The 57,671-nt window shown below is 57.2% G+C and carries 52 protein-coding genes (2 of these 52 only partly in view); 22 read left to right on the top strand and 30 right to left on the bottom strand.

What is annotated here, in order from left to right; all coding sequences use genetic code 11:
* The 12 genes from ABH944_RS20340 to ABH944_RS20285 all read left to right on the top strand — a co-directional run.
* Window positions 1-847 carry the 3' portion of a mannose-1-phosphate guanylyltransferase/mannose-6-phosphate isomerase gene (locus tag ABH944_RS20340; RefSeq protein WP_404609559.1) on the top strand. The gene continues 605 nt to the left of window position 1, outside the view, so the window shows 847 of its 1,452 coding nt (coding positions 606-1,452); its start codon lies beyond the left edge, outside the window; its stop codon occupies window positions 845-847.
* Window positions 848-965: 118 nt separating this feature from the next.
* The gene (locus ABH944_RS20335) at window positions 966-2,093 is read left to right on the top strand and encodes a glycosyltransferase family 4 protein (protein WP_404609560.1); all 1,128 of its coding nucleotides are present in this window, start codon (window positions 966-968) and stop codon (window positions 2,091-2,093) included.
* Window positions 2,094-2,338: 245 nt separating this feature from the next.
* Window positions 2,339-3,109: a glucose-1-phosphate cytidylyltransferase gene (rfbF, locus tag ABH944_RS20330; RefSeq protein ID WP_404609561.1), complete on the top strand. Its 771-nt coding sequence runs from the start codon at window positions 2,339-2,341 to the stop codon at window positions 3,107-3,109.
* Complete coding sequence (gene rfbG / locus ABH944_RS20325) at window positions 3,109-4,179, top strand: CDP-glucose 4,6-dehydratase (protein WP_404609562.1); 1,071 nt, start codon at window positions 3,109-3,111, stop codon at window positions 4,177-4,179. The genes rfbF and rfbG overlap by 1 nt, the downstream gene beginning before the upstream one ends.
* An 11-nt stretch (window positions 4,180-4,190) precedes the next feature.
* On the top strand, window positions 4,191-5,507 hold the full coding sequence (gene rfbH, locus ABH944_RS20320; protein ID WP_404609563.1) for a lipopolysaccharide biosynthesis protein RfbH: 1,317 nt from the start codon (window positions 4,191-4,193) through the stop codon (window positions 5,505-5,507).
* Window positions 5,508-5,517: 10 nt separating this feature from the next.
* Window positions 5,518-6,567 carry an NAD-dependent epimerase/dehydratase family protein gene (locus ABH944_RS20315; RefSeq protein ID WP_404609564.1) on the top strand — a complete coding sequence of 350 codons (1,050 nt, stop codon included), beginning with the start codon at window positions 5,518-5,520 and terminating at the stop codon, window positions 6,565-6,567.
* Window positions 6,564-7,370 (top strand): transketolase, encoded by an 807-nt coding sequence (locus tag ABH944_RS20310; protein ID WP_404609565.1) that lies wholly within the window; start codon window positions 6,564-6,566, stop codon window positions 7,368-7,370. Before ABH944_RS20315 ends, ABH944_RS20310 begins: the two co-directional genes overlap by 4 nt.
* Window positions 7,367-8,296 (top strand): transketolase family protein, encoded by a 930-nt coding sequence (locus ABH944_RS20305; RefSeq protein ID WP_404609566.1) that lies wholly within the window; start codon window positions 7,367-7,369, stop codon window positions 8,294-8,296. Before ABH944_RS20310 ends, ABH944_RS20305 begins: the two co-directional genes overlap by 4 nt.
* A complete protein-coding gene (locus ABH944_RS20300) occupies window positions 8,271-8,732 on the top strand; it encodes a GtrA family protein (protein WP_404609567.1) in 462 nt (153 codons plus the stop codon). Before ABH944_RS20305 ends, ABH944_RS20300 begins: the two co-directional genes overlap by 26 nt.
* Entirely contained in the window at window positions 8,729-9,721 is a 993-nt protein-coding gene (locus ABH944_RS20295; protein ID WP_404609568.1) for a glycosyltransferase family 2 protein, read from the top strand. The genes ABH944_RS20300 and ABH944_RS20295 overlap by 4 nt, the downstream gene beginning before the upstream one ends.
* A 21-nt stretch (window positions 9,722-9,742) precedes the next feature.
* Complete coding sequence (locus ABH944_RS20290; protein WP_404609569.1) at window positions 9,743-12,028, top strand: DUF7024 domain-containing protein; 2,286 nt, start codon at window positions 9,743-9,745, stop codon at window positions 12,026-12,028.
* A 376-nt stretch (window positions 12,029-12,404) separates the two neighbouring features.
* Window positions 12,405-14,483: a hypothetical protein gene (locus ABH944_RS20285; protein WP_404609570.1), complete on the top strand. Its 2,079-nt coding sequence runs from the start codon at window positions 12,405-12,407 to the stop codon at window positions 14,481-14,483.
* Window positions 14,484-14,703: 220 nt separating this feature from the next.
* Here the strand turns inward: ABH944_RS20285 and ABH944_RS20280 are convergent, their stop codons facing one another.
* The 9 genes from ABH944_RS20280 to ABH944_RS20240 all read right to left on the bottom strand — a co-directional run bounded on the left by ABH944_RS20280 (window position 14,704) and on the right by ABH944_RS20240 (window position 25,798).
* A complete protein-coding gene (locus ABH944_RS20280; RefSeq protein ID WP_404609571.1) occupies window positions 14,704-17,001 on the bottom strand; it encodes a DUF7024 domain-containing protein in 2,298 nt (765 codons plus the stop codon).
* Between the two features lie 372 nt (window positions 17,002-17,373).
* Complete coding sequence (locus ABH944_RS20275) at window positions 17,374-18,678, bottom strand: glycosyltransferase family 4 protein (protein ID WP_404609572.1); 1,305 nt, start codon at window positions 18,676-18,678, stop codon at window positions 17,374-17,376.
* The gene (locus ABH944_RS20270) at window positions 18,675-19,724 is read right to left on the bottom strand and encodes a glycosyltransferase family 4 protein (RefSeq protein ID WP_404609573.1); all 1,050 of its coding nucleotides are present in this window, start codon (window positions 19,722-19,724) and stop codon (window positions 18,675-18,677) included. The genes ABH944_RS20275 and ABH944_RS20270 overlap by 4 nt, the downstream gene beginning before the upstream one ends.
* Complete coding sequence (locus tag ABH944_RS20265; RefSeq protein WP_404609574.1) at window positions 19,721-20,758, bottom strand: glycosyltransferase family 4 protein; 1,038 nt, start codon at window positions 20,756-20,758, stop codon at window positions 19,721-19,723. Before ABH944_RS20265 ends, ABH944_RS20270 begins: the two co-directional genes overlap by 4 nt.
* Window positions 20,755-21,861, bottom strand: a complete 1,107-nt coding sequence (locus tag ABH944_RS20260; RefSeq protein WP_404609575.1) for a DegT/DnrJ/EryC1/StrS family aminotransferase — start codon at window positions 21,859-21,861, stop codon at window positions 20,755-20,757. The genes ABH944_RS20265 and ABH944_RS20260 overlap by 4 nt, the downstream gene beginning before the upstream one ends.
* Before the next feature lie 72 nt (window positions 21,862-21,933).
* Window positions 21,934-22,557: an acetyltransferase gene (locus ABH944_RS20255; RefSeq protein ID WP_404609576.1), complete on the bottom strand. Its 624-nt coding sequence runs from the start codon at window positions 22,555-22,557 to the stop codon at window positions 21,934-21,936.
* A gap of 4 nt (window positions 22,558-22,561) precedes the next feature.
* Window positions 22,562-24,229, bottom strand: a complete 1,668-nt coding sequence (locus ABH944_RS20250; protein ID WP_404609577.1) for an FkbM family methyltransferase — start codon at window positions 24,227-24,229, stop codon at window positions 22,562-22,564.
* Window positions 24,222-24,983: an ABC transporter ATP-binding protein gene (locus ABH944_RS20245; protein WP_404609578.1), complete on the bottom strand. Its 762-nt coding sequence runs from the start codon at window positions 24,981-24,983 to the stop codon at window positions 24,222-24,224. Before ABH944_RS20245 ends, ABH944_RS20250 begins: the two co-directional genes overlap by 8 nt.
* Before the next feature lie 14 nt (window positions 24,984-24,997).
* A complete protein-coding gene (locus ABH944_RS20240) occupies window positions 24,998-25,798 on the bottom strand; it encodes an ABC transporter permease (protein ID WP_404609579.1) in 801 nt (266 codons plus the stop codon).
* Window positions 25,799-27,042: 1,244 nt separating this feature from the next.
* Between ABH944_RS20240 and cysC the strand changes: the two genes are divergently transcribed.
* Together cysC and ABH944_RS20230 are read left to right on the top strand one after the other, a co-directional pair.
* Window positions 27,043-27,693, top strand: a complete 651-nt coding sequence (cysC, locus tag ABH944_RS20235; protein WP_404609580.1) for an adenylyl-sulfate kinase — start codon at window positions 27,043-27,045, stop codon at window positions 27,691-27,693.
* A 48-nt stretch (window positions 27,694-27,741) separates the two neighbouring features.
* Window positions 27,742-29,220, top strand: a complete 1,479-nt coding sequence (locus ABH944_RS20230) for a hypothetical protein (RefSeq protein WP_404609581.1) — start codon at window positions 27,742-27,744, stop codon at window positions 29,218-29,220.
* A gap of 166 nt (window positions 29,221-29,386) precedes the next feature.
* Here the strand turns inward: ABH944_RS20230 and ABH944_RS20225 are convergent, their stop codons facing one another.
* From ABH944_RS20225 to gmd, 4 genes are all read right to left on the bottom strand, one after another.
* Complete coding sequence (locus ABH944_RS20225) at window positions 29,387-30,334, bottom strand: class I SAM-dependent methyltransferase (RefSeq protein ID WP_404609582.1); 948 nt, start codon at window positions 30,332-30,334, stop codon at window positions 29,387-29,389.
* Between the two features lie 235 nt (window positions 30,335-30,569).
* Window positions 30,570-33,152 (bottom strand): glycosyltransferase family 4 protein, encoded by a 2,583-nt coding sequence (locus ABH944_RS20220; RefSeq protein WP_404609583.1) that lies wholly within the window; start codon window positions 33,150-33,152, stop codon window positions 30,570-30,572.
* A 17-nt stretch (window positions 33,153-33,169) separates the two neighbouring features.
* Window positions 33,170-34,573 (bottom strand): class I SAM-dependent methyltransferase, encoded by a 1,404-nt coding sequence (locus ABH944_RS20215; protein WP_404609584.1) that lies wholly within the window; start codon window positions 34,571-34,573, stop codon window positions 33,170-33,172.
* 309 nt (window positions 34,574-34,882) lie between these two features.
* Entirely contained in the window at window positions 34,883-35,923 is a 1,041-nt protein-coding gene (gene gmd, locus ABH944_RS20210) for a GDP-mannose 4,6-dehydratase (protein WP_404609585.1), read from the bottom strand.
* A 764-nt stretch (window positions 35,924-36,687) separates the two neighbouring features.
* Here gmd and ABH944_RS20205 point away from each other — a divergent pair.
* The gene (locus tag ABH944_RS20205; protein ID WP_404609586.1) at window positions 36,688-37,542 is read left to right on the top strand and encodes a symmetrical bis(5'-nucleosyl)-tetraphosphatase; all 855 of its coding nucleotides are present in this window, start codon (window positions 36,688-36,690) and stop codon (window positions 37,540-37,542) included.
* 22 nt (window positions 37,543-37,564) lie between these two features.
* Here ABH944_RS20205 and rfbD read toward each other — a convergent pair whose 3' ends face one another.
* The 10 genes from rfbD to ABH944_RS20155 all read right to left on the bottom strand — a co-directional run bounded on the left by rfbD (window position 37,565) and on the right by ABH944_RS20155 (window position 45,816).
* The gene (gene rfbD / locus ABH944_RS20200; protein ID WP_404609587.1) at window positions 37,565-38,470 is read right to left on the bottom strand and encodes a dTDP-4-dehydrorhamnose reductase; all 906 of its coding nucleotides are present in this window, start codon (window positions 38,468-38,470) and stop codon (window positions 37,565-37,567) included.
* Between the two features lie 10 nt (window positions 38,471-38,480).
* On the bottom strand, window positions 38,481-39,032 hold the full coding sequence (rfbC, locus tag ABH944_RS20195; protein WP_404609588.1) for a dTDP-4-dehydrorhamnose 3,5-epimerase: 552 nt from the start codon (window positions 39,030-39,032) through the stop codon (window positions 38,481-38,483).
* On the bottom strand, window positions 39,017-39,910 hold the full coding sequence (rfbA, locus tag ABH944_RS20190) for a glucose-1-phosphate thymidylyltransferase RfbA (protein ID WP_404609589.1): 894 nt from the start codon (window positions 39,908-39,910) through the stop codon (window positions 39,017-39,019). Before rfbA ends, rfbC begins: the two co-directional genes overlap by 16 nt.
* Window positions 39,911-39,937: 27 nt before the next feature.
* A complete protein-coding gene (gene rfbB / locus ABH944_RS20185) occupies window positions 39,938-40,999 on the bottom strand; it encodes a dTDP-glucose 4,6-dehydratase (RefSeq protein ID WP_404609590.1) in 1,062 nt (353 codons plus the stop codon).
* A gap of 45 nt (window positions 41,000-41,044) precedes the next feature.
* The gene (locus ABH944_RS20180) at window positions 41,045-41,857 is read right to left on the bottom strand and encodes a lysophospholipid acyltransferase family protein (RefSeq protein WP_404609646.1); all 813 of its coding nucleotides are present in this window, start codon (window positions 41,855-41,857) and stop codon (window positions 41,045-41,047) included.
* A 9-nt stretch (window positions 41,858-41,866) separates the two neighbouring features.
* Window positions 41,867-43,144 carry a dihydroorotase gene (locus ABH944_RS20175; RefSeq protein ID WP_404609591.1) on the bottom strand — a complete coding sequence of 426 codons (1,278 nt, stop codon included), beginning with the start codon at window positions 43,142-43,144 and terminating at the stop codon, window positions 41,867-41,869.
* Window positions 43,145-43,147: 3 nt separating this feature from the next.
* Entirely contained in the window at window positions 43,148-44,179 is a 1,032-nt protein-coding gene (locus tag ABH944_RS20170) for an aspartate carbamoyltransferase catalytic subunit (RefSeq protein ID WP_062081816.1), read from the bottom strand.
* Between the two features lie 101 nt (window positions 44,180-44,280).
* The gene (gene pyrR / locus ABH944_RS20165; protein ID WP_404609592.1) at window positions 44,281-44,796 is read right to left on the bottom strand and encodes a bifunctional pyr operon transcriptional regulator/uracil phosphoribosyltransferase PyrR; all 516 of its coding nucleotides are present in this window, start codon (window positions 44,794-44,796) and stop codon (window positions 44,281-44,283) included.
* Window positions 44,783-45,241, bottom strand: coding sequence for a Holliday junction resolvase RuvX (ruvX, locus tag ABH944_RS20160; RefSeq protein ID WP_097264828.1), 459 nt, complete (start codon window positions 45,239-45,241; stop codon window positions 44,783-44,785). The genes pyrR and ruvX overlap by 14 nt, the downstream gene beginning before the upstream one ends.
* Window positions 45,238-45,816: a YqgE/AlgH family protein gene (locus tag ABH944_RS20155; protein WP_047845053.1), complete on the bottom strand. Its 579-nt coding sequence runs from the start codon at window positions 45,814-45,816 to the stop codon at window positions 45,238-45,240. Before ABH944_RS20155 ends, ruvX begins: the two co-directional genes overlap by 4 nt.
* A 29-nt stretch (window positions 45,817-45,845) precedes the next feature.
* Here ABH944_RS20155 and ABH944_RS20150 point away from each other — a divergent pair, with 29 nt between their 5' ends.
* Window positions 45,846-47,297 (top strand): cryptochrome/photolyase family protein, encoded by a 1,452-nt coding sequence (locus tag ABH944_RS20150; protein WP_404609593.1) that lies wholly within the window; start codon window positions 45,846-45,848, stop codon window positions 47,295-47,297.
* 61 nt (window positions 47,298-47,358) lie between these two features.
* On the opposite strand, the gene ABH944_RS20145 is transcribed toward ABH944_RS20150, so the two are convergent.
* Both ABH944_RS20145 and ABH944_RS20140 read right to left on the bottom strand, forming a co-directional pair.
* Window positions 47,359-48,717, bottom strand: coding sequence for a FimL-related protein (locus tag ABH944_RS20145; RefSeq protein WP_404609594.1), 1,359 nt, complete (start codon window positions 48,715-48,717; stop codon window positions 47,359-47,361).
* A gap of 344 nt (window positions 48,718-49,061) precedes the next feature.
* On the bottom strand, window positions 49,062-49,232 hold the full coding sequence (locus tag ABH944_RS20140; RefSeq protein WP_025527884.1) for a rubredoxin: 171 nt from the start codon (window positions 49,230-49,232) through the stop codon (window positions 49,062-49,064).
* 354 nt (window positions 49,233-49,586) lie between these two features.
* Here ABH944_RS20140 and thiD point away from each other — a divergent pair, with 354 nt between their 5' ends.
* The 3 genes from thiD to ABH944_RS20125 are packed head-to-tail and all read left to right on the top strand — an operon-like array spanning window position 49,587 to window position 51,754.
* Window positions 49,587-50,456 (top strand): bifunctional hydroxymethylpyrimidine kinase/phosphomethylpyrimidine kinase, encoded by an 870-nt coding sequence (thiD, locus tag ABH944_RS20135; protein WP_097264833.1) that lies wholly within the window; start codon window positions 49,587-49,589, stop codon window positions 50,454-50,456.
* A 25-nt stretch (window positions 50,457-50,481) separates the two neighbouring features.
* Window positions 50,482-51,297 carry a DUF72 domain-containing protein gene (locus ABH944_RS20130; RefSeq protein ID WP_404609595.1) on the top strand — a complete coding sequence of 272 codons (816 nt, stop codon included), beginning with the start codon at window positions 50,482-50,484 and terminating at the stop codon, window positions 51,295-51,297.
* Complete coding sequence (locus tag ABH944_RS20125; protein ID WP_404609596.1) at window positions 51,290-51,754, top strand: hypothetical protein; 465 nt, start codon at window positions 51,290-51,292, stop codon at window positions 51,752-51,754. Before ABH944_RS20130 ends, ABH944_RS20125 begins: the two co-directional genes overlap by 8 nt.
* Window positions 51,755-51,888: 134 nt before the next feature.
* On the opposite strand, the gene groL is transcribed toward ABH944_RS20125, so the two are convergent.
* The 5 genes from groL to ABH944_RS20100 form a co-directional block, all read right to left on the bottom strand.
* The gene (gene groL / locus ABH944_RS20120) at window positions 51,889-53,529 is read right to left on the bottom strand and encodes a chaperonin GroEL (RefSeq protein ID WP_404609597.1); all 1,641 of its coding nucleotides are present in this window, start codon (window positions 53,527-53,529) and stop codon (window positions 51,889-51,891) included.
* Window positions 53,530-53,639: 110 nt separating this feature from the next.
* A complete protein-coding gene (locus tag ABH944_RS20115) occupies window positions 53,640-53,930 on the bottom strand; it encodes a co-chaperone GroES (protein ID WP_031362728.1) in 291 nt (96 codons plus the stop codon).
* Between the two features lie 678 nt (window positions 53,931-54,608).
* On the bottom strand, window positions 54,609-55,100 hold the full coding sequence (locus ABH944_RS20110) for a hypothetical protein (RefSeq protein ID WP_404609598.1): 492 nt from the start codon (window positions 55,098-55,100) through the stop codon (window positions 54,609-54,611).
* 21 nt (window positions 55,101-55,121) lie between these two features.
* Window positions 55,122-55,241, bottom strand: a complete 120-nt coding sequence (locus ABH944_RS20105; RefSeq protein WP_404659467.1) for a transposase domain-containing protein — start codon at window positions 55,239-55,241, stop codon at window positions 55,122-55,124.
* A 244-nt stretch (window positions 55,242-55,485) separates the two neighbouring features.
* A complete protein-coding gene (locus ABH944_RS20100; RefSeq protein WP_404659476.1) occupies window positions 55,486-55,974 on the bottom strand; it encodes a helix-turn-helix domain-containing protein in 489 nt (162 codons plus the stop codon).
* Between the two features lie 602 nt (window positions 55,975-56,576).
* On the opposite strand from ABH944_RS20100, the gene ABH944_RS20095 reads away from it, so the two are divergent.
* From ABH944_RS20095 to ABH944_RS20085, 3 genes are all read left to right on the top strand, one after another.
* Window positions 56,577-56,972 carry a hypothetical protein gene (locus ABH944_RS20095; protein ID WP_404609601.1) on the top strand — a complete coding sequence of 132 codons (396 nt, stop codon included), beginning with the start codon at window positions 56,577-56,579 and terminating at the stop codon, window positions 56,970-56,972.
* An 85-nt stretch (window positions 56,973-57,057) separates the two neighbouring features.
* Complete coding sequence (locus ABH944_RS20090) at window positions 57,058-57,492, top strand: hypothetical protein (RefSeq protein ID WP_404609602.1); 435 nt, start codon at window positions 57,058-57,060, stop codon at window positions 57,490-57,492.
* A 114-nt stretch (window positions 57,493-57,606) separates the two neighbouring features.
* Window positions 57,607-57,671, top strand: partial view of an antitoxin MazE-like protein gene (locus ABH944_RS20085; protein ID WP_404609603.1) — the 5' portion only. Its footprint extends 25 nt past the window's final position; only the first 65 of its 90 coding nucleotides appear in the window; it begins with the start codon at window positions 57,607-57,609; the stop codon falls past the right edge of the window.

Genomic DNA, 57,671 nt, shown 5'->3' with positions numbered 1-57,671 from the left:
CATGTTCTGCTTCACCGCCGAGACCATGCTCGCCGAGCTCGAGAAGTACGCTCCGACCGTGCTCGAACCGGCTATTGCCGCAGTTACCGACGCGAAACGCAGTACCTCGAAAGACGGTTACACCGTCGAACTCGATGCCGCGCAATTCAGCCGTGCGGAAGACATTTCCATTGACTATGCCGTGATGGAACGCTCGGACAACGTCAACGTGGTGCCGTGCGAAATGGGCTGGAGCGACATTGGCTCATGGCTGTCCATCAGCGAACTCACCGCACCCGACGCACGCGGCAACCGCATTCATGGCGAAGCCGAACTGTACGAAGTCGACAACTGCTTCATCCGCAGCGAAGACGGCCGCATGATCGGTGCGGTGGGCGTGCAGGATCTGATCGTGGTGGATACCGCTGACGCGCTGCTGATTGCATCGCGTGACCGGGCTCAGGACGTGAAGCAGATCGTCGCGAAGCTCAAGAAGGTCAATCACGATGCCTTCAGGCTCCATCGGACGGTGCACCGTCCGTGGGGCACCTACACCGTGCTCGAAGAGGGCGATCGCTTCAAGATGAAGCGCATTGTGGTGAAGCCGAACGCACAGCTTTCGTTGCAGATGCACCATCACCGCAGCGAGCACTGGATCGTGGTGAGCGGTTGCGCCGACATTGTCAACGGCGAGCAGATCATCTCGCTGCAGCCTAACGAGTCCACCTACATTCCCGCCGGCCACAAGCACCGCCTCATCAATCCGGGCGTGATGGATCTCGTGCTGATTGAAGTGCAATGCGGCGAGTATCTTGGCGAAGACGATATCGTCCGCTTCGAAGACGTATACGGGCGCGTACCGGCCTGATTGTCTGTAGCGTCTTTAAGCCCCGCCGCCGCGGAAAGTTGAACGCGCGGCGGGCGCTTTGCTTGCTTTATCGCCGGCTGGAGGTTGAACACACTGCCGGCACCCCTCAGCGGGATCTATGCGCGTTTTACACTTCTATAAGACGTACAAGCCTGATTCCATGGGCGGCGTCGAAGAACTGATCGGCCAGATTTGCTCGGGCGCCGCGAAACGCGGCGTGACGAGCGAGGTACTGACCGTGTCCAAAGACACGAGCACGGTCGACTTCGGCGATCACCTGCACCATCGCGCGAAGCTCGATGTGGAGATTGCGTCGTCGGCATTCTCCCTCGCAGCATTCCGGCGCTTTCGCGATCTGGCCGAACACGCCGACCTGATCCACTACCACTTCCCCTGGCCGTTCGCCGATGTCGTGCACTTCGCTTCTCGCGTGCGCAAGCCGTCGATCGTGACATATCACTCGGATATCGTGCGGCAAAAGGTATTGCTGCAGTTTTACAAGCCGCTGCGGGACAGGTTCCTGGCAAGCGTGGACAAGATCGTGGCAACGTCGCCAAACTATCTGGCGACGAGCGAGGTGTTGCAGCGGTATCGCGACAAGGTCGAGGTGATTCCGATCGGACTGGACGAGGCGTCGTATGCGGCGCCCACGGCCGAAAAATTGCGGTACTGGCGTGAGCGCGCCGGGCCGAAGTTTTTTCTGTTCGTCGGCAATCTCCGGTATTACAAGGGTCTGCACATACTGCTCGATGCGCTGCCGGGGACGGATTTCCGCGTGGTGATCGTCGGGTCGGGGCCAGTCGAGCGGGAACTGCGGGCGCAGGCGGAACGGTTGAAGCTGAACAACGTGGACTTTGTCGGACCGGTGGGTGACGACGACAAGATCGCCCTGCTCACGCTCTGTCATGCACTGACGTTTCCGTCGCATTTGCGGTCTGAAGCGTTCGGGATCTCGCTGCTGGAAGCAGCGATGTTCGGGAAGGCGATGATATCGACGGAGATCGGCACCGGGACGTCGTACGTGAACGTGGATGGGGAGACGGGGCTGGTGGTGCCGCCTAGCGACCCGGGGGCTTTGCGCGAGGCGATGGGGAAGTTGTGGCGAGACGACGTCTTGGCGACAAACCTGGGGCAGAAGGCTCGGGAACGCTTTGAAGCAAAGTTCACGGCCGGCAAGATGGTCAACGCCTATGTGGATTTGTACAGTCGGCTGGTCGACTCCAGCGCCGCGGCATCCAATCGCTAACGGTGCTGAGCGCGCACCGCGCACGCCCGCGAAATTGCCCGGGCTATCGTCACCGCAAAAACCATACACTATAATGCGCAAATTCCTTTCGATAGCTTACCGAATCTGTCTATGCGGTAGATAACGCACAGACGCGCGTTTTATTGCTTCCAATCCAACGCATGGAAGTCCAGAGCGCGACGGTTTCCCAATACAGGCGGCGGCCGGATCGTTGCCAATTAATCACTGCACTGAACAGGATTTCAATGAAAGCTGTAATTCTTGCAGGCGGACTTGGAACCCGGATTTCCGAGGACACCGTCAATCGTCCGAAGCCAATGATCGAGATTGGCGGAAAGCCGATTCTCTGGCACATCATGAAGATCTATTCAGCCTACGGCGTGAACGACTTCGTGATCTGCTGCGGTTACAAGGGCTACGTGATCAAGGAATATTTCGCCAATTACTTTCTTCACACGTCTGACGTTACGTTCGACATGCGCACGAACGAAATGCAGGTGCATCAGCAATATGCCGAGCCCTGGAAAGTAACCCTGGTGGACACGGGCGAGTCCACGATGACCGGCGGACGACTGCGCCGCGTCAAGGATTTCGTGAAGGACGAGGAAGCATTCTGCTTCACCTATGGCGACGGCGTGAGCAACATCAATATCACGTCGCTCGTCGAGTTCCACAAACAGCAGGGCACGCTCGCCACCCTCTCCGCCACCTTCCCGCCTGGACGCTTCGGCGCGCTCGACCTGCACGACAACAAAGTACTCTCGTTCAAGGAAAAGCCGAAAGGCGACGGTGGCATGATCAACGGCGGGTTCTTCGTGCTGTCGCCAAAGGTAATCGACCTGATTTCGGACGACGACTGCATCTGGGAACGCGAACCGCTCGAGAAACTTGCGGAAGGCGGCCAGCTTTCAGCCTTCGAACACGAAGGTTTCTGGCAACCCATGGACACGCTGCGCGACAAGACGCACCTTGAAGAGCTCTGGCAAGCCGGCCGCGCACCGTGGAAGGTGTGGTAATGGTCGATCAAGCGTTCTGGCACGGCAAAAAGGTCTTTCTTACCGGCCATACGGGTTTCAAGGGCAGTTGGCTGACGCTTTGGTTACAGGCGCTTGGCGCCCGCGTCACGGGCTTCGCCCTCGCGCCGGACACCACGCCTAACCTTTTTACGCTCGGGCGCGTAGGCGACGGTATCGAATCGATCATCGGCGATATCCGGGACCGCGCCTTGCTGGCCGAATCCATGAAGGCCGCCAGCCCCGACATCGTGATCCACATGGCGGCGCAACCGCTCGTGCGCGAGTCGTATGTGACCCCCGTGGAAACTTACGAAACGAACGTCATGGGCACGGTGCATGTGCTCGACGCGATCCGGCAGGTGCCGGGCGTGCGCTCTGTCGTGATCGTCACGACGGACAAGTGCTATGAAAATCGTGAATGGGAATGGGGATACCGCGAGAACGAGGCAATGGGCGGCTACGACCCGTACAGCAGCAGCAAGGGCTGCGCTGAACTCGTCACCTCGGCTTACCGGAACTCGTTCTTCAATCCCGCGGCTTACGACAAACATGGCGTTGCAGTGGCAAGCGGGCGAGCGGGCAACGTGATCGGCGGCGGCGACTGGGCGGCCGACCGGCTGATTCCGGACATCATGCGTGCCATCTCGCGCGGCGAGACGGTGAACATCCGCAATCCGCACGCCATTCGCCCATGGCAGCACGTGCTCGAACCGCTTAGCGGCTACCTGATTCTGGCCGAACGGCTCTACACCGATGGTCCCCGTTTCGCCGATGCATGGAATTTCGGCCCCAACGACTCGGACGCCCAACCGGTGCAAGCCATTGTGGAACGGCTGACGTCCCAGTGGGGCGACGGTGCGCGCTGGAAGCTCGACGGCGGAGAGCATCCGCACGAAGCGACGTTCCTTAAGCTGGACTGCTCGAAGGCGCGCGCAAGGCTCGGCTGGCGGCCGCGCTGGGACCTGAACCATACGCTCGACTCGATCGTGGCCTGGTACAAGGCAGCGGCCCGCAGCGAAGACTTGAAGACCGTTACGCTCGCCCAGATCGACCAATACACCCAAATTTAACGTACCCCACCATGACAACTAAAGATCAGATCCGAGAACAAATCGTCCAGCTCGTCCGGCAGTACGGCGAGATTGCTTCGCAACCCGTTGCCTTCGAACCGGGCAAGACCGTGGTGCCCCCTGCGGGCAAGGTAGTTGGTGCGCCCGAGATGGAAGCAATGGTTCACGCGTCCCTCGATGCATGGCTCACGACCGGTCGTTTCAACGACGAATTCGAGAAGAAGCTCGCCAAGTTCATTGGCGTGAACTTCCTGATTACGGTGAACTCGGGTTCGTCGGCAAACCTGGTCGCGTTCTCTACGCTGACCTCGCCGCGACTCGGCGACCGCGCCATCCAGCCGGGCGACGAAGTGATCGGCGTGGCAGCGGGCTTCCCGACCACCGTTAACCCGATCCTGCAATTTGGCGCGGTTCCGGTTTTTGTCGATGTGGAGCTTGGCACGTACAACATCGACGCGACCAAGATTGAAGCGGCCATCTCGCCGAAGACAAAAGCGATCATGCTCGCGCATACGCTTGGCAATCCGTACAACCTCGAGACGATCGTTGCATTGTGCAAGAAGTACAACCTGTGGCTGATCGAAGACTGCTGCGACGCATTGGGCGCAACTTACGACGGCAAGCTGGTTGGCACCTTTGGCGATATCGGTACGATCAGTTTCTATCCGGCGCACCACATCACGATGGGCGAAGGCGGCGCGGTGTTCACGAACAACCCCGAGCTCAAGCTGATTGCAGAATCGTTCCGTGACTGGGGCCGCGATTGCTACTGCGCGCCGGGCAAGGACAACACGTGCGGCAAGCGTTTCTGCTGGAAGCTTGGCAACCTGCCCGAAGGCTACGATCACAAGTACACGTACTCGCACCTCGGCTACAACCTGAAGATCACCGACATGCAGGCAGCCTGCGGACTCGCGCAGATGGATCGGGTGGAAGGCTTCGTGCAAGCGCGTCGCGACAACTTTGCGTACCTGCATGACAAGCTTCAAAGCTGCAAGGAATTTTTGATCCTGCCGCACGCAACGCCGAATTCGGATCCGTCGTGGTTTGGTTTCCCGATCACGCTCAAGCCTGAAGCTGATTTCCGTCGTGTGGACCTGCTTGCGTACCTGGATCAGAACAAGATCGGCACGCGCCTGCTGTTCGCGGGCAACCTCACGCGCCAGCCGTACATGATGGGGCGTAACTATCGCGTGAGTGGCGAACTGACGAACACCGACATCATCATGAACCAGACGTTCTGGGTCGGCGTGTATCCGGGCCTGTCCCGGGAAATGCTCGACTTCGTCGTCGAGAAGCTCGAGACCTTCCTCGGCGTGAACTTCTAAAGCGGGATTTATGCGTAAGCCGCTGCCTCAGGACGACCTGGATTTTGTCGTCGAGCGTACCGCCGATGTCTGGTCCGCCCTTCACGGAGCGCGGCTGTTCATCTCCGGCGGTACGGGCTTTATCGGCTCGTGGCTGCTTGAGGTGGTGCAGCATGCCAATCGCTTGGCCGGCAGCAAGATTGAAACCGTTGCGCTGAGCCGCGATCCGCAGAAAGCCATCAGTTATGCGCCGCATCTGTTTGCTGCGCCCGGCATGAAGCTCATTCAAGGCGATGTCGCGAGTTTCGTGGCAGAACGCCAGGCTATCGACGCCTGCATTCATGCTGCAACCGACGTTGCCGATCTTGCCCGTGCGGGAGACGCGTTGCGCGTTTTCGATACCGGCGTGACCGGCACGCGGCGTGTGCTGGATTTTGCACAGGTCAATGGCGCGTCACGGTTCCTGCTGACATCGAGTGGCGCGGTGTATGGCGTGCAGCCGGCCACGCTCGCGCGTACGCCTGAGACCTTCTCGGGCGCACCCGACCCATTGAAGATGGCTAGCGCTTATGGCGAAAGCAAGCGTGCCGCCGAATGGCTGGCATCGGCTTACGCGCAGCAGCACAGCGGTATGCACGTGGGCATCGCGCGGATCTATGCGTTGCTTGGACCGGCCATTCCACTGGACGGTCCCTTCGCCGCGGGCAATTTCATCCGCGATGCGCTGGCGGGAAAGCAAATTGGCATCAATGGCGACGGGCGCCCGCTGCGCAGCTATCTGTACATGGCGGACGCGTGCGTCTGGCTGCTGCGCATGCTGATTCGCGGCGAAAGCGGCGCCGCGTATAACGTCGGCTCCGAACGCGAAATCTCGATCATCGATCTCGCGCGGATGGTGGAAGACCAATGCGGCTCGACATTGCCCGCGGCACCGGCCGTCCAGGCCGGCAATGGCCCCGCCCCGCGATACGTACCGGATACGTCGAGGGCGCGGCATGCGCTTGATGTCGACGAATTCACTCCTTTGGAACTGGCTTTGTCCAAGACGATCAACTGGAACCGCTCAGCGGTCACGGCATGAAAAAATTCGACGCAGTCCGCGTTCGCAAGACCATTCTCGACATGGCGTTCGCCGGCTCGACAGTTCACATCGGCTGCGCATTTTCGATTGTGGAACTGCTTGCAGTGCTTTATCGCAATCACCTCAACTTCGACGCCAAAGACCCGCATGCGGCGCACCGCGACTACATGGTGCTGAGCAAGGGGCACGGCGTGATGGCGCAATACGCCTGCCTGCACGAGATCGGCTGGCTGAGCGACGAAGAGATGAGCACCTACTTCGGCAACGGCACACGCCTGAAAGGTCTGGCCGACGCTCATGTGCCCGGCGTGGAAGTCACGGCGGGCTCGCTTGGCCATGGACTGTCGGTCGGCGTTGGCCTTGCGCTCGGTGCGAAGATGAACAAGACGGAGCAGATGTGCTACGCGCTGGTGGGCGACGGTGAGCTTAACGAAGGTACGATCTGGGAAGCCTCGCTGTTCGCGGCTCAATTCAAGCTCGATAACCTGGTTGTCATCGTGGACGTGAACGGCTTCCAGGCGATGGGCACGACCGATGAAGTGATCAGCCTCGGCGATATTGAAGCCAAATTCAGGGCGTTCGATTTCGAGGCGGTAAGCATTGACGGTCATGATGAAGCGGCCATTGATCGTGCGTATCGGGATTTCAAGGCCAGCAAGAATGGCAAGCCGAAGGCGCTGATCGCGAAGACGGTCAAGGGCAAGGGCGTGTCGTTCATGGAACACGACAATATCTGGCACTACACGCGGCTTAATCCGCAGAGCTACGAAGCCGCGATTACGGAACTGGGAGAGCGCGCATGAGAGACGCATTTTCAAACGCGCTGGTAGCGGCCGCGAAGAAAGACCCGAAGGTGCTGTTGCTGACGGGGGATCACGGCTATGCCCTCTTCGATCCTTTCCGGAAGGCCTGCCCGGACCAGTACATCAATTGCGGCATTGCCGAGCAGAACATGGTGGGTGTCGCGGCCGGGCTGGCGAAGGCCGGCTTCAAGCCGGTCGTGTACGGCCTCGCCGCTTTCGTGCCCATTCGCGTGCTTGAGCAGATCAAGATCGACGTGTGTTACGAGAACCTGCCGGTCACCTTCATTGGCGACGGCGCCGGCGTGGTGTATGCCCAACTGGGCACGAGCCATCAAAGTACCGAAGACATCGCCGCGCTGCGTGGTGTGCCGCAAATCTCCATCTACTCCCCTGGCGACCGCTTCGAACTGACGGCGTGCGCCGAGCATATCGTGCGGAATCCGGGACCGGCGTACATGCGCATGGGCAAGGCTGATCTTGGCGATGTGCATCGTGGTCCTATCGAAGGCTGGAGTCACGGCGACCTGATTCCGGTGACGAACACCGGCGCGCCGTATCTTTTCATCGGCACTGGCTCGGGTTTGAAGATGGCTCAAAAAGCCGCCGATGCATTAGGCAATGCCGACGTTGTTTCAGCGCCCTGCCTCAAGCCGTTCCCCGCGAAGTCGCTGCGCGAACTGGCGAAAGGACGCGAAGCGATTGTCACGTTCGAGGAGCATTCGATTTATGGCGGCCTGGGCGGCGTGGTCGCCGAGACGCTGATGGGTCAGTACCTCGGCACCTTCGTGCGCGTCGGGATCCAGGATCAGTTCAGCTCGCTCTGCGGCAATTATTCTTTCCTGATGGAAAGTCACGGCTTGTCGTCGGAGGCCGTGGAACGCCAGATCAGGGAGGCATTGAATGCCAGTGTCCAACTCCAGGACTGAACAGGCGGTCAACGGACAGCCGGTCGCGGACGATCCCATCGCGCTTGCCGCGGCTCCCGAGCCGCGCGTCAATACGTGGTATCAGTTGCTGCGCTTCCTGGTGGTTGGCGGGATCAACACCGTCTTCGGTTATGCCCTGTTCGCCGTCTTCACGTGGTTTGGAATGGGCTACCCGCTCGCCATTGCGCTGGCGACCATTGGCGGCGTGCTGTTCAATTTCCAGAGCGTCGGGCGCCTCGTGTTTGGTGGCGCGCCGCGTTCGCGCTTCTGGCGGTTCGTAGGCGTGTATTGCCTGATCTACCTGACCAACCTTGGCGGTGTGAAGCTGCTACTGAGCTTTGGCCTGAATGTGTACGTGGCGAACGGCATCATGCTGATTCCCCTCGCCGGCCTCGCTTTCATCCTTAATCGTCGGTTTGTTTTCAATCTGCCATGAAGCATATAACGGTCGTTACCCCCTGTTTCAACGAAGAAGAAAATGTCGAGGCGGTGTACACCGAGACGAAGCGGATTTTCGCGACCATTCCGGAAGTCACGTACGACCATTTGTTCATCGACAACGCGTCCTACGATAAGACGGTCAGCATTCTTCGCGGTATAGCCGCGAGTGATCCGAATGTCAGCGTGATTGTGAATGCTCGTAACTTCGGGCATATCAAGTCGCCGGTGCATGGTTTGCTGCAGGCTAAAGGTGACGCCGTGATTCTGCTGGTGGCCGATCTCCAGGACCCGCCCGAGTTGATGCGCGACTTTGTCCGCAACTGGCTGGAAGGTGCACCGATTGTTGTCGGCGTGAAACCTGAAGCCAAGGAATCTGCGTTGTTCTTTGCGATTCGCCGCGCGTACTACCGGATGGTCACGCGCATTGCCAACGTCAAGCTGATTCAGAACTTCACGGGCTTCGGGCTGTATGACCGCAAGGTGATCGAGATCATCCGGCAAATCGACGATCCGTATCCCTACTTCCGCGGTTTGATCTGCGAGATTGGTTTCGATGCGATTCAGATTCCCTACGTGCAGCCGAGGCGCAAGCGCGGGATATCGAAGAATAATTTCTATACGCTGTACGACATCGCGATGCTGGGCATTACATCGCATTCGAAAGTGCCGCTGCGGTTGGCGACTATTGCCGGTTTCTTCCTGTCGGGCGTGAGTTTGTGCGTTTCAGTGGTCTATATGATCCTGAAATTTCTGTACTGGAATAGTTTCGTCATGGGCAGCGCACCGCTGCTGATCGGGTTGTTCTTCTTTTCGTCGGTCCAGTTGTTTTTTATCGGGCTGCTTGGAGAGTACGTGGGCGCGATTTTGACTTATGCGCAGAAAAGGCCGTTGGTAGTGGAGAGGGAGAGGATTGTGGGGGGTGGGGATGCACCGGTAGTGCGTTCTGCTGTGACTGACGCAGATTCGATTTCGCCTACCGCCTGAATATAAAAGAGCGTTTACCTCGTGACAGACATCTTCGCCAAGCCGTTCGTAGAGACCAGACTGGAAAGCACCCGCCCCGCATTGAAATGGGGCGTGCCGGCCGCACTGGTTGTCCTGGCTACGCTGATGGGATGGTTCCTGATTGGAGGCACAGGCTTCAATCTCAACGATCCATTGGCCTACAACGGCGACGGTATGCTGATCCTCGCTCTGATCAAGCGCGTAATGGACGGGACGTGGCTCTTCCATTCCGACTTGATGGGAGCCCCGTTTGGGTCTTACCTGTACGACTATCCCATTCCAGACTCCGGAAGTCTTTTCGTCCTCAAATGGCTGGGACTGATGTCCGGCAGCCCTGCTGTCGCGCTCAATCTCTACTACCTTCTCGGTTTTCCAATCAACGCGCTCAGCGCGTATTTGGTTCTGAGAAAGCTTCGCGTCTCAATGGCGTTGAGTTTCGCGGGCGGCTTTGTCTTCACGATCCTGCCATTCCATTTCGAACGGGTCGGCCATCTTTTTTACACCTGGTATTTTGCCGCCCCGATTTTTGTCTGGTATGCATTCAAAATATATCGAGGCGAATACGCGCTTAGAACGGAGAAATCAGGCAGGCCGGTAGCGCACATCAAACACGCGCTGTTGCTTTTGGTGCTGTCATGCTTTGGTGTCTATTACTCATTTTTCGGCGTACTCACCTTTATCGTCGCTGGAATGATGCGATACCTCCGCATGCGTTCACTAGCGAGCATCTACGGCGCAGTGTTAGCCATCGTCATTGTGGCGTTCGGCATTGTCGCGAACGTCACACCGAACTTGATTGATCGTGTTCAGCATGGTGCCAATCATGAAACGGCAGCAAGATCACCGATCGAAGCCGAAATCTATGGCTTGAAGACCGTCCAACTTCTTCTCCCCCGTATCGGGCATCGTTTTGAGCCATTGGCTAAAGTGACGACGAAATACTCGGCGACGTTCCCGTTGGTCAACGAGAACATGACAGCATCGCTCGGATTCATTGGAAGTATCGGCTTTGTTGCGCTTTTGCTAAGTATTTTTGCACCACGAGCGCAACAGGACGAGAGGATCTTTCTCTTGGCTTCCGTAACCCTGGCGCTGCTGTTGTTTTGTTCGATTGGCGGGTTTTCTTCGCTTTTCGCGGTCTTGATTACGCCGATGATTCGGGCGTGGAACAGGGTAAGTGTTTTTATTGCGTTTACGTCGATTGCTGCGTCACTACTGATGCTTGAGCAACTCCTCGCTCGAGACTGGGCGAAACGCAACGCGGCACGCTGGACAACGCTTACGGCCCTCGGACTGTGTGCATTTGCTTACTGGGACCAAACAACCCCTAGCTGTGTGTCGTGTCTGCAGTCATCCAGCACCGATTTCAACAGCGATGCTCGTTTCGTAGCAGATATCGAAAAGCAAGTCCCCAAGGGCAGCACGATTTACCAGCTTCCATACGTCGGATTCCCGGAGGTGCCACCCGTCAACAACCTTGGGACGTACGACCTGGCTAGCGGTTATCTCCACTCAAAAGCGCTAGGGTGGAGTTGGGGGACGATGAAGGGGCGCCCAGGTGATCTGTTCTTCCGCGAAATGGCCAGCGAACCGATGGAGCAACAGATCGCCACTGCCCGCAAGCTTTGTTTTAGCGGTGTGTATCTCGATCGACGTGGGTATACCGATGGCGGCGCTGCGGTCGAAGCGCAGTTGCAGCAGATCTTGGGGAGACCGGCAGCCCTCGTAAGTGGAACAAAGCAGCAGGTGTTCTTTAATCTCGTTGATGGTCAGCACCCAGCCTGTGCGCTGCCGGCTGGGATCACACCCGATCAGATGATGGAGCACGCGAACCTCGTCGTCGACAATTCGGGCGTGAAGTACCATGCAGCTTTGTCGGACGGGATAAATTTTTCGCGCCCGGGTCTTCCAGATTTCCTGAAGCAACTCGACGGCTTGTCCGGCGTCGAACCTTGGGGACGTTGGTCGGACGCGTCCCTTGATCCCTCTGTTCGATTGCGATTCACTGATCCGCTCCCTGCACATTTCGTTTTGCATCTGCGGGCGCAAGGGTTTGGTCCGAATGTTGGTAAGCCGACGCGGGTAGCTGTGGGAAACGAGGTGCAATCCTTTATGCCAAGTGCTGCTCCGACCGACCAAGCGCTGTCGTTTAGCAATCCGAAGGGTGCAGATCTGATCACAATTACACCCGCGCAAGCTATCTCGCCGAAGGACCTGGGGACGAGTTCCGACGATCGTAGACTAGGGCTCGGCATGGAACAGCTATGGATTGAAACGGCGCCATAACCAAACGGTTGAGATGTTTTGCGTTGGTACTATCAACGTGACAGCGGCGCCTGACACCGGAACACCGCCTTCGATCTTTCGTATCACTGCGTTCTTCAATCAACAGGTTGTTGACACGCAGGCAGAGTGGAATGAGGATTCGCTCAGTGCCTACCCTAAACCCGAACGACCCCGAAGCCTTCCATGAGAACGCCCGGTCGTTCCGGGTATTAAGCACGATACCGCCGATGTCGACGCATACAAGCGTGCAGTCGCACATGTGCACACCATACGGACCTTCAATCGACGCGAAACGCACTCAGGAGAGTCGGGAACGCGGAGATTTACAATCATCCGTGGTTTACACTTGCGCCTCAATTTATCGAGGCACAACGCAATGAAGAAGGTGTCGTTTATTCTCCTCCCGTCCCTGGCGGTTATTTTGCTCCTGTGGTTTCCCTACGGATTCCACATGGGTGGGTTGATCGAGGAGTGGGGGTTGCTGTGGCTTTATGTCCAGCACGGAGCATTCTTCATTGCCGGCGCGGACAGCTTGATGCCTTCACATCAGATGCGGCCGTTCATGACGACACCATGGGCGATCGCTTTCTCAGTGGACCCGAATTCATGGTGGTTCTGGCACGTTGAACTGGCTCTCTCGCTGTTGATAAAAGGCGCGTCGATGACGTGGCTCGCCCTATACCTCACCGGATCTCGAAGACTGGCGATAGTCGCTGGAATGCTGCTCATGGTTTGGCCAGCCGACACCATGCAGATGGCATTCCGAGCGCTGAATATTGGACTCTCGGTCGGGCTGATTTTGCTTTCAGCCGCTTTGCTGATTGCGGCATATGCTGCTGAGCATCGCTCTCGCCGGGTATTACTGGCTATTGGTGCTGCGCTCTGTATTTTCGTTGGGTCTTGGATGTATGAGGTAACTCTGGTCCTCGCTCCACTCCCGTTCCTGGTTCTCTACGCCCGGCATGGCATCTCGACCACTCTCACGATAATGTACCGCCGAATCGGCGTAACATCCGCATGGCTTTTGGGGTGTCTCGTATGCCTGGCATACATCGCGAAGGTATTGCTGACTGCGACAGTCACCTATCAGCAATCGTTGACCGGCGACGAGCACCATGCGCTTGCGGCCGTCGAGTCCAACCTGCCTATGCTGTTCTCACACGGCTTTGTTCGCGCATTGCTTGGCAGTTGGGTCGATGCTCTGCGGATTCTCGTCCACGACGTTACGCATCCGGGATACATTGCGTTCGTCGCCGTGGTGTTCATCGTCCTTCTCGCGATGTCTCGAACCCTCAAGGTGCAACAGAACAGCCTGGTCGTCCGCACCCTGGCGATTGGCGCGATAGCGCTAGCGCTAGGCTACAGCCCTTTCCTGGTTTCCATTGCACATCTTTCCACGACGCAACGGACATTCATGTTTGCCGAGCCAGGGGCTGTCCTGATCTTTCTCGCGCTCCTGATTCTCATCGACCGTTTTCAGTCACTGGTCACTGCCGCGGTGAGCGTCATCTTGCTCGTCTTGGGGACCGTGCAGCAGTTGTATCAATTCGATGCTTATAACCGGTTGTACGAAAGTCAACGCACCGTTTTGCGATCGATCGTTTCTCAAATCAAAGGGTTTCAGCCAGGCAAGACTGTCGTCGTTCTGGACGATTCACAGCGACTCAACGGTACCTGGATGCTCGATGAACTGATGCCCAGCGCGCTCACGTATCTCACTGGCAAGCCGGTCGTAACTGCTATGGTTTGCCTTACGCCGCAAAACATCTGGGAAGTTCGCGATGGCCTGGGCCGTCAGGGCACCTGCATCGAAACCCCCGACAGCTGGATCTTCAGGTCGGCGAGCCCGGTGTCGGGGCCCGGTGTTCCGCTCACAAAGCAAAATCCCGATATCGTGATTTCAAAGTCCGATGTGATCGTCGCTCGAGTGCCGATCGATGTGCATGACCTGGACAATGTGTCCCTGTCCGGCCATGAAGCAACGTTAAACGCGAGTAACTGGCCCGTGCAATTGGATCTGTTTGGGAACAAGACGCCGTCCGCGTCCTATCACTGGGATTTCGGTCACCGGTGGGATGTCCCCGACGACTCGAGTCCTGGAGCAGGCTGGAGAAATCCAGAGTGGATTTACACTCCATTCAGACAGACCTCTGCCGCATGGACCAGCCTTCAGCAGTCGTCGTTGATATTCAACCTGCGACCAATCGCCAAGGACTATGAACTGGGCATCCAGACCGTAGGACATCGAGAAGGTGTCGAGGGGAAGATCGGGATTTCTGTGAACGGCGTCGCTATTCCGGTGGAATGGAATGGCGCTAGTGATCTGCGCGCGACGATACCGATGGGCGTACTGAAGTCCGGGGGGAATATGATCGAGATTGACTCTCCCCCCGCGATCGATTTCTACGGACTTTCGCTTTTTGTCGATCAGATCAACTTGGCGCCCAAACCATAACCGCGCGGTCGCATGCACCGCCATTCACCGGCGGTCGCGACCTCCTGGCCTGAGGCTGCGTCGATCTGGCCTGCCATTTTGAAATGCCGACGCGCTAAACAACGAAGCACTGCAGCGTGTCGGTGCGTCGTACAAAGTCGAAGAGCGGATCCAGGGCAAATCGCCCGATGAACGAATAGCCAAAGTGGCTCGGGCTGAACACATACATCTCACCCTACTCTCACTTAATCTTCAAAGTCTTTAACGCGACGCCTAGCAAACGAGCGTCTGGACCCATGCCGAGTTCTCCGGGCGATGTCGGCATTGGCGGAATCAACTCCAAGGAAGTAACCTTCTCGCCCTTCAAGTCGATTGGAACATGCGCATCAAACGGAGCAGGCATATCTATTTCCTTTTCGACGGAGCCAACAATCAGCTTGAGTTTCTTTCCCGTGTTTGGGCCAAATGGGACGCCTGACAACTCAAGGATAAAGTGATCGGGAAGTGGCTTCGTGAAGCTGATCACAACCGAGCGTGCAAGATTTGCATCCGACCATCGCCCTTGCTGTTCCGCGACGGACAGCCCCTGCAATCCGGCCACGAAATTCGGGATCTGGGCGGCGGCAGAAAAATCTATCCCGTCGGCCAGAGTTGCATTCGATCGGATACCAAATCGATCTACCGCATAACCGGCCCTAGACATTAACTGCTCCGCAGTCATCCCCTCGTCAGGTAGTGCGGCATGGTTTGGCAGCTTGAAGAAAACGACAACGCCGTCGGACCTCACAAGCGCTGGACCGGATCCCAGCAGACCCGTGAATCTGGCGATGATTGACTCACCACGGTCACTATAGCCTCGTCGGTCAATGTAGATGCCCGAGAAGCCCAGCTTCTCGATGACCTCCAGTTGCTTCTCAGGACTTTCTTTGGACAGAGCACGATAGAACAGATCACCTTCGCGACCCGCCATGCCGCCGAAACTCCAACGCAACTTCTCCGAATTAAAGAACGCAGTGCCCGGTTGATAAACACCCAGTTGGACCACCGGGGCAGACTCAGGGAATGCGATGTAAGGAAGTTGGTAGATTGCCGATCCCGGCGGCATCGTAGCTTCGATCTGCTCAACAAATGTTTTGTCTATCAAGGCCGCCTGAAATGCGGCATCGACCATAGGACGGTACGTTGCGGGCGTCTGATCCCACAAGCCAATGATCGTGATGCATCCCGCAACGATGGCCGGTCGCAGCGTGGATTTTCCTGAATTTCCATTGACCCGGGTCGATCCATTAATTAGTAATGCGAAGGCGAGTACCGCGCCAAATTCTATAAAGATGCTGATTCTGTCCCAGCCACGGATTAGTGGAGTGACGAAGATCGCAAAGAGAACGTTGAATCCGCCAACCGTCGATATCAGTAGCAAGGAAAGCACTACGACAGACGTAAGACCTAGCTTGGGGTTAACGCTTCTTCCTGATAAAGCTGCACCTGCGGCCAATATGATCGCAAAAAAACCTACCGTGCCGACAATCCCCAAAGAAGACGTGGTGTTCGATAGGGGGAAAGTCCCATCGTACGTTTTCGTGAACGAAGCAAGCGCGGCGATACGATGATCAGGCTGAGGCAATAGCAGATGCATGGTTTTAAGTGCATACATTTCGCTCTCGAAAGCATAGCGAGTCGCGACCTCCGGGTTCTTCCCGTGTACGAATCTGTCACCGATGTTGGGGAGAAGATTTATGAGAACGCCGGCTCCGATTGCACAGCAAAAGAGAACTGCGTTTATCAGAGGACGAAAGCTACGATTCCTGGAAGTGGCCATCAGCCCACATATAACCAGCACTATCATGCCAAAAAAAGCGTAGTACACTCCAAACGAACTCAGTATGGCCGCAACGCATATAAACGGGATGTATCGTCCTGGCTTGTTTAAATCCCAGTGCGTTTTTCCGAGAAAAAAGAGATTTTTCCCATAAAAAAAGAAAAGCGGTATCCCAAAATACCAGGTATAAAAATCATGCCCGTAAAATAGCCTTGAAAAATGAAATGGCGCAAAAGTAAATAAAATGGCGGACATTGCCGAGTAGCTCTTTTTGATTCCGAATGACCGAAATACAATAAAAGCCACGACAAACGCAGCAGGAAAACTGAGAAGCAAGTACAGGTCTACCGACGAGAACCCAGAATGTGTTAAAGCGCCAATAACCTTTAATATTACTAAGCTGCCGGAGTCCGAGTTAGGGTAGTCATATAAACTTGATCCAAAAGGGAAGCCACTTCGTGGGTTAGTAAACACCCATCCTTCGATCGCACGTTGAGCCAGCCATTGGATTAAAAGCCCATCTCCCGCAAAAACGTAAGGAAGTCGAATGTCAGGAACTATTCCGGCGGGCCACCCAAGCATAATCACGCTTGCAGCTTCGAACGAAAAAAATGCCCCTATGAGAACCCATTTCCAGTCTGACAAAAGATGCTGAGTGAGCGTTGTATTTTCAAAAACAACGGAATTATTTTTTTTCTGGAAATCGACGTCGATTGTCATTAGTGATGGTGGATCAGCTTTTTCTCAGGGTTTCAAACGCCCATCTTGGGGCTCAAGGTCGACACGCTAAGCGAACCAACGCCGACTCACGTACGGCCCACGCAGGCTGCGCAGAATAACGCGATCAAAAATCGCGAACCCACAGGCCGACATGGGCCTTCCCAGGGTGAATTTTCCTGCTTACTGTCACCCTCGTTGTCGAAGTACAGTTATCTGGCACGGAGCTGTGCATTTTTGTTCATTCCTATTAGGGTAGAGACCGAGCGCATGGAGCGAAAAGGAACTTCCTTCAAAATCCGTCGAGTACACCCCGAACAACAATAATCACAGTGCACACATCCACGAATATTAGCTCCGTTGAAACGAGCGTCCCTACCCCATCACCGCTAACGAAGACACAATCCCCTCATCGCGAAGCAATTCTTCAGTCGCTCCCCAACGTTTCATCTGTTGAACGAAGTAAGCCTTGGCGTTAGCCACTGGTCGAGCCATCTGGCTCAGGCGACTCATGTCCACAAGCTGTCGCGCATAGGTGTCCGCCGAATACGTCACCTTCGCCCAACTATAGGCGCGCTCACCAAGCTGCTCCCGCCGCTCCGGTTCGGAACAAAGCTGCTCAAGAGCAGAACGGATATTGGCGACCTCGTCCCCATGCGCGATCTTCACGACGCAATCATTCGGGATCTCAGCGTAAAACCCTGTATCCGTCACCATCGTAGGCTTGCGATACAACATGGATTCGATTGCCGAAGCAGAGCCTCCCTCAAGGCTAGGCCAGCGCAAACAGCTCATCGCGTCGGCAGCGGCAACGGCATGCGCAAGCGTCTCATCATCAACCTCGCCGGAAATAAGCAGGTTCACGCGCAGTGAATTCGCCAAGCGAGACAGCTCCAGCACCATCTCCGGATTGATATGGCCCACCAACCTATACACCACGTTCGCGCGCAACATCGGACTTGAGGCAATCGCACGAATCACCTGATCCGCCCGTTTGTTGCGATTGATATAGCCAATCGTGAGCAGATTCAAGCGCCCGGGGTACTTGGTCACTTGACTCGCCGTCGATAAAGGGATGCCCGGAGCATCGTAAGCCAGCGGCACGACACGTACCGGCCCGTCGCAAGCGGCGGCCACACGAGGCGTTCCCCAGCGGCTGTGCGTAATCACACCCAGCGCTTGAGACGCAATCCACTCACTCATGGGCGCTATATCCCTTGTTCCCTCAATAAACGCCGAATTATTCGGGAACTTGAAAAATCTGTTCGCGACATCACTGCCATACAACTGTCGAAGCAACACACCTGCATGCGCCAAATCGCGTTGCGCCCATTCGTAAAAAATATGACCTAGGAAAAAATCGTGAAGACACACCACGCCTGGAAGTTTCGGCAACCACGTAAGGCACCCCTCATGAAACGGATAGTTGTCCCCTACTTGATAAACGATCAGGTCAGCGGTAGCCGCGGCATTCAACACACCCTGCTCATCGTCCCAACGAATGACGTCTGTTCCAAAATCGCGGAGAGCGGTATTGGCAGGGTTCTCTCGCAACACCCTGCTTTCGGTTCGAACGATGGCAACGTCATGCCCTTGTGAGCCAAGTGCTTGCGTGACGAGGCATGCCATGCGACCAATTGCCGACGCCTTGATGACCGGAGTGAAAATAAGCACCTTCATCGCAGCAACGTCTCCACTGTATTGGGCCAATTGATGCCGAAGCTGTTCCACAGCTCACGTGCCGCCGCGCCGTATTTACGCGTTACCGCCATGTCGGCATAGACTGCACTCAACGCATCCGCCAGCGACGACGCGGCCGGCTCTGCCACCCACCCCGTTTCGCGATGCTTGGCCACACCAAGCACGCCACCACTGTCGTTGGTCGTGATCAGCGCCTTGCCTGCCGTTGCCGCTTCAGTTGCTACATAGCTGAGCGAGTCTTCATCAAACGGCAGGTACGCGACGGCCGCGGCATTGTTCAGGTAATCCGCATAGGTCTGGCGCGGGAGGAACCGAAGATCCAGCTTCACACGATCGGACAATCCCATCCGCGCAATCATTTCCCGCAGGCGATCGCCATCAGCTTCACTATCCGGGGGACCCGCAATGAGCAGTTTCACTTTCGAACTGGCTTGACGCATTGCTTCGAGTAGCAAATGCTGGCGCTTCATGCCATTCACCCGGCCAGCGGCAAAAATGTAGTCACCGTTCGAGCGATCAGTGACATTGCCCGTGAACAACGCGGGATCATTGATCGGTGGAATCAGCACTTGGGCATCGAAGCCATTGTATTTTTTGAGGCGCTGCCGAGTCACTTCCGAAATGCAAAACAGGCGCTTGCTTTCAGTCAATGTCTCGTTGTCGGCATTGCGAATCAAGGCGCGCAAATCCTCTCCAGTTTGTCCTGGGGGAAGATTCGTGTGCCCGGCATCAAACAGGTCATATGCTTGGCGATATTGATGTATCAGCCAAAGCGTCTTATTAGGATGACGAATGTAAAAGGCAGGAAATTTCAACGCGATCACGTGATCGACGTTCCAGAGTTCGAAAGCACGGACCATCATCATCTGAGACGGTATCCGTGTTGCGGGCTCCCATTGAAAGGGAATCCGCAAAATTTCCGAGTCGTGCCCGGCGATGATCAGGTTCTTTTGCAGATTGGCTGCAAGTTCTTCGGCGCCACCCCAAACGAACGGCGCCATATTGTTTACGATGAGTACCTTCACGCCAGCAGCCTTTTCAAGACATGGGACCAGGAAATATGGATTTCGTCCAGGCGCTTGAGTGCGTTGGCGCCCATCGTCGCAGCCAGTGCCCTATCCAGATAGAGCTTGTCCATCGCCATCGCCAGACTTTGTGCTGTCGGCTCCGCAATAAAGCCGTTGACGCCGTCCTGGACGAGTTCAAGGACACCGCCTGAATCGGTCACCGTAATGATGGCCTTGGAGGCATGACTCGCCTCCACGCTAGGATAGCCATACGAGTCTTCGTCCTCCGGCAGATAAGCCGTCGCAAGACAGTCAGCAAAATACTCGACTTTCTCGTCCTCGGTAATCCACCGATAGTCCAAAGTCACACGATCTTCGACACCAAGCTCAGCCATGCGGCGCTTCAGTTCGTTCGGATATCCGTCACTGGAACTTGACCCGCACAAACGCAAACGGACCGGCGTCTTCGTGAACTCCATTGCGTCAACCAGCAAGTGCTGGCGCTTGTGATGCTCCAGCCGGCAGATGCAAACAATCTCGTCGTTGTATTCGCGGCAGTGGTATCGCTCCGATTCAAACACCGGCGGATAGAGAATTTCGCTGTCCACACCATTGAAGTGCTTCAATCGCTCCGTGACCACTCGCGAATTCGTGAAGATATGCTTTGCTTCGCGCAAGGCCGCAGTGTCTGCCTCGTGCAGTGCAGCGCGAAGACCCCGGTGCTTTTCGTCATCCGGACATCCACGGTAGAGCGGGTTATCCCAAAGATCGTAAAACGAACGGATATGATGAATAAACCAAAGGATCTTGTGCGGATGTTGAATCAGATGCGCCTGCGGGCGAAAGCAGATCACGCGATCTGCTGACGACACGTCCACCCACCGCAACGCTGCCATTTGCTGAAAAAGCAGATCGGGCACATCGATTTGCGGCAAATAGATCCGCTCGACCTGATGCCCTTCCTTTTCCAACATGGCTTGTAACCATTCAACGATGTTTCTGGCACCGCCATAGATGAATGGTACAAACGTCGAAACCAATGCGATTTTCATGCTTCGAGGAGCGCCTTTTTAAGGCTCGCAGCAACGCGTTCTACGTCCTGTTTCGTCAGAGCCTGATGAGTCGGCAAATTAATGCCGCGTGCCGCCCACAAATCGGCGACCGGATACACGTTATCCTCTTTATATGGCGGAAGGATGTGCATCGGGTAAAAGACCGGGCGCGTTTCAATACCCACCTGGTCGAGGTTTCGCATAACGGCATCGCGGCGCGCAGCATCACCTTCACGCAGGAAAATGTTGTACATCCAGTGGACCTGCTTGATCCAGGCTGAGCCCTTCGGCAAGATGATCTGATCTGCGAGTTCCGCCAACGCTTCCGCGTACCAACTCGCCAACAGCGCACGATCGGCCAATGACTTCTCGATCGTTTCCATCTGCGCAAGACCAATGGCCGCCTGGATATTCGTCATGCGGTAGTTGTACCCAACTACCGGAAACCAGTAACGCCGGGCAAGGTCCATTCCCTGGCCGCGGAAAAGGCGGAGCTTTTGCGCCAGCGCGTCGTCGTTAGTTGTCACCATGCCGCCTTCGCCAGTCGTGACAATCTTGTTGCCAAAAAAGCTGAACGTCGCACACGTGCCCATGGAACCGACTTTGCGACCTGAAACTTCCGCACCGTGCGCTTCCGCCGCGTCTTCGACCACCCACAAGCCATGCTTGCGAGCGATCCCGTTTATGGCTTCCATCTCTGCCGGATGTCCATAAAGGTGCACGGGAATAATACCCTTGGTCTTCGCAGTGATTTTACGTTCGATCTCTGCCGGATCGATATTCATTGTGTCTGCCTGAACGTCGACTAGTACCGGCGTGGCACCGCAATATCGCACAGCATTTGCGGTAGCAATGTAGGTAACGGTCGGAATAATCACCTCATCACCCGGCTGCAAGTCGAGCGCGACAAGCGCGAGGTGAAGCGCAGTCGTGCCGTTGTTCGTCGCAATTGCGTGTTTGACGCCGCAGAACGTGGCAAACGTCTCTTCGAAAGCACCTATATATTTGCCGACAGACGAAATCCAATTCGTGTCCAGACAGTCCAACACATATTTGCGCTCGTTGCCATTCAGCACTGGTTGCGCGACAGAAATCCGATCCATGGTCACCCTCGTAACTTTTAACTTGTAACCTATTAGCTTGGCCGCACAGATACGGCCTGGCCGATTTATGCACTATTTTATCAATCGAGCTGGAACACCGACAACGGTCCTTCCATGGTCTATATCGGATATCACGACCGCACCTGCACCGACCGTGACATTAGTACCGATATGAATCCCTGGAATCACCCGGGTCCCTACTCCCAAGAAACTCAGATCGCCGACTTTGACATTGCCCGCCAATCCGCATTGGGGTGCTATATGCACCCCCTCGCCAATTGCGCAATCGTGATCGACAGTCGCACCGGTATTCACGATCGAAAGAGCGCCGATCGACGCCTCCGCATTAATGACCGCTCCTGCCATGACTGCGACGCCTGCTCCCAACCTGACAGATGGAGAGACGACGGCGCTGGGGTGTATGGCATTGGTTAGCTGATATCCCATATCCATCGCGAGCCCCCCCAACCGCCCTCTCAGCCGGTTCGATCCAATTGCGATAAAAGCCATTTCATAACCTTCATCGCGCAGGCGCTTCAGGTTTTCATCACCAGCCAAAATAGGCACGCCCACACACAGTTCGCAATCGCTCGCTTCCCCTATGCAGTAATCCACTTGCTTACCCATGGCCCGCAAGCTTTCTATACACACTTTCGCGTGCCCACCCGCCCCTACTACAACGATTCCTTTTTCCATAGGATCAGTCCAGTCTGGCCCAGGCGCTGGAGCCGGGACGCGCGAAGAACAGGTTGACGCTTTCCGCAGCCGCCAATTGATCAATGGAGATATCTTCTAACTCGCCAGTTTCGAGACCGATCGCCTTATAAGTCAAACCGAGATCAGTGAACGCAGCGAGCCATTGCTCGATTGAATGACCCACCCGCTTCAGGTGGGACGGACCAAATTCGACGATGTACGCCATATCAGGATTATTCGCTTCAAGCGCTCTGGCACCTTGAATGACATGCAACTCAGCACCTTCCGCATCAATCTTTATCAGCGAAACTTTCTGGCCCGGAGGCAGCGCTTCGTCCAGCGTAACGGTTGGAATGGTGATTTGCCTGGCTGAATAACCTTCGGGCAAGTCGAGCGAAAAGATGGAATGGTGCCCGCTATTCGCACCGAGGAAGAGGGTGGTCTCGCCGCTTACATTCGAAACTGCGGCGGAGCCAATCTGAATCATATGGTTCAGCCCATTGATCCAGAATGACCGCTCCAAAAGGTTACGAGTCTGCGGGAACGGTTCGAAGGCAAAGATTCGGCCTTCGCCTCGCAAGGCCCGCGCTGCCGCGAGCGACATAAGGCCCAGATGCGCACCTACGTCGACGAAGACGTCGCCAGGCTTCAGAAAGCGCTCAATCAATACCCGAGTTCCGAACTCAAGTTCGCCAGTCTCCAACAGGCAAGCGAGCACTGCATGGTCGGAGTCAGCACAAAGCACATAGCCTACCGCTGTCTTGACAAGCACAACTCCATTCTCGCCGTGCACCGCTGTGCGCCGTGCGGCGATATGCCCGAGATGCTCGATACGGTCCAAGCGAATGAACGTACTTGCTGTGTGAGCTTCCAGCTGCTGAGCGTACCCTTCCAATTGATGAGTGTGATCTATCGCTAGCTGTTCATAAACTTCTAACTGACGGGCGCGCGCCTCTGATTCCTGAGCGTAAGTTTCCAACTGACGAGCACGAGCTTCAGATTCCTCAGCGCACGCTTCCAACTGATGAACACGAGCCTCTGATAGCAGAGCGTGAGCTTCCAGTTGATGGGCGCGAGCCTCCGATTGCTGGGCATACGCTTCCAACTTATGCGCCTGCGCTTTCAATTGAAGGGCATGCGCTTCTAACTGCTCTTTGGACGTTTTATCGTTGAAGGCTTCGCGGAGGTCAGCAGCCGTGGTCAAGGCGGTGCGTAACACATCGTCCCGCACCGACTCACGCGCAAATTGAATCGCCTGATGTAGATCGGAAAACGAAACTTGTGCTTCCTGTCGCTCGGTGACGTGCCAATGGTGCGCGTTGCTCAGGACCTCAGTTTGCACGCTCGCTGCCGTCTTCTGGAGCACTTCGAGTCCTAGCGCGTGCGTATGGCGAATCTCGTGTAACAGCTCGGCGCGCACGCTATGAACCACGTCTTTCAGGTTAACAAGGTCACCCCGCACGCTAACAAAGTCATCCCGTATGCGCTGCGTTGAAACAAGAGAACGGTTTAACTCGTCCTGGAAACCTTGAATCAAATAACGCCGGGTCCGAAATGCGAGCGGTCGAAGAACCGGAAGAGCCATTCTGTAAGCAATTTGAGCAATTCTTCTGCCTATGCGTTTCAGCAAGGACGGTTTCCCCACCTGAGCTGGGCGATGGGTTTCAGCCATTTACTTTCGCCTCCACGCCAAAGTAAGCATCCAGGATAGTTTGCGGATCACCATCCATTTTGACTTTGCCGTGCTCTAGCCAGATCACGCGATTGCACGTGTGCGTGATGAGCTCTCGCGAATGCGATGCGATCACCAGGATGTTGGTTGCCTTGACCAATTCCGTCATGCGCTGCTCCGCCTTGTGCTTGAAACCCTCGTCGCCGACTGACAGCCATTCGTCCATCAGCAAAATTTCGGGACGCACAATGGTCGACACGGCAAACGCCAATCGCAAGTGCATGCCGGTCGAATATGTACGCATCGGCATATCGACGAAATCTCCTAACTCGGAGAAATCAATTATCTCGTCGATCTGCTTCTTGATGTGCGCACGCGGCATGCCCAACAACGCTCCACGCATGAAAATGTTTTCACGACCAGTCGCTTCGGGATCAGTGCCTAGTGAAATATCGATCAACGAACCGATTTCGCCCTCGATACGGGCACTTCCAGATGATGGCTCGTACACGCCGCCGAGCAGCCGCAACAATGTACTCTTGCCGGCGCCATTATGACCGAGCAGGCCTACACGGTCACCGTCATGCAAGGTGAAACTCAAACCCTCGAGCGCACGAACCACGACGCGGCCATCCTTGTCTGCCCCGATTTGCCCTCCTGTCGCGACCTGCATCAGTCTTTTCTTCAGCGACCTGCCATTTGCGTTGTAAATTGCAAAATCAACGCACACGTTCTCAAATTCGATAAATGCCATAGTTTCCGTCTTGGTTACAGCCAGTAAGCGATGCGCCGCTTATAACGCCCGTAAAGCGCAATTGCGATTAGCCAACCCACCAAAGCCATCGCACAGGCAACGACCCAATTTATCGTTGTAGGAAAATCGCCCAGCAGCGGGGCACGAACAATTTCCAACAGGTGATATACCGGATTCAAGTCGAGTAAATACAGGCCCGCCGCCTTAGGTAGATTTTTTGGCATCCACATAATCGGTGTCAAATAAAACACCACTTGGAGAACGCTTCCGACAATTTGCGCAAGATCGCGATATCGTGCGCAAAGGAGAGCGAGAATCAACGCGATCCAGGTCAGATTAACCAGTAATAACAAAAAACCCGGAATGGCGAGAAAAGCTGTCCAATACAGAGGCTTCCCGACTGCCAGCAAGATAATGGGAAAGATGACAATGTTATGCCCAAGAATTAATATATTCCGCCAGATCATTCGAAGGATGTGAACGAACAACGGAATGGGCAACTGCTTGATAATCCCTTCAGCGGCAATGAAACCAGTACAACCCTCTGTAATAACCGTCGAGATAAAACCCCACAAGATAATACCGATCGCAATGAACGGCAGGAATTCCGTCATCGGGGATTTGAAGATGGTGCCGAACACGATGCCGATCGTGCCGATCATCACCCCCATGCTGATGGTCAGCCAGAGTGGCCCAAGGGCGGAGCGCCGATAACGCTGGCGAACATCCTGCCAGCCTAGCATTCCGACCAGCGAATAACGTCGCGTCGCTGCCGCGATATCCGACAACGCGCTTACAGTGGGGCTCTTGCGCATATAAAGCAAATTCTCGAAAAAAGTTCCACGATTTTAGACGGGGACGGGGTTGCGGTCCACCTACTTTGTTGACGAACTGTGCATTGGTATCGCAATACGAACCCTTCGATCAGTAGCCACGATCGGCTAGCTACGACCTGGGCAGCGCAAATCGGCAGATCTTGCGCGCATCAGACGAAATTTCCATGAAGGACTTGATGCGGCGCGCGATTGCCCAACGGATCAACACGCTGCGTCAGGCCCTAAGGATAGATGTCGCCAGACACTCGAAATCGATAAAAATCTCAGCCATTTGGTTGACAATTACCTACAACTTGTAACGGCCCTCACTCCGGACGGGCTGAACCTGGAGATCCCTGCAACGCAAATCGGCTCAGCCAGCGGATTACCTCCCGCATTTATTCTTCACACCGTGCGTCGGATTGAAATGATCAAGATTTCAGAAAATTTACCTCATCAAGCCGATTTTCATTGCAGCAGTAGTCTTTGCTTGCTTGTATTTCCCGCAGTGCTCGTACTGAGATCAGTACAGACCCTATAAAGCGCTCATTTGTTCCCCGAGCTGAAACTTCGGTTTATTCAGGATTAATTACGAGGGAAGAACGCGATACAAGCAGCTACTCCGATCACTTCTGTCATCGAAATAATCTGAAACATTTAATCAATACATCTTTAAAAAAAATTTTGCAGTCGTGGGCAATTTCAGCTATCTTTACAAAACGTCAGGAAGTGATATAGCACGGCACCATCTTCTTGCAACAGATCGAATTCAGCAGATACATAATATTGCTTACAGAACTTTTCACGCATTAACAATTTTTTTGATACGACGGAAATTTAACCAAAGATCAATTTTGTTTTGCCAGAGGAAAGTAGCGTCCGGAACCCCGGCTCAGGAAACATCCTCGTCAGTGCTTCGCATGTTAGGTCGCTCATGCCCGAGAGTGGCGCATTGTTTGCTCTCCGATCGGTGTAGGAAGTGGTTGCGCGGTGGCCTAAGTAATCGGGGGATACAAAATGTTACGGCACCTCTTAGGCACTTTCCTACATAGTGCTTCGTTAGATCAGTTTTCTTACATGTTGTAATTGTGTATTCGTAGAGCACGCCCCAACAAAGTTATTAAATTTTCTTCACGCCACGAGGGTACCTGGATTTGCCGACTGTATGTACTTCGTCAGGAATTGACAGATTCGCTGCGCACTCTGGACCCTCAATCCGCAAAGCGTCCGAAGTAGGAACAATTATGGAAACAACCCCTCGCGCGTGCGACGACGAGCGTGCGTCGCCCGCTGTCAACCTCGTCAGACAGCCAACGGCCGTCACACGGCTTCAGCGTGAGCAGAAGAACGGTCATCGGGGCGCTGTCGTCTGGCTAACCGGCTTGCCCGGTTCAGGTAAATCGACGATTGCACAAACTACCGAAGGGATCCTTTACGATCTCGGCTTCCAGACGGTGACCCTTGACGGCGACAACATCCGCCTCGGCTTATGCGCTGACCTGGGTTTTTCGGATGCTGATCGAAATGAAAATGTTCGTAGAGTTGCGGAAACCGCAAAGCTCTTTCTCGACCAGGGCTTCGTTGTGATCGTCGCCCTGGTTTCGCCCGTTCGCCAAGCTCGTGAGCAAATCAAGCAGTTAATTCCGCCGGACGATTTTTTGGAAATCTACTGCAGTTGTCCACTGTCCGTATGCCAGAAGCGCGATCCTAAAGGCCACTATGCAAGGGCCAAACGGGGCGAAATCGCGAACTTCACGGGCTTCTCGTCTCTGTACGAGGAACCACTTGAGCCGGCCTTATTGCTGAATACTGACACGCAGGATGTGGAAGAGTCAGTGCGCCGGTTAACCGAGCTTGTACGTGAGAAATGTGAGGCATTCGTCGTATCGCGTTAAATCGACGACGTTTATATCGTCGATCGTGTTTTTATTTTGAGGATGAAAGTGGACAAACTTTCAGGGAGTGATCCCCTGTATGCAATCGTTGCCACGGTGCGTGCGTTGTTGCTGGTTGAACTGAAGTCGAAGCGGATAACCCCCCTCGAATGGAATCGTTCAGAGTATTACGGCATCACCTGGCGCCCCGAAGGACCGGACCTGATCCTGTCACACTCAATGCTCGACAACAATGAGTTGCGGGACGTTTCTTCATACGCCCTTTCAGAAGTTGGAGTCTTGTCGGAAGGTGCATTTACAACGCAGCCGTTTCTATCGCAGCCGCATCAGATTGCCTTCGCATCCGACGGGCGGATCATTTGCACGAACACTGGTCGCAACGCCATTTCAATCTTCGACCCGGCCAGACCCAACCTGATGCAGGAAGCAAGGGTTTCCGACGTTCGGTGGGATCGCTTGTCTCCCGACGACGTACCAGGTGATCATCTGAATTCGGTCTTCGAGAAAAATGGCATGCTGTACGCGATTGCGCACCGCCATGGAAAGGGATCGGCACTGGCTCAATTCAGCTTTCCCGACCTCGAACTGCTATCGCTTGAAAATGTCAAAAACCGCACAGGTTTGCACAACATCTGGGTAACTGACGATAGTCAGAAAATCTCATGCCATAGCGAGGCAGGATCGGTTATTGATCTCGTCAGTGGGGAGATCCTTTGGGACTCCGGCAATCCCGTCTATACCCGAGGCTTGGCGGCATCGGCCGATTTCGTACTGATCGGCGAAAGTGAGAGAGCGAGGCGGGAGTCACGGCGGCACTCCATGAGCGGTTTATGGCTGGTCGACAGAAACACCTGGCAAGCGATTGATTATTTTTGCCTCGGCTCCTACGGTGCAGTTCACGAAGTGCGCTTGCTCAATATCAAGGACGAAGCGCACCACGGCCACCTCTTCGCCGGACTCGATGCGCTACTGAAACGCGATAGGCGAGAGGAAATAGCAACGGAACGTTTGAGCGCATCGAATCGCGCCTTGCGATCAAAAGCGTTGTGGAAATCATTCGAGTTGGTCTTTGGATCCCCTGTATCTATCGAGAACGGCGGTCAGGTGGCTGACTCAGGAAACCTTTGTCTGCTGGTCCAGCGAACAAAAAATCGACCTGATCGGAACCTTCACTTCTCCTTTTCGATCGCCCAACCAGAGGCCGAGTCACATATGGCTATCGTCGCCTATCGTGGCCACGGTGGCGATGCCGACATGGACGCGTTATTGATCCAACGCATAAGCGAAACCGAAGCCGAAATGAGCCATTGGATTCATGACGGCCGATCGTGGAATCGACGCGACGATACTGCAATAGCCGGCCTTCCGCTTTCTGGGGACGTTCGCTTCTTGGTAACGAGTGAAGGTACCAGCCTGGAGATCAACGGCAAACCATTCTCAGGGAATTGCGTTGAAGATTTCCCAACCGATGCGGGTGCACTCGGAATCCGATGGCTAGGAGCAACCGTGTGGCCTGCAATGGAATAGCGGGGCATTTAAGACCGCTAAAGCGGCTTTAGATGCAATTCCGCAAACACTTATATCTGATCATATTGCGGAGGTCGAAGCGCATGAATCCTTGTGCGCTTCGACCTCCTGATGCGCGGTCACAATCAGGTCAGAGAAGACCGACGAACATGACTCGGTGAGTTACCTACTCCAACTCTTCCGGATTGTATGATCGATACAACCAGGCCGGCTTCTTCCCTTTATCCGCGCCCGACTTGCGTGCTCGAACGAAAATGTATTGCCCCAGGTCGTGCTGACGATATTCAACAAGAGACCCGAATTTTTGCGGGTCGAGATAATTGGCGCTAAGGTTCGGATTCACGTCTGCAGTGAAAATCTCGTCTACAGTAAAACCCAGATACGTGAGCATTGTGTAAAGCTCATGCTTATTGTATTCGCGATTGTGACGACCGTATGGCCCATAGCCACTGTACGGATCGTAAATATTTGCACCCACGATCATTCGTGCCACATTTTCGAGGCGATTTACGTTCGGAGTTGTAAGGACAAGCGTGCCATCATCCTTTAGCACGCGTCTAATTTCGCGTAGCACCTTGCACGGGTCATTTAGCAGATGCTCAATGATTTCACAAAATAGGACGATATCAAAGGAACTCGCTTCGAAAGGGTACGTGTCTTCTTCGATGTTGAAGTGCGAAAATGTGAGGTCCACATGAGTTCGCAATTCCGAATGTCTAAATTGATCGAGAAATACCCGCTGAGTAACCTCGCCAGTTGGCAAATGCGGACCAAAGTAATTGGCCAGGCGCCATTCTACTGAGGTGAACTCACGCAACAGCATTGTGGTGAAGTAAGGATTAGCTCCGAGTTCAAGACCCATCTTTGGGCCTGCCGAGTTCCCGGTGGCGTGCTGCACTAATCCAACCGTATGAACAAATCGCTCGAAGTCTTGGTCGCAATACTGAGAAATTGAATCCGGCGCATCTGCAACCCGCACTGCTCTTACCCAATTGAACAGTTCGTCTCTTGTTACACCATCTGGCAACGGCAATGCTGGTCGAAGCGGAAATGAGTCCAGCGAATAGATTTTTCTTGATTCGTCTGCAGATTTCGGCTGTTTCCATTGGAACATTACTAACCTCTCAGCGCAAACAGTTCAAATGAATGCTTCTCGCCAGAGCCCCTCTCTCCAGTATGACTAAATTCAGTCGGCGGCAAGCCCGTATGGAGCATTTTTCAGTCCCGCATGCGATCCATATTACCGTCGATTATTGCATGTAAGAACTGCCTAACTACTCCTCGGGAAAAATTGTCACAAGTGGATTCGAAACTCCTCACAATGGGATCTAACGTTGCGCGAGGCAGAGTCATGCCTTGGCAGGATCTCCCTGCAACTTTCCCCAAGTCTGATACCACTTCCCTTCCAGCACTACCTCATTCAGCTTTTCGGCGCTCTGCTTCCACGTCAACCACGGCATCTTCACTGACGAAGGCGCCAGGCCCGTCCTATCAAGCTCGATCCACGCTTGAACCGCGTCCGCCAATGCTTGCGGCGTATCGCCCTCGAAGTAAAAAGCGTGATCCCCGGCCACTTCGCGAAACACAGGAATATCCCGCGCGATGATTGGCAGACCTTTCTGCGCTGCCTCGATCAGAGGCAGTCCGAAACCTTCGCCCAATGAAGCCGCCAGCAAACACGATGACGCGCCATATACGCGCTCGAGATATTCGTCGCTGATGCCCTGCAGCCAGAAAAAGCGGTCATCCTGTTCCGCGCGCTCACTCAACCGTTCGGGGAGCCCTTCAACGCCCCATCCGGCTTTGCCCACGATCACCAGATTCACATCGACGTTATCAGCCCACAGGAGTTCGAACGCCGCAAATGCCTGAACGTGCCCCTTGCGTGGCTCGACCGTGCCGACCATAACGAAGGTCGGCTTGGAGCGTAACGCTTCGAGGACCTTGTCAGCATTGTCGGGGAGACCGGAACTCGGCTGGCTGTTTTCAATATCCGCGCCAAGGTGGAAATATCCAAGCTTCAGATCGCGAAGGCGAACGGGAGCTGCGCCCTCCAGCCAACCCTTTACGTCGTCGATGACGGCCCGCGAAATGCCGATGAGGCCATCGGACACGCGTGCGATCGTCTCTACCCATGACGGGAAACACAACGCAATACCTTCGTGAAACCACTCCGGCCGGAGCACCGGCAGCAAGTCGTACACGACAAAATATATCTGCACGCCTCGATTTCGCTGCGCCGTAAACCAGCCGACGGCGGCTGGAGCGGTATCGGCGATAAGGTCAAGGCCAAGGAAAATGTCGCCTTGTTGCGTGTCCACCCACTCGTCCTTGTCTTGAAACTCCGCATCCGCGGCATTCACACTGCGTAGGTAGTCGTTTGCGTACCGATACGCCATCTCCTGACGATCAAGCCGCACGGGTCGCACAGCCCAGCCCGCTGGCGGCGAGTTCAGCAGGCTCAAAAGTATCGAGCGCGTGACGCGTTGAATACCCGATTTGGCGTCGAAAGCACTGAGAACAGACACATCTACCAGAAGCTGCCGCACGCGCTGAGCGCGCTGATTAGCAGCAATTGCGTCTGCACTGGCGATCAGATCGATATCCGATCCTGATGCACCCAAGCGGGAAAGAGCACCGACCAGACTTCGGTAACGGCTTTCCGCAGACTTCCTTGCAATCACGGAAGAACCCGTCGACAACTCGGCGCCCGAGCGTTGCGCATACGCACTCTCGAACGCCTCAAGGGCGCGGAGCCCGGTAGCGTCCCACGAAAACTTGCTAACCCGTTCTGGAGCGGTATCGCGCAACGACTGCCAATAAGCTTCATCTGTCAGCGCGCGGTGCATCATGTCCGCCATCTGATCCAGATCGAGCGGGTTGAATAGCGCATCTTCACGCCCGATCACCTCTGGAACGCTTGTGGTTGCCGACCCGATCACTGCCGCGCCACACGCCATTGCCTCGAGTGCTGGCAAGCCAAACCCTTCGTGCAGGGAAGGGAAGACAAAGAGCTGACACTGGCTGTACAACGCAATGAGATCCCGATCGGATACGTAGCTTGCGAGCACGAGTTCATCAGCACTCATGTCATGCTTGCGAGCAAGTTCATTCAACCGCGTACGGTCTAGATCGGTCGGCTGACAGACGATAAACAACTGATACCGCTGCCTCAGTTCCTTGGGCAGCTTCGAATACGCGACGATCAATCCATCGAGGTTCTTCCTCGGTTCGACAATGCCGGTCGTCATCAAGAACGGCCGTGATATCCCAAAGCGGCTGTACAGCTTGCGAACGTCCGCGTCGTTTTGCTCCAGACGTACAAATGAATCCGCGACGGCGGACGAGATGCTTGCAATGCGCGAAGCCGGAATACCCAGCTCCCGCCGCGCTTCTTCACCACAATATTCGGAAATGGCCAAAAGTACGTCGGCACGCTTCAACGCTTCTATCTTCGCGTAGTAGTGCTGTCTACGACCTTCATCGGGCAGATATTTGGCGGGGTTCAGGAATGGAATCAAGTCGTACAGCGTGACCGCGACCAACGTGGTTTTATCAAACGCCTTGACCGACGTCATGGACGTATCCACGTAACCTTCGAACAGACTGCTGATATGCACGAGATCGGGTTCGAGCTCAGCAATAGCGTATTCACGGATGAGCTCGGCGGCCCGAGCGCGCCAATCATGCGCGCCCTGGTACGGCGTGAGCTTCGGAAGGGAGAAGGTAGCGATTCGCTCGGACGGCAGCAAGCCTTCGAATGAAGCCCGTATGTCCTCGATAGTGTCGGGAAACAGATCGCTCAACACAATCCATACTTCATGATCGCCCGCATTGCGGACTATGGCTTTGGCCAGCGCAAGACTGTATCGACCAATGCCCCGCAGCCGGCTGACCGACTGGCACCCCTGAAGATCCAAAACAATACGCATGTCAGTACCAGAAAGTTTTATTGTGTGCCGCTGTTCCTGGCGCTCAACAAGTCGTAATAAACCGACCGCCCGCGCGCCGTCATCCGTTCAACGGTTTCTACAGCAGGAAGCGCTGCGCCCGACACCACGGCCTGAGCAGCCTGCAGGCCGGTGTAGCGCACAATTCGCGCGCGCACACGCGGGAACCGCGCGAGGACATTCGCGACACGCTGCTTGAGCACAGGACGGCATTGCACATAAGCCATGGCATGCTGGAGGCCAAGCTTCACTGTGCGATTGGCTACTCCCGGCGACGCCCCGATCTTGCGGCCGGCCAGCCCTATCGCACGCACCGGTGACGACAAACGCCAACTACTGCTGTTCAGCATAGCAGCCACTCGGTGATTAGCTGCGTGGGCGGCTTGCTCAGCTGCAGTCACCCGCGCTGCAGCCTCGAGCAGACGCGTGCGCGACAGGTCCAGTTGCCCCTGTATTTCACGCATTTGCCACTGCGCCTCTTCCGCGCTTCGTTGAATATCGCGTGCTCGCGCTTCGCTTTCCAGAGCGCGTTGTCTGGAATACGCCGCTTCAGCAGCCGCCCGCTCCGCCTTCCCCTGCAGCGCTACCCGCTCCTTTTCCGCCTCGAGTACTCGAGCAAACAATGCGTTCACGTCCTCGGTCTCCTTTTGCGAGATGGGCAACGCCGATGGCGTAACGAGTGTCTCAGCAATCGCGATCGCCTCGTTGTCCGCTTTCTTGAACGCGATGATCGCGTAATCGGGCGCCTGCATGAAGTTTTGATCCAGCGCCGACACCACTTTGTTCACGACGCTCGCACCCGACAATTCTGTCGGCATCAACTCGAGGTCGTTCTGCACAAAATCGCGATTCACCGGCACCACGACAACACGCTCGAACCCGGAGAACTCCGCAGCAAAGCTCAGGAGGATGGACGGGATCGGCCGCTCGTGAGTCGGGTCCAGATAGAAATTGCACGCGCCCACTACCAGGTTCGCCGGATTGGGCGTTTCCAGCAGCATCGCGCCGCCGTCGTCCAGAACCCGATGCGCTTCCTTCATGAACGTCAGCAGTTTCTCGAAGCCGAGGTGCTCGACTACGTGGAATGCGCTCACCAGTGCGTGCGATTGATCGGGCTGTTGACCAAGATAGCCGGTTGCATCGCCCTTGATGACGGACAGTCCCGCATGCTGGCCGCTCGCAACGAACTCGTCGTTGAGATCCAGGCCCTCTGCGCTCAGTCCGCGCTCGCCCAGCAATTCAAGCCATTCCGCGCGGCCGCAGCCTATGTCGATGATCTTCTTGGGGACGCGCTGAAGCAATGCTTCGACGACTGGCAGGTACACGCTCTGCCGCGCCTTGATCAGGTCGCGACTGCCCCGAAACCGGTCTTCGAGCGCACGATAAAAATCGTCGGTTACCATAAATTCCGCTGTGCTTTCATCTGTACGTTGAAGTTCCCGGCGAGCAGGCTAAAGCTTGATCCACGCACAGCCAAGAACAGGGATAGTGCCGGGCGCCGGAGGGTGCGCACGCCGTCGCGTTTCATCGACGTCGCCGCAAATGGCACGCGGCGAACCAACTCCCCGCGCGAGCCCAGCAGACTATCCGCAAAACCAAATGCAAATGCCGCGCTGTCTTGCAAATACAACGCAAACAATTCAGCGCGACATAGCCAATACATAACCGATAAGCAGGCCGGCGTCGGTGAACCGAGCCAGCCCGACCGGAAATCAGAACGAGAAACCTGCCTTGTTGCGGCGCAGATCTTCCTCAACCATCATCTTGCACAACTGCTCAAGCGTGGTCTTCGGCTCCCAGCCCAGCTTTTCCTTCGCCTTGGTCGGGTCGCCGATCAGCAACTCGACTTCAGCCGGACGATGGAACTTGGGATTGATGCGCACGATAACCTTGCCGTTGGACGCATCGACGCATTCTTCTTTTTCGCCTTCGCCACGCCATTGGCCTTCGATACCCACGCCCTTGAGCGCCATGGTCACGAAATCACGCACGGTTTCCGTACGGTTGGTGGCAAGCACGTAAGTATCGGGTTCGTCGGCCTGCAGCATGCGGTACATGCCTTCGACGTATTCCTTCGCGAAACCCCAGTCGCGCTTGGCATCCAGGTTGCCCAGCTCGATCACGTCGAGCTTGCCCAACGAGAGCTTGGCGACCGAATCCGTGATCTTGCGCGTGACGAACTCACGGCCGCGCAATGGCGACTCGTGGTTGAACAAGATGCCACTCGAACCAAAGATGTCGTAGGACTCGCGATAGTTGATCGTGATCCAGTGTGCATACAGTTTGGCGACGCCATACGGGCTGCGCGGATAGAACGGCGTGTCTTCCTTCTGCGGAATGGCCTGCACCTTGCCGAACATTTCCGACGTCGATGCCTGATAGAAGCGAATCGATTTGTCGACAATGCGGATGGCTTCCAACTGGTTCAGCGCGCCCACGCCGGTAATCTCAGCGGTCGTAGCGGGCTGGTCAAACGACACGCCCACAAAGCTTTGTGCCGCGAGGTTATAAACCTCACGCGGCTGCGCCTTTTCGATCAGGCGGATTGACGCGCCCAGATCGGTCAGGTCGTGTTCGACGAGATGCAGCTTCGGATGGTTCAGGACGCCCAGTTCTTCCATCCGCCAAAAGTTGACCGAGCTCGTCCGCCGATAAGTGCCGTGGACGTCATAGCCCTTTTCCAGCAGCAACTGCGTGAGATATGCCCCGTCCTGCCCGGTAATGCCAGTTACAACTGCGCTCGTCAATTCCATCTCCCTTGGAAAAACCCACCATCATGCAAATCCAACGCAATGATGGAGAATGGCTTAAAAATGGTGCGATTATATCCGACGCACAAAACGCGTCGTCAGCCGAGACATATGCTTTCGCAGCCCGATGCAACGCGTTGTCTGCTCGAGAGAACACTTCGTAAGCAAATCGCCAACGTGTTAAAGCGCGGTCCGGAAAAAATTGCAGCAGCAGAAACAAAATGACCGAACTGAATCGGCCACGACAACGCTCGCCGTAAAATTAATCAGATAAATTCCAACGGCACCGGCTTGAGAAACAGCCTGGGAGCCGCAGCGGGCCGGCCTGAAGCCGCTGCGAATCTGTTTCGAAGCTGTCCACCGAATCCGCCCCAATTGTAAGCAGCGAAAAAACGATCAAAAATTCATTAAAAAAGTGCCCATCGATGTTCAAGCGACAGTGTGGTTACTTGTTAACACTATTTCACACGAAGTTCTCGGGGCGCCGATAGAATTACGTGGTTCGGCCCGCCCAACGAAACCAGAAATCCAGCAGTTCACCGATGACCTTCAAACCCCAGCAAGCCTCAACCAGCCTCGGTTATGATGTCACGTTGATTTAGCCGGCTTGCGCGGCCAATGCCCAAGCCCATGCAAGCCCGCCACAGCACCTCGGCCTCTCCAGAACGGCCCGGCAGACAAGTCTCTCAATAGATCTGCATGCCAAAACGTCCGTTCACGCGCCGCGCCTGTGCCGGCAATAGATTCATTCTTCGCACCGTTCCCACATGGCATCTTTATTCCCGCAACGCCCCGTTCCCCTCGCTTTCGGCGATATCCAGGGTTGCCGCGAAGCATTCCAGCGTCTGCTGACCAAAGCTGCACCGAGCGACGCCACGCCTTTGTGGTTCGCCGGGGACGTCATCAACCGAGGCCCCGAATCGCTCGCCACCCTGCGCGACCTGATCGCTCTGGGCGACCGTGCCGTTGCCGTCCTCGGTAATCATGACCTGCATCTGCTGTCCGTTTCGGCGGGGATCCGAAAGTCGAAGAAAGGCGACACCATAGACGAAATCCTGGCCGCCCCCGACGCCGCCGATCTCCTCGACTGGGTTCGGCATCGCCCGATCGCTCATTTCGATCACGGCGCGCTGATGGTGCATGCAGGCGTCCTGCCGCAATGGGATGTCGCACTGACACTCGAACTCGCCGACGAATTCCAGCGCGCGCTCCGCGCGCCCAACTGGAAAGAAACGCTCGCGAGCCTCTACGGCAACGAGCCGGCCCGCTGGAAATCCAAGCTCAAGGGCAGCGACCGGCTGCGCGTGGTGTGCAACGCGCTGACACGCCTGCGCTTTTGCTCCGCCGAAGGCGACATGGACTTCTCGTCCAGCGGCGGGATGGATTCGGCGCCCCCGGGTTTCATGCCCTGGTTCGACGTGCCGTCGCGCGGAACATCGGATGTCACAGTCGTGTTCGGCCATTGGGCTGCGCTGGGCCTGATCATCCGCGATAACGTGATCGGCCTGGATTCAGGCTGCGTGTGGGGTGAAGAACTCACCGCGGTACGCCTGGCAAGCAACCCGGCCGAACGCACCGTGACCCAGGTCGAATGCTCGAACTGCCGCGCTGTAATCGACTAAAGGCCGCACGCGCATGACGGATCTACAACAAATCCGCCATGCAGAATTCCAGCGCGTCACGCCAGTCAGGCGCCGTCACCCCAAACAGGGTGAACAACTTCTGGTTCGACAGCCGGGAGTTCCGCGGGCGAGCCGCCGCAGTTGGATATGACGAATAAGCCGCCGTAGGGATCGCCTTGACCACCGGCTTCTGCTTCAACGTCGATTTGTCGAAGATAGCCTGAGCAAAGCCGCACCACGAGGTCGCGCCGGAAGCCGTCAGGTGGTAAATGCCCGAGTACCGCAGCCACTCGTCCGCGTCCTGGGCAAGAAGCTGTGACAACACCTCCGACGTTATCGTCGCGATGGTCCTGGACCATGTCGGTGCGCCTATCTGGTCAGCCACCACGCTCAACTCCTCGCGGTGCATGCCAAGCTGCAGCATCGTTCTAAGGAAGTTCTTGCCTCGCGCGCCGTACACCCAGCTCGTCCGGAAGATCAGATGCGCGCAACCCGACGCCGCAATCGCCTGCTCACCGGCAAGCTTGCTCTTGCCGTAGACATTCAGCGGATTCGCGGCATCGTCTTCTTCGTACGGACCGTCCTTCGTGCCATCGAAGACATAATCCGTAGAGTAGTGAACCAGCAACGCGCCAAGACGCTTCGCCTCCTGCGCCAGAATATCCGGCGCTTCGGCATTGAGGCGCATGGCCGCAGCGACATCGCTTTCGGCTGAATCCACAGCCGTATAAGCTGCCGCGTTGACAATCAGCGCCGGCGACAGTTCGCGTACGACTCGCCGAATCTTTTCGGAATCCGTAAGATCAAGGCCGCGGCGATTCAGCGCCACCACCTGCCCCAACCCCTGCAGACTGCGCGCCAGTTCGAAGCCGACCTGGCCGTTGGCGCCCGTCAGCAAAACGAGTTTCCGCCCGTCTCCGGTAGTCATCTACGGGCCCTCACTCGAAATGCTCCGCGTCGGCCAGGTGCACGGCCGCCGCGTCCTGCTCGGAAAGCAGCGGCTCGAAGTCGATCGGCCACTCAATCCCGATTGCCGGATCATTCCAGAGGATGCTTCGTGCATGCTCCGGATACCAGTAATCGGTCGTCTTGTACAAGCACTGCGCCGACTCCGACAACACAACAAAACCATGCGCGAACCCCGGTGGCACCCACACCTGCCGACGATTCTCCGCCGACAACGTCACGCCGCTCCACTGTCCAAACCGCGGAGAGCTCTTGCGGATATCCACGGCGACGTCGAAGACCTCGCCTTCCACCACACGCACGAGCTTGCCCTGCGCATGCGCGATCTGATAATGCAGTCCGCGCAGCACTCCCCGGGACGAGCACGAATGATTGTCCTGCACGAATTCAACGCCCGCCTGCACGTGCTCGCTGAAATCACGGCTGTTGAAACTTTCGTAGAAATAGCCGCGGGCATCACCGGATAATTCCGGCTCGATGACCACGACTTCCGGCAACGCGGTAGCGGTTAAGTGGACGGCCATGCGACGTGGCTCTTAAGTAGGTTGAGCAGGTATTGCCCATAGGCGGTTCTTGCCAGCGGGTGCACGAGCTTCAACAATTGCTCGCCGTCGATCCATCCGCGACGGTACGCAATTTCTTCAGGACACGCGACCATCAGGCCCTGGCGTTTCTGCAATGTCGCGATGAACAACGCAGCATCGATCAACGAATCGGGCGTGCCGGTATCAAGCCACGCAATACCTCGCCCCATGATCTCCACGTCCAGCTTGCCCTGCGCGAGATAAAACGAATTCACATCGGTGATTTCGAGCTCCCCACGCGACGACGGCTGGATATCCGCCGCGATCTCGCAGACGTTGTTATCGTAGAAATAGAGGCCCGTCACCGCATAGTTCGAACGCGGTACCGCCGGCTTTTCTTCGATCGACAACGCGCGGTAATTCGCATCGAATTCAACCACGCCGTAACGCTCAGGGTCTTGCACGTGGTAAGCAAAAACCGTCGCGCCGTCGGTCTTCGCACTGGCATGCTCGAGTTGCTTGCCGAGATCGTGGCCGTAGAAAATATTGTCACCGAGAATCAGCGCGCAGGTGTCCCCGCCAATGAACTCCTCGCCAATGATGAACGCCTGCGCCAGTCCGTCCGGCGACGGCTGGACCGCGTACCGGAAGTTCATGCCCCACTGGCTGCCGTCGCCGAATATCGATTCGAAACGCGGCGTATCCTCCGGTGTCGATATGATCAGTACGTCGCGAATTCCCGCGATCATCAGCGTGGAGAGCGGGTAGTAGATCATCGGTTTGTCGTACACGGGCAGCAACTGCTTCGAGACAACATGGGTGATCGGGTAGAGCCGCGTACCCGAACCACCGGCGAGAATGATGCCTTTGCGGGCCATCGTCAGTCCTTGTTGGGCTTATGGAGTTCAAACACGCTGCGCATAGTTGGCCTCGACCCACTTGCGATATTCGCCGGACGCCACTTCATCAACCCACGCCGGGTTGTCGAGATACCACCGCACCGTTTTATCGATGCCGGTCTCGAACGTTTCCGCAGGCTTCCACCCGAGTTCACGTTCGAGCTTGCGCGCGTCGATAGCATAGCGGCGGTCATGGCCCGGCCGATCCGCGACGAAGGTGATCTGGTCGCGGTATGACCCGGAGGCTTTCGCTTTCAGCCGGTCCAGCAGATCGCAGACGGCATGGACGACATCCAGGTTCGTCTTCTCGTTCCAACCGCCGACGTTATACGTCTCACCTGGCCGGCCACGCGCCAGCACTTCGCGAATCGCCGCGCAATGGTCGCCGACGTAAAGCCAGTCACGGATATTTTGACCATCGCCATAAACAGGCAAGGGTTTGCCGCTCAGTGCATTCCCGATGACCAGCGGTATCAGCTTCTCGGGAAACTGATACGGTCCGTAGTTGTTTGAACAATTCGTCGTCACGACCGGCAGGCCGTAGGTGTGCCCATATGCCCGCACCAGATGATCGGACGCAGCTTTAGTCGCGGAATACGGACTGTTCGGGGCGTAAGGCGTGGTCTCGGAGAACGGCGCGTCGTTGGCGGACAGCGAGCCGAATACTTCATCCGTCGATACATGCAAAAAACGAAACGCCATCTGATCCGCGCCGGGCAGCGTTTTCCAATAGGCAAGCGCCGCTTCGAGCAGCGTGAACGTGCCGACAACATTGGTCTGAACAAACTCGGCAGGCCCGTGAATGGACCGGTCCACATGACTTTCAGCGGCGAAATGCAGGATCGCGCGGGGTTTATGCTGGCTGAGCAGTACGTCTATCGCAGCGCGGTCGCAGATATCCGCACGCGCGAAAATATGCTTAGGATCGCTTTGCACCGACTTGAGCGTCCCCAGATTCCCGGCGTAGGTCAGCTTGTCTACGTTGAGCACGGCTTCGCTTGCTGCAGTCAGCCAGTCGAGCACGAAATTAGCGCCGATAAATCCAGCGCCCCCCGTTACCAGAATCATAAAAGCCCTCTAAGCCGATAGGTGCCCGGATGACGCACGCATCGTTCACTGCCGTGGCGTCACCGCTTCGAACTCGGCAACCGCGCCCGCGTCATCATCAACAACCGCCCCCAGCGCCCCCAATCCCTGCTGCATCCGCCGCAACGCAGCCTCCACCGCCGCCTGCGCTTCCTTCGCCAACACGCGCCTGTCCACACCCGGTGCGATCGCATCGCAGACGTAAAGATGGGCCGTCAGCGGCGTATCGCGAAGCATGGCGTTCAACGTGAACGCGAGCGTCAGGTCATCGATATAAGCCGGTGCTTCCGACTGCCGCCCGTTCGCGCCTTCGTACATCAGGCAGATCGGCTGCACCGGACAGGACGCCGACACAGCCGCCTGGAACAGGTTGGAGTGAAACGGCAGCAAGTCAGTACCAAGCGACGTCGTCCCTTCCGGAAATACGCACATGAGTTCGCCGCGCAAGAGCCGTTCCGACAGCTCATGCATGATGCGCTTGGCGTCGCTGCGTTTTTCGCGTTGCAGGAAGATCGTGTCGAGTTGCTGCGCGAGCCAGCCGACCAGCGGCCATTGGCGCACTTCAGCCTTCGAGACGAACGGCGTCGGGCGCCATGCGTTGATCACGTAGATATCGATCCAGGACACGTGGTTGCCGACCACCAGCGCGCCGCTGTCGAGCCGCGCCTGATCGTTGTGCACCACAAGCTTCATCCCGCATCGACGCAACATTTCAATCGACCAGCGCCGATTCAACTCCATGCGCACCTGCGGCGTCGCGTTGGGAAAACGCGTGGCGACAGTCCACATCCCGTGCAGCAGATGCCCAAAAATCCGTGCTTTGCGGAAAGCGAACATGATCAGGACCGGTTAGCGCGCTTCATACGCAATATGCCCGGAGACAAGCGTCATGAGGACGCGCGCCGGCAGCTCATAACCGAGGAACGGTGAGTTGTGCCCCTGGCTCTTCAGCTTCGCGGGTTCAACAAGCCATTCGGCGGCGGGGTCGAAGAGACAGAGATCGGCCGACTCGCCGACCGCTATACGCCCCGCGTTCAGCTTGAGCACACCGGCCGGCGCAGTCGTGATGCGCGTGAGCGCCTTCGCCAGCGGCACGCGCGCCTCACGCGCCCATTTCACCGTCAGCGACAGCAGCAGTTCCAGCCCGGTCGCGCCCGGCGTGGCCTCGGCGAAAGGCAGCAGCTTTTCGTCGTCGTCCAGCGGTGTGTGATCGGAACAGATTGCGTCGATGGTGCCATCCGCCAGCCCCGCGCGAATCGCATCGCGGTCACGCTGCGAGCGCAACGGGGGATCCAGGCGGAATTGCGAGTTGAAATAGCCGATGTCCATATCGGTCAGATGCACGTGGTTGATGGTCACGTCGCAGGTCACGGGCAAGCCCTCGGCCTTCGCCTGGCGCACCAGCGCAACACCCGCCGCCGACGACAAATGCGACAGATGCACGCGCGCCCCCGACACCCGGACCAACTCGAAAATAGTATGCAACGCGATAGTTTCCGCCGACACCGGCACGCCCGACAGGCCGAGGCGCGACGCTACCGCGCCACTCGCCGCCACGCCGCCGCTCGCCATATACGAGTCCTGCGGACGCAGCCACACGGCATACCCGTACGTGGTCGCGTATTGCAGCGCGCGCAGTAGCGTGCGGGTATCGACAATCGGCGTATCCGCCTGCGAAAAGCCGATACAGCCCGACTCGGTCAGCTCGACCATCTCGGTGATCACCTGACCCTTGAGCCCCACGGTCAACGCGCCGAGCGGATACACATGCGCCTGATGCAGCTTCTGCGCGCGGAACCTGAGCATTTCGACAAGACCCGGTTCATCGAGAACGGGATCGGTGTCGGGCGGACACACGAGACTGGTCACGCCGCCTGCAGCCGCGGCCGCCATTTCTGACGCGAGCGTGGCCTTGTGTTCAAAACCCGGCTCGCGCAGCCGCGCGCACAAGTCGACGAAACCCGGTGCAAGGGCCAACCCTTTGGCATCGACCACCCGCGCCGCGTCGAAATCGGCGGGGGCATCGCCAATGGCTACGATCTTCCCTGCTTCGATAAACACATCGGCCTGGGTTTCGGTGCCCGCAGCCGGGTCAATGAGCGTGCCGCCCTGAATATGGATCTTCATGGTTTAGTCGTTATTTCCGGCAACGATGCCCATTACCGCCATTCGCACGGCAATTCCGAATGTGACCTGGTTAAGGATCACCGATTGCGGGCCGTCGGCCACTTGCGAATCGATTTCCACGCCGCGGTTCATCGGTCCGGGATGCATCACGATAGCGTCAGGAGCCGCCAGCGCGAGACGCTCGGGCGTGAGTCCCCAGGACTTGAAATACTCTTGCGCCGAGGGCAGCAACGCGCCGCTCATGCGTTCATTCTGCAAGCGCAGCATGATGATCACGTCGACACCCTTCAAGCCTTCGTCGAGGTTGTGATACACGTGCACGCCCATCTCGTTGAGATTGCCGGGCAGCAAGGTGCGCGGACCAATTGCGCGCACTTCCGGCACGCCGAGCGTGGTCAGCGCGTGAATGTCCGAACGGGCTACGCGCGAATGCAGGATGTCGCCGACTATAGCCACGCGCAGATTCGTGAAATCGCGCTTGTAATGGCGGATGGTGTACATGTCGAGCAGACCCTGCGTGGGGTGTGCATGACGCCCGTCGCCGGCATTGATCACGTGCACATGCGGCGCGCAATGCTCGGCGATCAGGTACGGCGCGCCGCTCGATGCATGACGCACGACGAACATGTCCGCGTGCATGGCCGAGAGGTTGTTGATGGTGTCGAGCAGCGACTCGCCCTTGCTCGTGGACGACGCATTGATATTCAGGTTCAGCACGTCCGCCGAGAGCCGCTTCGCGGCGATCTCGAACGTGGTCCGGGTGCGCGTGGAGTTCTCGAAGAACAGGTTGAAGACTGACTTGCCGCGCAGCAACGGCACTTTCTTGATCTCGCGATCCGTCACGCTGACGAACTGTTCGGCGGTATCGAGAATATGCGTGACGATCGCGCGGGGAAGTCCTTCTATGGTGAGCAGATGCTTGAGTTCGCCATTCTTCGTGAGCTGCGGATTGCCTTTGAGAAAACCGTAGCGCGAAGACGCCGGTTTTCTGTCCGGCACGCTGCTTTCGGCAGAACCCTGGGTGGCCGTGTTCATGTCGATCCTGGTGGTGCGTTGTTTGGTACGTTGTATTTTGTCGGGGAAAAGCGGAGAGGCGCTTCGCTGCTATTCGATGCGATTCATGCAGGCGCGGGTTTTTAATCCGTGCGCGCTTCAGTCGTGAACGCCAACGTGCCGTCGTCGCGCCGCGTGAGCACGAGATTGGCGTTCGCGGGTACGTCGACCACACCGCCGGTGAAACGCGCCGCCATGGGCAACTCGCGGCCACCGCGATCGGCGAGCACGGCCAGTTCCACAGAAGCCGGACGGCCGAAATCATAAAGCTCGTTGACGGCTGCGCGCACGGTCCGGCCCGTCGAGAGCACGTCGTCGATCAGCAGAATATTTCGATTGTCGACTTCGAAGGGCAGCGAGGTGGGGCTGGCCTGGCTGTGCAGGCCCTTTTTTGCGTAATCGTCGCGATGCAACGACACGTTCACCACGCCGAATTCGGCCACGTTCAGGTCTTTGGCCAGCCGTTCGGCCAGCCACACGCCGCCGCTATAAATACCGGCGAGCACCGGCGCGCCCGCTCGCGTCAGCGACTCGCCATAAGCCGCGCGGATCTGACCAAGCAGCTCGCGATACAGCGCCTCGGCGTCAATGGAACTCATGATTGTCGTCAAGTCCGTCTAGATACTGTTGGAGGATGACACGGGCGGCTTCGGCGTCGATATCGTCGTAGCGGCCTTTTGCATTCATCTTCACGCCGTTGCGCTTCATTTCGGCCTTCGCTTCCACCGATGAATACCGTTCGTCCACCCAGCTCACCGGCACGCTGAAACGGCCGTTCAACTGATTGCCGAAACGCGTGGCCAGTTGAGTCATTTCATGCGGGGTACCGTCGGGGTGCATGGGCAGGCCGACGATCACCGTCATGGGTTTCCATTCGGCAATTAACTGACCGACTACTTCGAAACGATATTCACGGCTACGGTTTTCGAGCACCGTCAGCGCCCGCGCGTGCCGGGTCAACGTATTGCCGACCGCGACGCCAATGCGTTTCTCGCCGTAATCGAAGGCAAGCAGTGTGGCTTCTGTGCGGGCGTCACCCGTCATGCGTGGCCCGCTTCGCCCGAGAGCATGGAAAGCGACACGCCGAGCAGCGACAACGCCGCCTGCAGCTTGTCCTCGGCGGGTACGTCGAAGACGATGCGCGGATCCGCTTCCACGGTCAGCCAGCCGTTCTTGGCAATTTCCTCTTCCAGTTGCCCCGCACCCCAGCCGGCATGGCCGAGCGTGAGCAGGAACCGTGCAGGCCCCTTGCCGCTCGCAACCGCTTCGAGCACGTCTTTCGACGTGGTCATGGCGAGGCCGCCGGGAACGCTCATGGACGAGGTGTAGACGTCGCCGTCCGCCGGATCGTGCAGCACGAAGCCGCGTTCCGTCTGCACCGGGCCGCCGAAATAGACAGGCAAATGCACGAGCGGCTCGATCTCGAGTTTCAGGTCGATGCGATTGAAAAGCGATTGGAGGTCGATGTCGGTCGGCCGGTTGATCACCAGGCCAAGCGCACCGCGCTCGCTGTGATCGCAAAGGTAGACTACGGTTCCCGAGAACGTGGGATCGGCCATGCTGGGCATGGCGATCAGGAACTGGTTCGTCAAATTGATGCGATCGGAAGTCTTGGACATAATTCGAATTTTAGCAAAGGCACTGCTTGATGGCCGACTTTGATCTGGGGCTAGTCTGGTTTCGACGAGATCTGCGCGTAGCAGACCATGCTGCACTCTATCACGCACTAACACGCTGTCGCCGGGTGCTGTGCGCCTTCGTTTTCGACAGCGAAATTCTCTCGCCTCTTCCTCAAAACGATCGCCGTGTCCCGTTTATTCATGCCAGCCTGATTGAACTCGATAAAACCCTGCGCGACGCGGGCGGCAGCCTGATGGTGCGGCACGGCGCGCCGTCGCACGAGATCCCGGCGCTGGCCCGCGCATGCGGCGTCGACGCGGTATTCACGAATCGCGACTACGAGCCGTCGGCGAAGGCACGGGACGAGGATATCGGGAAAAAACTGGCCAGTGCGGACGTGCCGTTTTTCACGTTCAAGGACCAGGTCATTTTTCATCAGGACGACGTGCTGACGGGCGCGGGCAAGCCCTACACCGTGTTCACGCCCTATAAGCGCAACTGGCTCGCCTCGCTGACGCCGGATGCGTTGAAGCCGTATGCATCGGAAGAAAATCTTGGCGGTCTGGCACGCCCGCCGGCCGGCGTGAAGCACGCCATTCCGTCGCTGGAATCGCTTGGATTCAGTGCCGCGCACGCACCCGCGTTGCCGGCCGGATCGAGCGGCGCGTACCAGCTATTCGATGACTTCCGCGACCGCATGGCCGATTACGACCGCGCGCGCGACTTTCCTTCCGTCAAGGGTCCGAGCTATCTGAGCGTGCATCTGCGGCACGGCACGATCTCCATTCGCGCACTCGCTCGCACTGCTCACGACGCTCAGCGCCACGGCAACCGGGGTGCCGAAACGTGGCTGTCCGAATTGATCTGGCGCGACTTCTATTTTTCGGTGCTGCACCATTTCCCGTATGTCGGCATGCCGGGCGACCACAAGGCGTTCAGGCCCGAGCACGACCGTATACAGTGGGAAACGGGAGATGCCCCGGATGCCAATTTCGCCGCCTGGTGCGAAGGCCGGACGGGTTACCCGCTAGTCGATGCTGCAATGCGCCAGATCAATCAGTCGGGTTACATGCATAACCGCTTGCGGATGGTTGTGGCGAGTTTTCTCACCAAGGATCTGGGACTTGACTGGCGGCGCGGGGAGCAATATTTCGAGGCACTGCTGAACGACTTCGAGCTGTCATCGAATAATGGCGGGTGGCAGTGGGCGTCCTCGAGCGGTTGCGACGCACAGCCGTATTTCCGCATTTTCAATCCGGTCTCGCAGTCGGAGAAATTCGATACCCGGGGCAAGTTCATCCGTCACTACGTGCCGGAACTCGCGGCGCTGCCGGATAAAGACATCCATGCGCCGTGGAAAGCAAAACCGGATGCGTTGAAGGCGGCGAACATTTCGCTGGGCGCTGACTATCCGATGCCGGTCGTCGATCACGATACCGCGCGCAAAATCACGCTCGCGCGGTATGCCGCGGTCAAGTAGCGCAGTTAACCCGGCGCTTACGTTTATGCACAAATTCTTCCGCTAAGCGCGAGCGAAAAACCTATCGCGCGACAGCAATGCCTCTTTCGATCATCGCGGTCAGCGCCGCCACCGACGCCCCGCCCTCTGAAGGTGCAATCCCCGCCGCAGCCTGATGCAACATTGCACCCAGCGCCTGAGCGGCCTTCTCGGGAATCGCGGCATCGAGCGGTGAACCGTCCGGCGTTATCTGCGCCTCGTACGCAATCCGCCGCCACGCGAGTCCAAGCGTGTCGGCCAGCAACGCGACATGGCCCAGTCCTATCGCACACGCCGCAGCACCCAGCCAATACGCCGCGTCGGCGGCCTTGAGCGCCGCCGACACGTCAATGCGTCCAGCCTCCCGCGCCGACATGCCGTGCTCGATCAACGCGCCAATCGCCGGCTCGGCGCTCGTCAGAAAATCTTCGTACGCAACCGCGTTCACGCGCAATACGCCCAGATCGCGCGTGGAAGCATCGCGCGCCTGCTCCGCATTGCGCTCCCACGCTTCCTCGGACGCCTGCGTTGCCGCAACGTGCCAGTCCACGGTCAGGCCGTAGTCGCGCAACACATCGACCTGAACCGAATCCTCTGCAGACGCGCCATATAACGCGTAATCACGCCACAACAGCGCCAGCGTGGCGCGCACCAGCGACTTGGGCGCGTGCGACAAACCGTGCGCCTGGTCGGCCAGGACCAGATTGAAGCGAGCGTACAGACGGCGCGCGTCGGCAGCGTTGTCGTCATCGGGCTGCAAACGCAATGCTCCGACAACCGCGCCCGCCAGACGCCAGAAATCGTAGGGATCGGGACCGGCGAGATCGGCGAGACAGGCGTCCAGGATGGAAACGATTTCCGCCTGCCCCTTCAACTCGCCCGCCTTCGAGCGCAGCAGCATCAGCAGTGCACGTTCGTAGTGCGCCCGCACGCGGGCAAGGCGCTCGGGGGAAACGGAACGCAGCGTAGCCGGAGGAATGGCGCGGCCGGCGAGCGCGAGGTCATCGAAGGAAACGGGCACGGCCCGGGTATGCGCGGCCATCAGCGCATGCAGCGCGCGATAATGCTCGAAGAGGAGCGTGGAGCAGGCCAGCTCACGCAGATTGCGGCGCTCCACGGCCGCGCTGAAATCACGCAGCGCCTCGGCGAACTGGTTCCGACTTTTGTCGCTGAGCCCGGCAAGCGGCGACACCAGCACCAGGGTCTCGCCGAACCGCTGCGCCGGCAGCCAGCCGGCCGACTGCAACGCGCCAATCCCGCGGCGCAGGACACCGAGCGTGTCGCCTTCGCGCATGAATGCGTGCAGGGCGTCAGTCAGCGCCATCTCCGCAATCCGCACGGCGCCCCCGCGCGGATTGGGCAATGCCTGGAACGTGTTGCTCAAGCCGGATTGTGTTGTCATGGAACGCTCACGAGCCGATGCACGGCGCAACGCCCTACATCGGATGGATCTTGATCGAACCCGGGCGCATTTTCGCCGATGCATGCCGCCGCATCCCCTCTGGCGATAAAACCCGGACACACGCCGGAAGAGTCGAGTCGGGTCGAGCCAACTCGCTGACCAAGCGTTCCTGCTCACTGGTCTAACCGTGGTCTAACTGACCATCATGCGCGCCGCGAACCACTAAACATTGCGCCGCGCGAACCGCACGGCTTATTTATTTGCCACATGTAAACAAGGCGCGCCGCATGAAGGTATCCCATCCATGCGGCGCGGTTATTCCTTCACGACGTCCGAGCCTTTACTCAGATCTGGACCATTTCGAAGTCTTCCTTGCGTGCGCCGCATTCGGGACACGTCCAGTTGATTGGAACGTCTTCCCAGCGAGTGCCCGGCGCAATTCCTTCCTCGGGCAGTCCCGCTTCTTCGTCATAAATCCAGCCACAAATCAGGCACATCCAGCTTCTGTATTCCATACTTATGTCGCGTCGGGCAATCGGTTAAATGAGTGCATGATGGTACCGGTTTGGCGGCGCGATGCCTAGCAATGCAGCAGCACTGGCCGATCGGCCGGGATTCGGACAGCTTTCGAGCATTGCCGGTTCCTTCGGCGGCATAGCTCTTTCAAGCGCTACATGGCTCGCGACGCCCTTCCAGCAAGTATCGGTCCTTCGCGGCGCCGATTTTGCAGGATCGATCAACCCGCTTTGGTGCGAAAAAAAGGCCATCTCATGTGCCTGCGCGACTTTAGGCCGCATAATCGTGCAGTTTGAGCCGACTCCTGGTCCGGCCGCTTGAATAGCCGATAGATTGAACCCACGAATATTCCGATGCCCAGCGACACCCCTCCTATTGTTCTAACTTTTGGTCTGTCCGACCCCACGGGCGGCTCCGGCCTGCAGGCAGACCTGCTGACGCTCGCCAGCATGGGCTGCCACGGGCTGACTGTCCTGACCGGTTACACCGTGCGCGACTCGGCGACCTGCGACGAAGTCACCGGGCTCGACCCCGACACCGTTGGCACTCAGGCCCGCATGTTGCTGGAAGATATGCCGGTAGCGGCCTTCAAGATTGGCGCGGCGACGCGTGCGGAAGTGGTCAGCGCCATTGCGGAGGTGGTCGCCGATTACGACGACGTGCCGCTGATCCTCGCGCCCGACTTCACGCTCGATGACGAACACGTGCTGGCGGCGGACGAATTGCGCGAATCGATGGCGGATTTGCTGGTGCCGCAAACCACCATGCTTGTCGCAGATCACGCCACGCTCCTGCAGCTCGCGCAGCCCGACGGCGACGCCGAAGCGCCCACGCTCGATGCCGCGATCTCGCATTTGCTGTCGCAAGGATGCGAGTACATCCTGGCGACGGAAACAGGTACGCATCGGCATGTGAACACGCTTTACGGCGAGGAAGGTCAGATCCGGCAGGACACGTGGGATCGTACCGAGCACCGCATGATGGGCATTACCGACACGCTCGGGTCCGCCATCGCTGCGTTGCTCGCCAACGGGCAGGAACCTGCGGAAGCCGCGCGAGAAGCACAGGAATATGTGTTCCAGGCGACCCGCGCTGCCTTCAGGCCGGGCATGGGCGCTTATTTGCCGGATCGATTTTTTTGGGCGCGTTCGAACGATGACGACGAGACACCGCCCGTGGTGGTCGATACACCATCCGTTACGCCGGGCGAAGCCCACCACTGATACTTTTCTGGAGCGAGACTGACCCATGCCGCTGCGCAAAACATCGCTCCACCCACTCAAGCACAACCCGGCCCCCATACGGATCGGCTGCGCTGGCTGGGGTATCACGGACGCGGTCGCGGAACACTTCCCCGGTGACGGTAGCCACCTCGCCCGTTATTCGCAGGTGCTGACCTGCGTCGAAATCAACTCCAGCTTTTACCGGCCGCATCGGGCGGAAACGTATGCCCGCTGGCGTGACAGCGTGCCCAGCACGTTTCGCTTTTCCGTGAAGATCCCAAAAGCCATTACGCACGACGCACGCCTCGTCAATTGCGAGCCGCTGCTCGACGCCTTCCTCGAATCCGCGACTGAACTGGGTAGCACGCTCGGCTGCTGGCTCGTGCAACTGCCGCCCAGCCTGGTATTCGATCCGGACGCGGCCCAGTCGTTTTTTACATCGATGCGTGAACGCACCGACATTCCGATCGCGCTCGAAGCACGGCACGGGAGCTGGTTCGCGAAAAACGCGGCCACGTTGCTCAAATCGAAAAAGATCGCTTACGTCGATGCCGATCCGCAACCCGATGATTGCTTCATCGCGCATCGGGCGGATACGTCGCTGGTGTATTTCCGCCTGCACGGCTCGCCGGAGATGTACCAGTCGTCGTACGAATACCCCTACCTCGATGCCCTCGCGCTCACGCTGCATGACCGGGCAAAAAAAGCGCACGAAGTATGGTGCATCTTCGACAACACCGCCGCCGGCCATGCTCAGTTCAACGCGCTGCGCGTGAAAAGCCGCAGGGCATTGAACGCGCGTCCGAAACGCGCTGCCGTCAGGGAGAACGCCGATGCTTGAGCGCAGAAAATGGCTGGGTGTGGGGCGTATTGCAGGTGCACTGGTGACCGTCAGTTCTGCTGCAGCGTTCGCCCAGACGGCTCCGGTTGCAACTCCCGCCCCCGCTACCGCTCCTGCTGAAAACACGAATTCGAACGCTACACCCGTCGGCGACGGGACCTTTCTGCTGACCATTTTCCTGAAGCATGATCAGTCGAAGACACTGCCGAAGATCAACGAACAATTGAAGGAGCAAGGCTTCTTCAAGGCGTTTCCGCCACCGGGTGTTCAGGTGGTTTCGTGGTACGTGATGATGGGTATTGGCCAGGTGGTCACGCTGCGCGTTCCCGCCGATAAATTGCGCGAAGTGAACCGCGCGATTGAAAATACCGCGTGGGGAGGCTACCGGACCGAGTTCTATCCGACCTACGACTACAAGGTGGTCGCCGAACAGATGCGAGCACAGAACGACAAGTAGCCGGGCGTTTCTTAAGCCCACAAAATCAAGCGCACAAAAAAACCCGCATCGTTGCCGATGCGGGTTTTTTCTTTGGCAAGCGCCGGGCTACCGAAGAAGCCCGCGCTGCCCTGTAATTCAGGCCAGGCCCGAAATTACATGTCCATGCCCATACCGCCCATGCCGCCGGGCATACCGCCGCCCATCGGAGCATCGTCCTTCGGCAGTTCCGACACAGCGCAGTCGGTCGTCAGCAGCAGACCTGCCACCGATGCCGCGTTTTGCAGTGCCGTGCGCGTCACCTTGGTCGGGTCCACAACACCGGCTTCGACCAGGTCGACGTACTCGCCCGTTTGCGCGTTGTAGCCGAAGTTGCCCTTACCGGCTGCAACGGCTGCCACCACGACGCTGGCTTCTTCGCCACCGTTCGTGACGATCTGGCGAAGCGGCTCTTCCATCGCGCGCAGCACGATCTTGATGCCGGCGTCCTGATCGGCGTTGTCGCCCTTCAGGTCCTTCAGTGCCAGACGAGCGCGGATCAGCGCAACGCCGCCGCCAGCCACGATGCCTTCTTCCACAGCTGCGCGCGTTGCGTGCAGTGCGTCTTCAACACGTGCCTTCTTTTCTTTCATTTCGACTTCGGTCGCAGCGCCAACCTTGATCACTGCCACGCCGCCAGCCAGCTTGGCGACACGTTCTTGCAGCTTTTCACGGTCGTAGTCCGACGTTGCTTCTTCGATTTGCGTGCGAACTTGCTTCACACGCGCTTCGATGTTCGAAGCTTCGCCAGCGCCGTCGATGATCGTGGTGTTTTCCTTCGCCACTTCGATGCGCTTCGCCGAACCCAGCTCAGCCAACGTAGCCTTTTCCAGCGTCAGGCCGGTTTCTTCCGCAATAACTTGACCGCCGGTCAGGATCGCGATGTCTTCCAGCATGGCCTTACGACGATCGCCAAAGCCCGGAGCCTTCACAGCAACGGTCTTCAGAATGCCGCGGATGTTGTTCACAACCAGCGTTGCCAGTGCTTCGCCTTCCACATCTTCAGCGATGATCAGCAGCGGACGGCCAGCCTTTGCAACTTGTTCCAGGATCGGCAGCAGGTCACGAATGTTCGATACCTTCTTGTCGTGCAGCAGCACGAACGGGTTTTCGAGGATCGCGGTTTGCTTTTCCGGCGTGTTGATGAAATACGGCGACAGGTAGCCGCGATCGAATTGCATGCCTTCAACCACGTCCAGCTCGTCTTCCAGCGACTTGCCGTCTTCGACCGTGATCACGCCTTCCTTGCCGACCTTGTCCATTGCTTCAGCAATACGGTCACCAATCGACGAATCGCTGTTAGCCGAAATCGCGCCAACTTGAGCGATTTCCTTGTTCGTCGTGCAAGGTTTGCTGATCTTGCGCAGTTCTTCAATAGCAGCGGTCACTGCCTTGTCGATGCCGCGCTTCAGGTCCATCGGGTTCATGCCCGATGCAACGTACTTCATGCCTTCGCGGACGATCGACTGAGCCAGAACCGTAGCCGTCGTCGTGCCGTCGCCTGCGTTGTCGCTGGTGCGGGAAGCAACTTCCTTCACCATTTGCGCGCCCATGTTCTGGAGCTTGTCTTTCAGTTCGATTTCTTTAGCGACCGAAACACCGTCCTTCGTGACCGTCGGGCCGCCGAAGCTGCGTTCCAGAACCACGTTACGACCCTTCGGGCCCAGCGTGACCTTGACCGCGTTGGCCAGGATGTTCACGCCTTCAACCATCTTTGCACGGGCGATATCGCCAAATACGACTTCTTTAGCTGCCATATTCAAACTCCTTGATTCGTTTCAGTTTTCTGGCTTGGCCCGAGGCCGGTCGAGATTCGCTTGAGCGGTTCGATCGTCCGGCCGGGAAAGCCGAATGGACTTGAAGGGATTTACTTGACCAGGACGGCCATGATGTCTTCTTCGCGCATCACGAGCAGTTCATTGCCGTCGACCTTGACGGTCTGACCAGCGTATTTACCGAACAGCACGCGGTCACCCACTTTGACGTCGAGGGCGTTTTGCGTACCCTTGTCATCGCGCTTGCCCGGGCCGACGGCCAGGATTTCGCCTTGATCCGGCTTTTCAGCTGCAGCGTCGGGGATGATAAGGCCCGAGGCAGTCTTGGTTTCCTGATCCAGACGCTTGACGATGACGCGATCGTGCAAAGGACGAAGGTTCATACACACTCCTCTCTTAACTGAGACTATAAAAACGCGGGAAACCCGTCCGGCGACCCACAGAGCCACCGGCCGGAAAACTGTTAGCACTCTCGTGCGACGAGTGCCAAGTATATGGCACACCGATCGGTAATTTCAAGAAGGGATATCGGTGAGCGACGAGAAATATGTCGGCACGCAGAAAAGCTGAGCGATTTGAAGCAGCAGGCTTCGCGGCATCGGAAGATGGCTGGACACCACATAAGATAGGGTTTACCTCTATCGGTCAGCGGCCAAAGTGCTACTTCCAGCTCATCGCGTCCATGTAATCGAACAGATGGTTGCCCCTGGCACGCTTGAGGCGGATCAGTTGCGCTGGCCTTCCACTCTTTCCTGTCCTTTGCCAGCCCAGCATTGAACTTAACAATTGGTGAAAAAATCCTCGTCGGCCGCCCTGCTCGTGAGGACTCGGCCCGTTCGCGACTGTCGCCGATCGACCCACTATAGATTTCCCACAAAGCAGCCATTTGCAGGGGTCCCGCAAGCGATGTTTGCTCAGTGTCACCGAGATGTCTATTGGGCGCCTACTTTGGTAACTGCGACGTCCCCATTACCCGCTTGAATCCTTTCATCGCCATCGAGATCGCCGCATATCTCTTTTACCGTATCTGTCAGCAGAACCCACCGGAGCGTTTGCCACGGCTAGATGTCGACGACTTTTCGCAGTAAGGCGTAGGAAACACGCCAATGACCATCGGTGTCATTGACGGCAATAGATGCTGTTTTGGCATTCAGCCTCACGACGACTCCGACGCGCTCGCTCAGGTGCTTGTCGGTGAAGCTAACTGTGTCGCCGATGAAGAACTCTTCACGCTGCGTTCTCGGCGGCGGTGTCGGTTCAACGTCGGGCTGAGCAGTCGAAGTTTCCGGGATGATCGCCGCATAGAGCACGCCCCAACGGCGTCGAGTTGCACTGTCTTGAACCACCGCCTGGGTCTGCCGGAGTTCGACTATGGTGCCTTGTGCCGGCGGCCCGAGCGGGTTATCACCGATGTAGTTGACGGCCATCCCCAGATGCAGGCGTTGACGTATTTCAAGAATACGTCGAGGGTCGTCAAGCATTTTGCCGATAGCGAGGTAGAGGCGATATAGCTCGGCGCTAGGCGCCTGCCGAAGCGAGTCGAGAATGTCCATGTTTAAAGGTGTTTTAACAGGCTAGCGGCAAGACTTCGTGCACGCGATTGCGGGGTACGACGGCAATTGCTCAAGCGTTCGCTTGATCCAAGCATAGGGTTCGATACCGTTAAGGCGAGCCGTCCCGATGAGTGGATACATCGTTGCGGCTGCGCGGGCACCTCGTGAGGAACCTGCGAACAACATGTTCTCGGCCTTATGGAAAGCTTCGCATGAGGCCGAAAAAGCGACCGATCCAAGCAATATTCGCGACCAACTTGTCGCTCGGCCATTGCGATCCTGGAGAGCAGGCTGCGGTATGGGCTAAATTCTCGACTTTATTTCACCGACCATTGGTGCGTTCGCGAGTCCGCCTTGAGACGTAGCCGCTCGGCAAGAACTACAGTCAGTGATGCCCGACAGCGGCATCGGACTCGGGAGATGCGAGCAGCTCGCTCAATGGAACGCCCAAAGCAAGCGCGAGCATCTCGAGATGACTCAGGGCTACATTCTTTTTCTGAACCTCAAGGCTTGACACGTAGTTACGCGACAGACCCGCGCTCTCGGACAGTGCGTCTTGGGCCACCCCCCGCGCACTCCTGAGCGCAAGAACGTTTCGCGATACGCGCTCGCGCAGCGAAAGCGCTTTGCGAGGGTCGCGTGCGACCACGGGGCCGGTCTGCAGTAGCGACACAGCATCCACACCCAGCGCTTTCGCAAAGCGGTCAATGGTATCAACCGATAGATTCTTGACGCCGCGCTCCACTTGGCTGACCTGACTCCGATGGCAACCGACGAGCCGTGCGAATTGGTCCTGCGAGAGGCCCCTGCCACTACGAAGTTCTTGGACTCGGCGCGCAATTTGAGAAAGGACGGGTTCGCTTTTTTTGACCATGGCGCGCATAAGCTTGCGCGAAAAGGACTCTTCAGTCCAAACCGTTTTGGGTCTCCGTATTTTCAATCTCCACATTTTAGGTCTACAATGCCAATAAACGGCTTCAGCAAGCCACTAAGCTCCAGAGTTCGCGCCGAAGCTGGTTTGAGGGAGGTTGCGGGGTTACAAATCGCGCGCGAAGTAGCGCCCAACCTCAACCGCCGATACAAAGCTGCGCGCCCGTGAAATGTCCGTGAGCCTTGTGAATCCATGCGTAGTCAGCACCGCAATCGTTGAGTCCAGCGAAATTCGTAGTCGCCTGGAGAGAGCCACCAATGTGGCCGCTGCAGCTAACGAGGCAGTGTCATTGTTTTGTATAGCGGCATCGCGTGGAAATCTGCTCCCGATGCCATCCGATGTCTGGTCATTGATGAAGACCGTCGTCGCGATGTTATGCGACGTGAAGAGGCTGTGATCCCAAGACGCTCTGGGTAATCAGCTTTTTTGTCGAATTCGAACAGGTTAGAACCTGCTGGACGATGACCGCTGATGGTCTCGCGCCACCGGCAGGATGCAGTGCTTGTACCCTCAAAAGACAGCAGTTCCTTGATGCAGGAGATCCCATGGCAGCCACATACGAAATCCGCGGCGCTATGCCGGTTCGAGAGGAATTCCGACACGGTCACGCGCAGCAATTTGCCGAAGGTCTCGCGAACCCTGCCGACGTCTACTTCGCAACTGACGCCGTCACCCATTCCCTTGCGATTCGCATTCGCGGCGTACTCTCGGACGACGAACTGGAATCGGTCGAAGACGCGCTGGAGCAATTTTCCCAGAAATGGGCAAGCGCCGGTGCCATCTTCAGACGCCTGCGATACGGGGAACCGTCGTTCGTCCCGTTCGGCCTCGCCCGCCACGTTGATCTGCTGGCTGAAGTGAGCGATCTGCACCTGCAATTGGAAGTATTTCTGCAACGCCAGGCATGGCTTCTGGATAGGTTCCGGACACAGGATGAGTAAGGCAGTGTCCGGCCCGCCAAAGTCGTGGTGAGGCCCATGGCACGCGACCTGGCGGTTGGAGAAAGAGAGTCAGTGGAGGTTCATCATGGAACCAAGGACTTACGTCCTGTCGGGCGCGCTGCCTGTACAAGACGACATGGACGCTAAGCAACTCGATCGTGTATCTCGGCATCTGGGCGGCATCGCAACGGTGCACCTTACGCATGATGAGGTGGCGCAAACTGTCTCACTACGCATCTCGGGAACGATGCCGCGCGACGATGTACGAACCATTGAGCGCCGAATCGAAAAGTTCGCCGAGGAATATGCCAGTACCGCAGCCATTCTTCTGAGCGAATGGAACGGCCAGACGAGCTGGCTGGTGGTGGGGATGAACTGGCAGGCCCAGTGTTTGATCAAACTCGGGGCCGTGCAGGAACAGTTCTCGCGGCTCGCGGAGCGGGATCTCGATTTTCTCGTCCCGGCTCGAGCCCAGCGGATCAGGCGCCCGCTGCAGCCCCCTTATGTGCGTATCAATTGAGACCGACGACCAACGGGCGACCTGATAAAGGCACATCCAACCGTGCAACGAGCGACAGGGTTGAAGTGTGACATGAAACACCGCATACCTTGTTACATGTAACGGGAGTACATAATGGCAGCCTCATTGTCTGAGCGCGTTCGCGCCCACCGCCGGAACCTTCGCGCAGCCGGTCTGCG

The organism is Caballeronia udeis, assembly GCF_044909315.1.
In the GTDB taxonomy this organism is placed as follows: domain Bacteria; phylum Pseudomonadota; class Gammaproteobacteria; order Burkholderiales; family Burkholderiaceae; genus Caballeronia; species Caballeronia udeis_A.
The sequence above is the reverse complement of the archived record's forward strand: the minus strand, read 5'-3'. Positions and strand labels throughout refer to the sequence as shown.

Bases quoted from the DNA above. Each gene is read 5' to 3' on its own strand.
- ABH944_RS20335 (WP_404609560.1), top strand. From the start codon at position 966: ATGCGCGTTTTACACTTCTATAAGACGTACAAGCCTGATTCCATGGGC.
- rfbF (WP_404609561.1), top strand. From the start codon at position 2,339: ATGAAAGCTGTAATTCTTGCAGGCGGACTTGGAACCCGGATTTCCGAG.
- rfbG (WP_404609562.1), top strand. From the start codon at position 3,109: ATGGTCGATCAAGCGTTCTGGCACGGCAAAAAGGTCTTTCTTACCGGC.
- rfbH (WP_404609563.1), top strand. From the start codon at position 4,191: ATGACAACTAAAGATCAGATCCGAGAACAAATCGTCCAGCTCGTCCGG.
- ABH944_RS20315 (WP_404609564.1), top strand. From the start codon at position 5,518: ATGCGTAAGCCGCTGCCTCAGGACGACCTGGATTTTGTCGTCGAGCGT.
- ABH944_RS20310 (WP_404609565.1), top strand. From the start codon at position 6,564: ATGAAAAAATTCGACGCAGTCCGCGTTCGCAAGACCATTCTCGACATG.
- ABH944_RS20305 (WP_404609566.1), top strand. From the start codon at position 7,367: ATGAGAGACGCATTTTCAAACGCGCTGGTAGCGGCCGCGAAGAAAGAC.
- ABH944_RS20300 (WP_404609567.1), top strand. From the start codon at position 8,271: ATGCCAGTGTCCAACTCCAGGACTGAACAGGCGGTCAACGGACAGCCG.
- ABH944_RS20295 (WP_404609568.1), top strand. From the start codon at position 8,729: ATGAAGCATATAACGGTCGTTACCCCCTGTTTCAACGAAGAAGAAAAT.
- ABH944_RS20285 (WP_404609570.1), top strand. From the start codon at position 12,405: ATGAAGAAGGTGTCGTTTATTCTCCTCCCGTCCCTGGCGGTTATTTTG.
- ABH944_RS20280 (WP_404609571.1), bottom strand. From the start codon at position 17,001: ATGACAATCGACGTCGATTTCCAGAAAAAAAATAATTCCGTTGTTTTT.
- ABH944_RS20275 (WP_404609572.1), bottom strand. From the start codon at position 18,678: ATGAAGGTGCTTATTTTCACTCCGGTCATCAAGGCGTCGGCAATTGGT.
- ABH944_RS20265 (WP_404609574.1), bottom strand. From the start codon at position 20,758: ATGAAAATCGCATTGGTTTCGACGTTTGTACCATTCATCTATGGCGGT.
- ABH944_RS20260 (WP_404609575.1), bottom strand. From the start codon at position 21,861: ATGGATCGGATTTCTGTCGCGCAACCAGTGCTGAATGGCAACGAGCGC.
- ABH944_RS20255 (WP_404609576.1), bottom strand. From the start codon at position 22,557: ATGGAAAAAGGAATCGTTGTAGTAGGGGCGGGTGGGCACGCGAAAGTG.
- ABH944_RS20250 (WP_404609577.1), bottom strand. From the start codon at position 24,229: ATGGCTGAAACCCATCGCCCAGCTCAGGTGGGGAAACCGTCCTTGCTG.
- ABH944_RS20245 (WP_404609578.1), bottom strand. From the start codon at position 24,983: ATGGCATTTATCGAATTTGAGAACGTGTGCGTTGATTTTGCAATTTAC.
- ABH944_RS20240 (WP_404609579.1), bottom strand. From the start codon at position 25,798: ATGCGCAAGAGCCCCACTGTAAGCGCGTTGTCGGATATCGCGGCAGCG.
- cysC (WP_404609580.1), top strand. From the start codon at position 27,043: ATGGAAACAACCCCTCGCGCGTGCGACGACGAGCGTGCGTCGCCCGCT.
- ABH944_RS20225 (WP_404609582.1), bottom strand. From the start codon at position 30,334: ATGTTCCAATGGAAACAGCCGAAATCTGCAGACGAATCAAGAAAAATC.
- ABH944_RS20220 (WP_404609583.1), bottom strand. From the start codon at position 33,152: ATGCGTATTGTTTTGGATCTTCAGGGGTGCCAGTCGGTCAGCCGGCTG.
- ABH944_RS20215 (WP_404609584.1), bottom strand. From the start codon at position 34,573: ATGGTAACCGACGATTTTTATCGTGCGCTCGAAGACCGGTTTCGGGGC.
- gmd (WP_404609585.1), bottom strand. From the start codon at position 35,923: ATGGAATTGACGAGCGCAGTTGTAACTGGCATTACCGGGCAGGACGGG.
- ABH944_RS20205 (WP_404609586.1), top strand. From the start codon at position 36,688: ATGGCATCTTTATTCCCGCAACGCCCCGTTCCCCTCGCTTTCGGCGAT.
- rfbD (WP_404609587.1), bottom strand. From the start codon at position 38,470: ATGACTACCGGAGACGGGCGGAAACTCGTTTTGCTGACGGGCGCCAAC.
- rfbC (WP_404609588.1), bottom strand. From the start codon at position 39,032: ATGGCCGTCCACTTAACCGCTACCGCGTTGCCGGAAGTCGTGGTCATC.
- rfbA (WP_404609589.1), bottom strand. From the start codon at position 39,910: ATGGCCCGCAAAGGCATCATTCTCGCCGGTGGTTCGGGTACGCGGCTC.
- rfbB (WP_404609590.1), bottom strand. From the start codon at position 40,999: ATGATTCTGGTAACGGGGGGCGCTGGATTTATCGGCGCTAATTTCGTG.
- ABH944_RS20175 (WP_404609591.1), bottom strand. From the start codon at position 43,144: ATGAAGATCCATATTCAGGGCGGCACGCTCATTGACCCGGCTGCGGGC.
- ABH944_RS20170 (WP_062081816.1), bottom strand. From the start codon at position 44,179: ATGAACACGGCCACCCAGGGTTCTGCCGAAAGCAGCGTGCCGGACAGA.
- pyrR (WP_404609592.1), bottom strand. From the start codon at position 44,796: ATGAGTTCCATTGACGCCGAGGCGCTGTATCGCGAGCTGCTTGGTCAG.
- ruvX (WP_097264828.1), bottom strand. From the start codon at position 45,241: ATGACGGGTGACGCCCGCACAGAAGCCACACTGCTTGCCTTCGATTAC.
- ABH944_RS20155 (WP_047845053.1), bottom strand. From the start codon at position 45,816: ATGTCCAAGACTTCCGATCGCATCAATTTGACGAACCAGTTCCTGATC.
- ABH944_RS20150 (WP_404609593.1), top strand. From the start codon at position 45,846: ATGGCCGACTTTGATCTGGGGCTAGTCTGGTTTCGACGAGATCTGCGC.
- ABH944_RS20145 (WP_404609594.1), bottom strand. From the start codon at position 48,717: ATGACAACACAATCCGGCTTGAGCAACACGTTCCAGGCATTGCCCAAT.
- ABH944_RS20140 (WP_025527884.1), bottom strand. From the start codon at position 49,232: ATGGAATACAGAAGCTGGATGTGCCTGATTTGTGGCTGGATTTATGAC.
- thiD (WP_097264833.1), top strand. From the start codon at position 49,587: ATGCCCAGCGACACCCCTCCTATTGTTCTAACTTTTGGTCTGTCCGAC.
- ABH944_RS20130 (WP_404609595.1), top strand. From the start codon at position 50,482: ATGCCGCTGCGCAAAACATCGCTCCACCCACTCAAGCACAACCCGGCC.
- ABH944_RS20125 (WP_404609596.1), top strand. From the start codon at position 51,290: ATGCTTGAGCGCAGAAAATGGCTGGGTGTGGGGCGTATTGCAGGTGCA.
- groL (WP_404609597.1), bottom strand. From the start codon at position 53,529: ATGGCAGCTAAAGAAGTCGTATTTGGCGATATCGCCCGTGCAAAGATG.
- ABH944_RS20115 (WP_031362728.1), bottom strand. From the start codon at position 53,930: ATGAACCTTCGTCCTTTGCACGATCGCGTCATCGTCAAGCGTCTGGAT.
- ABH944_RS20110 (WP_404609598.1), bottom strand. From the start codon at position 55,100: ATGGACATTCTCGACTCGCTTCGGCAGGCGCCTAGCGCCGAGCTATAT.
- ABH944_RS20105 (WP_404659467.1), bottom strand. From the start codon at position 55,241: ATGTATCCACTCATCGGGACGGCTCGCCTTAACGGTATCGAACCCTAT.
- ABH944_RS20100 (WP_404659476.1), bottom strand. From the start codon at position 55,974: ATGGTCAAAAAAAGCGAACCCGTCCTTTCTCAAATTGCGCGCCGAGTC.
- ABH944_RS20095 (WP_404609601.1), top strand. From the start codon at position 56,577: ATGGCAGCCACATACGAAATCCGCGGCGCTATGCCGGTTCGAGAGGAA.
- ABH944_RS20090 (WP_404609602.1), top strand. From the start codon at position 57,058: ATGGAACCAAGGACTTACGTCCTGTCGGGCGCGCTGCCTGTACAAGAC.